The 57,671-nt window shown below is 57.5% G+C and carries 49 protein-coding genes, 1 tRNA gene and 1 pseudogene (1 of these 51 only partly in view); 27 read left to right on the forward strand and 24 right to left on the reverse strand.

Annotation, left to right across the window (positions count from 1 at the left end):
* The first annotated feature begins 14 nt into the window (after window positions 1–14).
* Window positions 15–1,304 carry an NADH-quinone oxidoreductase subunit NuoF gene (gene nuoF, locus PKC29_04215; GenBank protein ID HML94619.1) on the forward strand — a complete coding sequence of 430 codons (1,290 nt, stop codon included), beginning with the start codon at window positions 15–17 and terminating at the stop codon, window positions 1,302–1,304.
* A 131-nt stretch (window positions 1,305–1,435) separates the two neighbouring features.
* Here the strand turns inward: nuoF and tatA are convergent, their stop codons facing one another.
* On the reverse strand, window positions 1,436–1,678 hold the full coding sequence (tatA, locus tag PKC29_04220) for a twin-arginine translocase TatA/TatE family subunit (GenBank protein HML94620.1): 243 nt from the start codon (window positions 1,676–1,678) through the stop codon (window positions 1,436–1,438).
* 524 nt (window positions 1,679–2,202) lie between these two features.
* On the opposite strand from tatA, the gene PKC29_04225 reads away from it, so the two are divergent.
* Window positions 2,203–2,697, forward strand: a complete 495-nt coding sequence (locus PKC29_04225; protein ID HML94621.1) for an MgtC/SapB family protein — start codon at window positions 2,203–2,205, stop codon at window positions 2,695–2,697.
* Window positions 2,698–2,811: 114 nt separating this feature from the next.
* Window positions 2,812–2,976: a DUF1328 domain-containing protein gene (locus PKC29_04230; GenBank protein ID HML94622.1), complete on the forward strand. Its 165-nt coding sequence runs from the start codon at window positions 2,812–2,814 to the stop codon at window positions 2,974–2,976.
* 19 nt (window positions 2,977–2,995) lie between these two features.
* Here the strand turns inward: PKC29_04230 and PKC29_04235 are convergent, their stop codons facing one another.
* The 4 genes from PKC29_04235 to PKC29_04250 all read right to left on the reverse strand — a co-directional run bounded on the left by PKC29_04235 (window position 2,996) and on the right by PKC29_04250 (window position 7,509).
* Entirely contained in the window at window positions 2,996–4,318 is a 1,323-nt protein-coding gene (locus tag PKC29_04235) for an NAD(P)/FAD-dependent oxidoreductase (protein ID HML94623.1), read from the reverse strand.
* 79 nt (window positions 4,319–4,397) lie between these two features.
* Window positions 4,398–6,428 (reverse strand): cation:proton antiporter, encoded by a 2,031-nt coding sequence (locus PKC29_04240; protein HML94624.1) that lies wholly within the window; start codon window positions 6,426–6,428, stop codon window positions 4,398–4,400.
* 269 nt (window positions 6,429–6,697) lie between these two features.
* On the reverse strand, window positions 6,698–6,985 hold the full coding sequence (locus tag PKC29_04245; GenBank protein HML94625.1) for a hypothetical protein: 288 nt from the start codon (window positions 6,983–6,985) through the stop codon (window positions 6,698–6,700).
* A 62-nt stretch (window positions 6,986–7,047) separates the two neighbouring features.
* A complete protein-coding gene (locus PKC29_04250; protein HML94626.1) occupies window positions 7,048–7,509 on the reverse strand; it encodes a CBS domain-containing protein in 462 nt (153 codons plus the stop codon).
* A gap of 285 nt (window positions 7,510–7,794) precedes the next feature.
* Between PKC29_04250 and PKC29_04255 the strand changes: the two genes are divergently transcribed.
* The 3 genes from PKC29_04255 (at window position 7,795) to PKC29_04265 (ending at window position 9,599) form a co-directional block, all read left to right on the forward strand.
* Window positions 7,795–8,640 carry a sulfurtransferase gene (locus tag PKC29_04255; GenBank protein ID HML94627.1) on the forward strand — a complete coding sequence of 282 codons (846 nt, stop codon included), beginning with the start codon at window positions 7,795–7,797 and terminating at the stop codon, window positions 8,638–8,640.
* A gap of 76 nt (window positions 8,641–8,716) precedes the next feature.
* Window positions 8,717–9,142: a SufE family protein gene (locus tag PKC29_04260; protein HML94628.1), complete on the forward strand. Its 426-nt coding sequence runs from the start codon at window positions 8,717–8,719 to the stop codon at window positions 9,140–9,142.
* A 49-nt stretch (window positions 9,143–9,191) separates the two neighbouring features.
* A complete protein-coding gene (locus PKC29_04265) occupies window positions 9,192–9,599 on the forward strand; it encodes an iron-sulfur cluster assembly scaffold protein (protein ID HML94629.1) in 408 nt (135 codons plus the stop codon).
* A gap of 38 nt (window positions 9,600–9,637) precedes the next feature.
* Here PKC29_04265 and PKC29_04270 read toward each other — a convergent pair whose 3' ends face one another.
* Window positions 9,638–10,108, reverse strand: a complete 471-nt coding sequence (locus PKC29_04270; GenBank protein ID HML94630.1) for a cyclic nucleotide-binding domain-containing protein — start codon at window positions 10,106–10,108, stop codon at window positions 9,638–9,640.
* Window positions 10,109–10,297: 189 nt separating this feature from the next.
* Here PKC29_04270 and PKC29_04275 point away from each other — a divergent pair, with 189 nt between their 5' ends.
* The 4 genes from PKC29_04275 to PKC29_04290 all read left to right on the forward strand — a co-directional run bounded on the left by PKC29_04275 (window position 10,298) and on the right by PKC29_04290 (window position 13,721).
* Window positions 10,298–10,630, forward strand: coding sequence for a DUF2007 domain-containing protein (locus PKC29_04275; protein ID HML94631.1), 333 nt, complete (start codon window positions 10,298–10,300; stop codon window positions 10,628–10,630).
* Window positions 10,631–10,892: 262 nt separating this feature from the next.
* A complete protein-coding gene (locus tag PKC29_04280) occupies window positions 10,893–12,026 on the forward strand; it encodes a Re/Si-specific NAD(P)(+) transhydrogenase subunit alpha (protein HML94632.1) in 1,134 nt (377 codons plus the stop codon).
* A gap of 19 nt (window positions 12,027–12,045) precedes the next feature.
* On the forward strand, window positions 12,046–12,345 hold the full coding sequence (locus PKC29_04285) for an NAD(P) transhydrogenase subunit alpha (GenBank protein HML94633.1): 300 nt from the start codon (window positions 12,046–12,048) through the stop codon (window positions 12,343–12,345).
* Entirely contained in the window at window positions 12,342–13,721 is a 1,380-nt protein-coding gene (locus PKC29_04290) for an NAD(P)(+) transhydrogenase (Re/Si-specific) subunit beta (GenBank protein ID HML94634.1), read from the forward strand. The genes PKC29_04285 and PKC29_04290 overlap by 4 nt, the downstream gene beginning before the upstream one ends.
* A gap of 278 nt (window positions 13,722–13,999) precedes the next feature.
* On the opposite strand, the gene PKC29_04295 is transcribed toward PKC29_04290, so the two are convergent.
* The 4 genes from PKC29_04295 to PKC29_04310 form a co-directional block, all read right to left on the reverse strand.
* Window positions 14,000–14,515 carry an efflux RND transporter permease subunit gene (locus PKC29_04295; GenBank protein HML94635.1) on the reverse strand — a complete coding sequence of 172 codons (516 nt, stop codon included), beginning with the start codon at window positions 14,513–14,515 and terminating at the stop codon, window positions 14,000–14,002.
* Complete coding sequence (locus PKC29_04300) at window positions 14,476–15,228, reverse strand: efflux RND transporter permease subunit (protein ID HML94636.1); 753 nt, start codon at window positions 15,226–15,228, stop codon at window positions 14,476–14,478. Before PKC29_04300 ends, PKC29_04295 begins: the two co-directional genes overlap by 40 nt.
* 23 nt (window positions 15,229–15,251) lie before the next feature.
* Window positions 15,252–16,205, reverse strand: a complete 954-nt coding sequence (locus PKC29_04305; protein ID HML94637.1) for an amidohydrolase family protein — start codon at window positions 16,203–16,205, stop codon at window positions 15,252–15,254.
* A gap of 125 nt (window positions 16,206–16,330) precedes the next feature.
* Entirely contained in the window at window positions 16,331–16,906 is a 576-nt protein-coding gene (locus tag PKC29_04310; GenBank protein HML94638.1) for a hypothetical protein, read from the reverse strand.
* Between the two features lie 800 nt (window positions 16,907–17,706).
* Between PKC29_04310 and PKC29_04315 the strand changes: the two genes are divergently transcribed.
* Window positions 17,707–21,951, forward strand: coding sequence for an isocitrate lyase/phosphoenolpyruvate mutase family protein (locus tag PKC29_04315; protein HML94639.1), 4,245 nt, complete (start codon window positions 17,707–17,709; stop codon window positions 21,949–21,951).
* 285 nt (window positions 21,952–22,236) lie between these two features.
* Here PKC29_04315 and PKC29_04320 read toward each other — a convergent pair whose 3' ends face one another.
* From PKC29_04320 to PKC29_04350, 7 genes and pseudogenes are all read right to left on the reverse strand, one after another.
* Complete coding sequence (locus PKC29_04320) at window positions 22,237–23,148, reverse strand: rhodanese-related sulfurtransferase (GenBank protein HML94640.1); 912 nt, start codon at window positions 23,146–23,148, stop codon at window positions 22,237–22,239.
* A gap of 304 nt (window positions 23,149–23,452) precedes the next feature.
* Window positions 23,453–25,846, reverse strand: a pseudogene (locus tag PKC29_04325) (phosphoketolase family protein).
* 220 nt (window positions 25,847–26,066) lie between these two features.
* Window positions 26,067–28,748, reverse strand: a complete 2,682-nt coding sequence (locus PKC29_04330; protein HML94641.1) for a glucosidase — start codon at window positions 28,746–28,748, stop codon at window positions 26,067–26,069.
* A gap of 383 nt (window positions 28,749–29,131) precedes the next feature.
* A complete protein-coding gene (locus tag PKC29_04335; GenBank protein HML94642.1) occupies window positions 29,132–29,389 on the reverse strand; it encodes a DUF2934 domain-containing protein in 258 nt (85 codons plus the stop codon).
* Between the two features lie 217 nt (window positions 29,390–29,606).
* Window positions 29,607–31,514 (reverse strand): hypothetical protein, encoded by a 1,908-nt coding sequence (locus PKC29_04340; GenBank protein HML94643.1) that lies wholly within the window; start codon window positions 31,512–31,514, stop codon window positions 29,607–29,609.
* Between the two features lie 252 nt (window positions 31,515–31,766).
* Window positions 31,767–33,017, reverse strand: coding sequence for an HmuY family protein (locus PKC29_04345; protein ID HML94644.1), 1,251 nt, complete (start codon window positions 33,015–33,017; stop codon window positions 31,767–31,769).
* Window positions 33,018–33,028: 11 nt separating this feature from the next.
* Entirely contained in the window at window positions 33,029–35,122 is a 2,094-nt protein-coding gene (locus tag PKC29_04350; GenBank protein HML94645.1) for a TonB-dependent receptor, read from the reverse strand.
* Between the two features lie 1,202 nt (window positions 35,123–36,324).
* On the opposite strand from PKC29_04350, the gene PKC29_04355 reads away from it, so the two are divergent.
* The 5 genes from PKC29_04355 to PKC29_04375 all read left to right on the forward strand — a co-directional run bounded on the left by PKC29_04355 (window position 36,325) and on the right by PKC29_04375 (window position 42,245).
* Window positions 36,325–37,524 carry a selenium-binding protein SBP56-related protein gene (locus PKC29_04355; GenBank protein HML94646.1) on the forward strand — a complete coding sequence of 400 codons (1,200 nt, stop codon included), beginning with the start codon at window positions 36,325–36,327 and terminating at the stop codon, window positions 37,522–37,524.
* 30 nt (window positions 37,525–37,554) lie between these two features.
* Entirely contained in the window at window positions 37,555–38,109 is a 555-nt protein-coding gene (locus PKC29_04360) for an OsmC family protein (GenBank protein ID HML94647.1), read from the forward strand.
* 113 nt (window positions 38,110–38,222) lie between these two features.
* Entirely contained in the window at window positions 38,223–38,915 is a 693-nt protein-coding gene (locus PKC29_04365) for an SCO family protein (GenBank protein ID HML94648.1), read from the forward strand.
* 347 nt (window positions 38,916–39,262) lie between these two features.
* Window positions 39,263–40,822, forward strand: a complete 1,560-nt coding sequence (locus PKC29_04370) for a hypothetical protein (GenBank protein ID HML94649.1) — start codon at window positions 39,263–39,265, stop codon at window positions 40,820–40,822.
* Between the two features lie 298 nt (window positions 40,823–41,120).
* Window positions 41,121–42,245, forward strand: a complete 1,125-nt coding sequence (locus PKC29_04375) for an SGNH/GDSL hydrolase family protein (protein ID HML94650.1) — start codon at window positions 41,121–41,123, stop codon at window positions 42,243–42,245.
* A 21-nt stretch (window positions 42,246–42,266) separates the two neighbouring features.
* Here the strand turns inward: PKC29_04375 and PKC29_04380 are convergent, their stop codons facing one another.
* Together PKC29_04380 and PKC29_04385 are read right to left on the reverse strand one after the other, a co-directional pair.
* Window positions 42,267–42,836, reverse strand: a complete 570-nt coding sequence (locus PKC29_04380; protein ID HML94651.1) for a plastocyanin/azurin family copper-binding protein — start codon at window positions 42,834–42,836, stop codon at window positions 42,267–42,269.
* Window positions 42,837–42,847: 11 nt separating this feature from the next.
* Window positions 42,848–43,273: a hypothetical protein gene (locus PKC29_04385; GenBank protein HML94652.1), complete on the reverse strand. Its 426-nt coding sequence runs from the start codon at window positions 43,271–43,273 to the stop codon at window positions 42,848–42,850.
* A gap of 190 nt (window positions 43,274–43,463) precedes the next feature.
* Here PKC29_04385 and PKC29_04390 point away from each other — a divergent pair, with 190 nt between their 5' ends.
* From PKC29_04390 to bioB, 4 genes are all read left to right on the forward strand, one after another.
* The gene (locus tag PKC29_04390; protein ID HML94653.1) at window positions 43,464–44,135 is read left to right on the forward strand and encodes an RNA polymerase sigma factor; all 672 of its coding nucleotides are present in this window, start codon (window positions 43,464–43,466) and stop codon (window positions 44,133–44,135) included.
* A gap of 370 nt (window positions 44,136–44,505) precedes the next feature.
* Window positions 44,506–44,579 (forward strand) — tRNA-Arg (locus PKC29_04395).
* Between the two features lie 152 nt (window positions 44,580–44,731).
* The gene (locus tag PKC29_04400) at window positions 44,732–45,412 is read left to right on the forward strand and encodes a hypothetical protein (protein ID HML94654.1); all 681 of its coding nucleotides are present in this window, start codon (window positions 44,732–44,734) and stop codon (window positions 45,410–45,412) included.
* A 138-nt stretch (window positions 45,413–45,550) separates the two neighbouring features.
* Entirely contained in the window at window positions 45,551–46,540 is a 990-nt protein-coding gene (gene bioB, locus PKC29_04405) for a biotin synthase BioB (GenBank protein ID HML94655.1), read from the forward strand.
* A gap of 58 nt (window positions 46,541–46,598) precedes the next feature.
* On the opposite strand, the gene PKC29_04410 is transcribed toward bioB, so the two are convergent.
* The 5 genes from PKC29_04410 to PKC29_04430 form a co-directional block, all read right to left on the reverse strand.
* Window positions 46,599–47,048, reverse strand: a complete 450-nt coding sequence (locus PKC29_04410; GenBank protein HML94656.1) for a pyridoxamine 5'-phosphate oxidase family protein — start codon at window positions 47,046–47,048, stop codon at window positions 46,599–46,601.
* 86 nt (window positions 47,049–47,134) lie between these two features.
* Entirely contained in the window at window positions 47,135–47,410 is a 276-nt protein-coding gene (locus PKC29_04415) for a 4Fe-4S binding protein (protein ID HML94657.1), read from the reverse strand.
* 200 nt (window positions 47,411–47,610) lie between these two features.
* Entirely contained in the window at window positions 47,611–48,324 is a 714-nt protein-coding gene (locus tag PKC29_04420) for a Crp/Fnr family transcriptional regulator (protein HML94658.1), read from the reverse strand.
* The gene (locus PKC29_04425; GenBank protein HML94659.1) at window positions 48,293–49,411 is read right to left on the reverse strand and encodes a TIGR04053 family radical SAM/SPASM domain-containing protein; all 1,119 of its coding nucleotides are present in this window, start codon (window positions 49,409–49,411) and stop codon (window positions 48,293–48,295) included. The genes PKC29_04420 and PKC29_04425 overlap by 32 nt, the downstream gene beginning before the upstream one ends.
* 85 nt (window positions 49,412–49,496) lie before the next feature.
* A complete protein-coding gene (locus tag PKC29_04430; GenBank protein HML94660.1) occupies window positions 49,497–50,645 on the reverse strand; it encodes a TIGR04053 family radical SAM/SPASM domain-containing protein in 1,149 nt (382 codons plus the stop codon).
* 304 nt (window positions 50,646–50,949) lie between these two features.
* On the opposite strand from PKC29_04430, the gene hemG reads away from it, so the two are divergent.
* From hemG to PKC29_04465, 7 genes are all read left to right on the forward strand, one after another.
* Window positions 50,950–52,425, forward strand: coding sequence for a protoporphyrinogen oxidase (hemG, locus tag PKC29_04435; GenBank protein ID HML94661.1), 1,476 nt, complete (start codon window positions 50,950–50,952; stop codon window positions 52,423–52,425).
* On the forward strand, window positions 52,400–52,618 hold the full coding sequence (locus tag PKC29_04440; GenBank protein HML94662.1) for a hypothetical protein: 219 nt from the start codon (window positions 52,400–52,402) through the stop codon (window positions 52,616–52,618). Before hemG ends, PKC29_04440 begins: the two co-directional genes overlap by 26 nt.
* Window positions 52,619–52,691: 73 nt before the next feature.
* A complete protein-coding gene (locus PKC29_04445) occupies window positions 52,692–52,901 on the forward strand; it encodes a hypothetical protein (GenBank protein HML94663.1) in 210 nt (69 codons plus the stop codon).
* Window positions 52,902–52,972: 71 nt separating this feature from the next.
* Entirely contained in the window at window positions 52,973–55,516 is a 2,544-nt protein-coding gene (gene mgtA, locus PKC29_04450) for a magnesium-translocating P-type ATPase (protein HML94664.1), read from the forward strand.
* An 82-nt stretch (window positions 55,517–55,598) separates the two neighbouring features.
* Entirely contained in the window at window positions 55,599–56,462 is an 864-nt protein-coding gene (locus PKC29_04455) for a sodium:proton antiporter (GenBank protein ID HML94665.1), read from the forward strand.
* Window positions 56,463–56,552: 90 nt separating this feature from the next.
* Window positions 56,553–57,476, forward strand: a complete 924-nt coding sequence (locus PKC29_04460) for an NAD(P)-dependent oxidoreductase (GenBank protein HML94666.1) — start codon at window positions 56,553–56,555, stop codon at window positions 57,474–57,476.
* Between the two features lie 92 nt (window positions 57,477–57,568).
* Window positions 57,569–57,671: the start of a hypothetical protein gene (locus PKC29_04465; GenBank protein HML94667.1), read on the forward strand. Its footprint extends 122 nt past the window's final position; the window shows 103 of its 225 coding nt (coding positions 1–103); the start codon lies at window positions 57,569–57,571; its stop codon lies beyond the right edge, outside the window.

Here is a 57,671-nt window from a genome sequence, read left to right on the forward strand (position 1 = left end):
GAGGTAACAAGCAAATGCCGGAATTGAGAATTATCCGCACATACGCCGATAATCCGGGGCATCCCGACATCGATACGTATCTTTCGGAAGGCGGCTACTCCGCCCTTCCCAAGGCGCTCAAGATGACCCCCGACGAGATAATCGAGGAGGTCAAGAAGTCGGGCCTTAGAGGCAGGGGCGGCGCGGGCTTTCCGACAGGCATAAAGTGGGGATTCATCCAGCGCGATTCCAAAAAGCCGATATATCTCTGCTGTAACGCCGACGAGAGCGAGCCCGGGAGCTTTAAGGACAGGGAGATAATGGAGCAGAGCCCCCACCAGCTCATAGAGGGCATCGCGATCGCCTGCTACGCGATCAACTCGCACAAATCCTACATATACATACGCGGCGAAATGCCCTACGGGGCCAAGGTCCTCAATAACGCTATAAAAGAGGCGTACGAGAAGGGCTTTTTAGGTAAGAACATCCTCGGCTCGGGTTTCGAGCTCGACGTGGTCGTTTTCAGGGGCGCAGGCGCGTATATCTGCGGCGAGGAAACGGGGCTTCTCGAATCCATCGAGGGCAAAAACGGCGAGCCCCGCCCGAAGCCGCCGTTCCCGGCGCAGGTCGGGCTCTTCGGATGCCCGACTATTATCAACAACGTCGAGACCCTCGCGTTCGTGCCTCACATCCTGAACCGCGGCGCGGGCTGGTTCGCCGCCATAGGCACCCCCAAGAACGCGGGCACGAAGATATTCGGGCTCTGCGGCAAGATCAACAAGCCGGGGCTCTACGAGCTTCCGCTCGGCATACCGCTCCGCCAGCTAATCGACGAGTACGGCGGCGGGGTTCCCGGCGGAAGAAAAGTAAAGGCCATATCCCCGGGCGGCTCCTCGGCGGGGATACTCTCGGCCGAAGAGCTCGACATCACGATGGACTTCGATTCTCTCGCGGCCGCCGGCTCTATGCTCGGGACGGCCGGCGTCACGGTCATGGACGACGAGACGTGCATGGTCAGGGTCGCCCAGAACCTCGCCCATTTCTACAGGGACGAGTCCTGCGGTCAGTGCGTTCAATGCAGGGAAGGGACATGGTGGCTCGAAAAGATGCTGACGACCATCGAAGAGGGCAGGGGCAGGATGGAATACATAGACACGCTCCTCGACGCCTGCTCACAGATGAGGGGCACTACGATATGCGCCCTCGCCGACGGCTGCGCGATGCCGGTCGAATCCATTGTCAGGAAGTTCCGCCGCGAGTTCGAGGATCACATAAGGCTCGGCAGGTGCCCCTTCGGACACAAACACATGGGCGACTGGGCGTAGAAGGACGCCGTCCCAAACCACGATAACCGCATTTTAACGAATAAGACGTCACAGTGACGCAGCTCCGCCGGTTCTTTCGGCTGTAAATCTGTATTCCAAGGGGGTTTTACCGGCTGGGTCGAAAGGGAAGATTACTGCTGTGCGCTCTTTTTGCTTTCCGAAGAAGACGGCGGGGTTTCAAGACCGTTGTCGTGCAGCTTCCTCGCGTCGTCCTTCGAAGGAGTGACGTCGATTTCGTCGTCTTTCATGGACTTCCTGAACCCCTTGATCCCCTTTCCAAGCGAGGAGCCCAAGTCTCCCAGCCTGCTTGGCCCAAATATGAGAAGGAGTATGCCGAGTATTATTAAAAGCTCAGTAACGCCGAATTGGCCCATCGTTCTATTACCTCTAGGTATAAGGTACAGATATTCTATCCCGAAGTCAACAAAAAGACTCTCCCCGGCCCGTTCCGCGCCCGGCATCCGTGAAGGCGCTTATACACTGCAAAGCCGGGTGTCTAACCCCCATTTCTCACCAAATATTTCTTGACACCCATGACGCTACCAAACATACTCATTTTTACGGGGGGGTTGATATGGCGGAAGAAAAAGAAGGCGGGCGAAAGCGCCGCACATCCGGCAGACGGGCGGGGACCCTCGCGAACGGCAGCGTCAAGAACGGACGGGGTGCCGGGAAGCCGGCTCCGAAGCCGCATGCGAAAGGCAAAGCCGTCTCACGTGCGAATAAAAGACGGCCGCCGTCCGGGGTAATCGATGCGGTGAAAGGCGTTGTGCGCGAAAGACCGGTGCTCTCCGTCATTGCCGCGTTCGCTGCCGGAATCCTTATCGGCTTCAGTCCCGGCCGCAGGTAACGGGGCCGATTTCCGGGTTGCGGGCCGTGCGGCATCAAGGGGGATATCATGGAGCTTACAGGTATTTTCGAGTACGACCCGGTGGAAGTCAAAGTCCTGGTCCATGTTGTGGTGGCCATGCTCTTGGGCGCGCTCGTAGGGCTCGATCGCGAGTTCGAGGGCAAGCCGGCGGGGCTGAGGACCAACATGCTGGTGGCGGGATCGGCTGCGCTCCTGGTATGGTGCGGGCGCATGGTCGTGCCGTGGTATGGTCTCGGCGAGATGGCGCTCGGGTCCGACCCTCTCCGTATAATCGGCGCGATAATAACAGGCGTCAGCTTCCTCGGCGCGGGCACGATAATAAGAGGCGGCGGGTCCGAAAAGGTCCACGGCCTCACGACCGCCGCGACGCTTCTCTTCGTGGCTTCCGTCGGCATATGCGTCGCTCTTTCGAAGATAGTGATAGCGATAGGCGTCACGGTGCTCGCACTTCTTACCCTCCGGGGTGTAGGGCATGCCGAGGACTTGATCCGCACCATCCGGACGGGCCGCAAAACCCACTGAAATCATTGCCGATTTTGCTATTTTTCCACGGCGATAAATTTCCATCGCAACCGGTTTTCACTTGTGCTAGATTTAGGGAAGCTTTTCAGAAACCCGGATCACGGGGAGTGCATCATGCTTGGATGGGCCGTTACGTTTCTCGTTATTGCAATAGTTGCGGGGATACTCGGATTCGGCGGGATAGCCGGAACTGCGGCGGGGATAGCGAAGATACTGTTTTTCGTCTTCCTGATTATCTTTATAGCCTCCCTGGTACTGGGCAGACGTCCTCCCGCGTGACGCGTGCGTCGCACCCGCGTCACCTCCCGGGACTATCATCGCTCCTCTCCACGAGCGCCTGCGGCGTATCGCCGGTTATAAGCCGAACCCCTCTCTTCCTCGTGAAGTAGTTCCACGCCCACTGGAAGAGGACGAGGACCTTGTTGTCGAATTCTATGAGGTAGCTTATGTGAACGAACGCCCATATGAGCCACGCCGGAAAGCCCGAGATCTTGAGCTTTCCGATGTCGGCCACGGCGGAGTTCCGCCCTATGACCGCGAGGTTCCCCTTGTCGAAATATCTGAAGTCCTTCGTCTCCTTGCCGGCCAGCCTGTCGGCTATGAGCCCCGCGACGTAGCTTCCCTCCTGCATCGCCACCGGTGCCACGCCGGGCAGAGGCGCTCCTCCCTGGTGTGAAAAATTCGCGAGGTCCCCTATGACGAATATATCGGGACGGCCCGGTATGCCGAGGTCGGGGGCCACGATAACCCTGCCCCCGCCGTCGAGCTCGGCCCCGGCCCTCTCTTCGAGCACCTTGCCCAGGAAGGATGCCTTCACCCCCGCCGTCCAGAGGATAGTCCTCGACTGTATCGTCTCGGGAACGCCGTTTCTGAGAATGTAGACCCTGCTCCCGTCTATCTTCGTGACGAGAGTATTCAGCCTTATCGTCACGCCGAGGCTCCTCAGCGATTCCTCCGCCTTTTTCGACAGCTCTTCGGGATAAGCCGGAAGGACGTGATCTTTCCCCTCGACGAGCACAATGCACGTCTGCCGGGTGTCTATATTCCTGAAATCGTTCTTGAGCGTAGTCCGCGCGAGCTCTCCTATGGTGCCCGCGAGCTCCACCCCGGTCGGCCCGGCGCCCACGATGAGGAACGTCATCCACTCGCGCTGGATGTTGGGGTTGGGCTCCCTCTCGGCGGCCTCGAACGAAAGGAGTATCTTGCGCCTCATTTCGAGCGCGTCCTCGACGGTCTTGAGCCCGGGGGCGTCCTTCTCCCATTCGTCGTGCCCGAAGTAATGGTGGTTAGAGCCGGTGGCCACTATAAGCGTGTCGTACGTCAGCCTCCCGTCCTTGAGGACGACTGTCTTCTCGTCCGGCAGTATGTCCGTAACCTCGGCCTGATAGACGTAAGTGTTCTTGTATCTGTTCAGGACCATCCTTAGGGGCGAGGCTATCTCCCCGGGCGAGAGCCACCCTGCGGCGACCTGGTAGAGGAGCGGCTGAAAAAGGTGGAAGTTTCTCTTGTCGACCAGGGTGACCCTTACCCCCAGCTTCGAAAGCCTCTTTGCGGCGTAGAGGCCGCCGAAACCCCCGCCGAGTACGACGACGTGATGATTTTTCTTCGTTCCGGAATCCATGGCAGCCTCCTCGTCGGATAATTTCGTTCCCCTTCCTCGCTCCGGCCTGTCGTGCCTTTCCTGTATAGATGGACCGGGCTCAGTAACCGATAAAATAATTCACACCGTGCTGCTCGGGATAAAGCACTATGAACCCCGTGTCTGAAACGAGCCTCGACAGCGTAGCCGGCACCCTGTCGAGATATTTCTCGTATGATATCGTTCCTTCTCTCGCGCTTATGATCACCAGTAGATCGTCGGCCTCCGATTTCTTCAAAACGCTGAGGAATCCCCTCCAGTAATTTTCCGACGTATACTTCGCCTCTATATCCGGCTTCGACTCCTTCACGGCGGCCTCGAGCCTCTTCATGCATTCTTCGGAGCCCATGAATTCCACTCCGGCCCCGAGCTGCTTCGAAAGTGTCTTTACTACCCTTATCCATCTGTAATACCCGATTTCGTGCTGCGCGTTACGCGGCACTATCACCCTTATGCGCTTCACGGTGTTAAGGGGATGCACGATGTTCGTAACGAGCAGCATCTGCTCCGTCTCTTTGAGCACGTTGTCGAGAACCGAGCCGAATATCTTGTCCCTCGCCGAGAGCCTCGCGTTCCAGCCTATTATGATTTCGGTGATGACGTTTTCCTTGACCGCCCGGAGGATTCCGTTAGCGACGTTGAGGTCTACCCTTGTTACGACCCTGACGTCCGTGTTCGTGGCGGCTGCGTGCTCGACGGCTTTTTCGAGCATCTTGTGGCTCATAAGCACGTTTTCCTTGCTCTCGTGGTCGTCCCTTATAACCTCCAGAGCATATATAGGCTGGTTAGAGCCCGGGGTTTTTATAAGGACGGCCAGGTCTATGAGCCGCTCTATGGTGTCGGGGTTCGATATCGGTACGAGTATCTTCTCAGGCGTCTCGGAAAGGTCCGGCCTCTTCTCGCTTTCGGATATGGCGAGCTCCCGGCCGGCCTTCTCCGTCGCGAAGGAGCTTACGAGACATGTTACGAGTATCATCAGAACCGTGCCGTTGAGCACGTTCTCGTCGAGGATCTCCAGGTTATATCCGACCAGCACGATGGCCAGTGTCGCCGCCGCCCTGGAATTACTGAGCCCGAATATGATGCCCCTTTCCGCCGGTATGTACCCGAAGATTTTCTGTGTCACCCATGCTGCAGCCCATTTGCTCGTCAGGGCCAGGATTATCATCGTTACGGCGACGATGACCGCCTCGAGGCCGTTGAAGATGCCCCTCAAATCCACGAGCATGCCTACCCCTATGAGAAAAACCGGTATGAAGATGGAATTCCCGACGAACTCCGTCCTGTTCATGAGGGGAGATGTATGGGGTATAAGGCTGTTCAGCGCGAGCCCTGCAAGGAACGCGCCGACAATCTCGCCGATGCCCGCGACCTCCGCCAGGAAAGCCCCTGCGAAGGCCATGCCGATCACGAATATGTACTGCGATATGCCGTCGTTTATGTTCTTGAAAAACCACCTGGCGATCTTGGGGAAGCCCCAGAGTACTATAAAGATAAAAACCGCCATCGAAATCCCGAGCCGTATCCAGAACCCTGTGTTTATCTCGCCGACGGCGGAGCCCGCTATCACGGCGAGGACGATGAGGGCCGCCGTGTCGGCGATTATGGTCCCTCCCACGGTTACGTTGACAGCCCTGTTTTTCGACACCCCGAGCCTGTTCACTATCGGATAGGTAATAAGGGTATGGGATGCGAACATGCTCGCGAGCAGTATCGAGTTCGGCAGCGGGAAGCGGAGGAGATAATAGCCCGCCATCGTGCCGAGTATCATCGGGGTCATGAAAGTAATCGCACCGAAAATAACGCTCTTGTTCCGGTTCTTCTTGAAATCCCCCATGTCCACTTCGAGACCCGCGAGAAACATTATGTAAAGGAGTCCGACGGTGCCGAACAGGACTATGCTGCTGTCGCGGAGGAGGACGTTGAAACCGTTGGGGCCGAGTATGACCCCGGCGACTATGAATCCTATCAGCCCAGGGATCCTCATCCTGTTCAGGATGAGCGGGGAAAACAGGATTATGAATAGCATTATGGAGAAAACGATCACCGGGTCGGTGATCGGCAGCGACAGCTTATCACCTAGGCCGTGCATGAGGCCTCCCGGGCGCCCTGAGTGTGCGTCGAGCTGTTATGGACGGGCATCGTGAAATTCTCTCTGCTGTAAGCCGGATTGCGCAATCTGCAACTGCTCCGAAATGGAGCAAAATAGAATTCTATCATGAAATTCCGGGAAACATTATAAGCTTTGAATGAAGGTTGTGGGTGTAATAAACGCCGGTTGCTTGTCTCCGGGGTGTGGAGGTGTCGGTAAAAGCCGCTCCTCCACCCACGCCCCGGCGCGAGGCGCATCCGTACGGACGGCTAAAAGGTTACCGCCGCGAGGACGAAGCTCAGAACGACCATAAAGGCGACAATACACAGCATGACGACCGGGGTCTTCGGGTTATAGCCCCTGTGGGCGTTCGGAACGCTCGATTGAGAAAAACTCTCCCTTCTCTCCATCAGGCCCTTTTTCTCCTGGGGATGCGCTTTCGGCGCATGGGTTTCGGCGGCCTTTTGCCCGGCTTCCACACGCTCTTCGGCTTCTACGCGCTCCTCTACTTCCTCTGCAGCTTCTCTTTCAGCTTCCGGTTCTTTCTCTGTAGTCATTATAACTTTTCCTTTCCGCCTCAAACCGGCGGCTGTTCTGATTTCTGTACGAAAAACGCCCTTTACCGCGAAACAGCGTTTATGTGAGGTCCGAAGGCGTATTCCTGCGCGAGCTTGAGCTGATACTTGAGCTCACCTGTAAGTATCCTTTGCAGGTCGCTCCACGCAAGCATTCCGTGATAATCGCCGTCGGCGTCGAGAATGAAAAGGTGCGATATGCCGTTCGAATTCATGAGGTCGAGGCATTCGTAAAACGACGTTTCGAGCGTTACCGTCCTGAGCTCTACGCTCATGATGTCGGCCACCTTCACTTCGGACGGCCTTCTGCCGAGGGCCACGATCTTCGTGGAAAAATCCGAATGCCCGACGACGCCGACCATCTTGCCTTCTTTCATAACGCCGGTGGTCCTGACCTTGAAATTCCTCAGCTTGAGGGCGGCTACGTCGGCGGTATCTTCGGCATCCACGAAATAAATCCTGTTCCTGACGCCGATGAGGTCTTTAACCTTGAGATCTTCAAGCATGGATGCTTACCCCCCTGATTATCCATTTAAGCCGTAAAGCCTCTAACCCACCTGTATACCATTCTAGCATAAAATCAAATATCAAAGAACCCCCTATTTTCGCCGCGCCCGAAAGAATATCGATAACCCCGTCGGCAAGCAAATAAAGGGGGCCGGGCGGCCCGGCGCCCCCTCTTACTTGAATTAAGCAAACCGTACCAATACAATAACTACATTCAGTATAAATAAACTGCAGGATATTCATTATTAACAAATCCTATATCCCACACAACAGGAGGATTTAGCATGGCGGAATATGTACATCCGGAGGCATTGGTCAGCACCGAATGGGTGGCGGATCATCAGAAAGACCCGTCGGTTCGCATCGTCGAATCCGACGAAGACGTGCTCCTTTACGATACCGGCCACATCGAAGGCGCCGTAAAGATAGACTGGCAGGCGGACCTTCAGGACCAGATCGTAAGGGATTATATAGACAAGGAGAGGTTCGAGGAGCTCCTTTCCGACAACGGTATCGCGAACGACACCACGGTTGTCTTCTACGGAGACAAGAACAACTGGTGGGCGTGCTACGCGTTCTGGGTATTCAAGCTGTTCGGCCACGAGAAGTGCGTCATCATGAACGGCGGCAGGCAGAAATGGGTCGAAGAGGGGAGGGCCCTCACGAAAGAAGTGCCTTCCTATCCGAAGACGTCGTACAAATCCCCCGGCGTCGACGAGTCCATACGCGCGTTCAGGCAGGACGTCATAAAGCACCTCGAAGGGAAGAACCCTCTCATAGACGTCCGCTCCCCGAAGGAGTTTACGGGCGAGCTACTTCACATGGAGGCATATCCCCAGGAGGGCGCGCTCAGGGGCGGTCACATCCCCGGGGCCGAGAACGTTCCCTGGGCTACCGCCGCGAGGGAAGACGGCACCTTCAAATCGGCCGACGAGCTTCGCGCGATATACGTCGAAGACAAAGGTCTTAAAGAAGGGGACGATGTAATTGCGTACTGCAGGATCGGCGAGCGCTCGTCTCACACGTGGTTCGTTCTTACCTACCTTCTCGGGTTCGACAAGGTCAGGAACTACGACGGCTCCTGGACCGAGTGGGGCAACCTCGTCAGGGCGCCGATCGAGAAGCCCTAGGCTTGATTCTTATAACCGGCGTCCGCCCACAGCGCTCAGGGGGGAGCTGTGAGGGCGGTCCGGTAAAGTGGAGATCATGAGCAGACTACAAGACATTATAGAGCTTTTCAGCGAGGCGGATTACCAGGCGACCCTCGCCATGCTGCTGGATTATTCCGAGAACCTGCCTCCCCTTCCCGGGGAGTTCCAGGATGCGAGGGACGCGGGCTTCAACAGGGTCACCGAATGCGAAACCCCGGTTTTCGTTTTCGTGGACGTAAAGAACGGGAACGTGGAGATTCATGCGGACGTGGCCCGCGAATCACCGACGGTGAGAGGGTTCGTATCCCTTCTCGTTGATGCTTTCAACGGCGCTCCGGCAAGGGACGTGATAGAGGCGCCCGATACCCTTATACACATGCTCAAGCTCGACAGCAAGCTCGGCACACGGCGCATGTACGGCCTCAGCGCTGTTTACAACCGCATAAAAAACGAAGTAAGAAAGGCGAACGGAGAGGCGTAGCTTCATTCGCCGGCCCTCCGGGGCCGGACGTGAGCGATAAGGAAACAGCATGACTCACGAAAAGGTGATGGAGCTCATCCTCGACCACTGCAACCATCCCCGGAACTACGGGGAGATCGAAGACGCTCCCATAGTTTGCAGCGGCGGTAACAACGGCTGCGGCGACCTTATCTCGGTTTACCTCGACGCCGGGCCCGACGGCGCTGTAAGGCGCATAAGTTTTACAGGCGAGGGATGCATGGTAAGCCGAGCCGGCGCTTCCATAGCCCTCGAAATGGCCGAGCGGATGACGGTCCCCGAGATAGAAGCGATGCCCGCCGGGCTTCTGGAAGAAGCGCTCGGCAAAAGGCTCACGCTGACGCGGCACGGCTGCGTTCATCTCGGGTTCAACACCCTGAAAGCCGCTGTCGAGATCTGGCGGCGGAGGCTCCTCGAACAAGCCGCCCGGCCGGAGTGATCCGGGGTAGGGGCGAAAAACCGCCCGCCGGTCTTATCTCACTGCTTGGGTTTTACGACATACATGTTGGGGTTCTGAAGGCGCACGGCCTGGAGCCTCTGCTGTATGATGTAGGCGAAGCGCTTCAGGAGCTCGTAGCCGAGGTCGTGGTCCTCGTCGCACTTCGTGCGTATGAAGTTGCCGTCCAGAATGACCGCCTTCGTCGGCGCTACGACCTTGGCGTCGAAATGGCACAGGTACGGCGGGAAGAGCCACGCCCACCCGAGCACGTCGCCCTCGCCTATCATCTGTATGGTTATCGGGTCCCTGTCCGGGGCGAGCCGCGTTTCGAGGGCGACGATACCTTCCTGTATTATGTAGAGCTTCTCGGATTTGTCGCCTTCGTGTAAAATGAACTCCCCTTCCTTGAATTCGGCGTTGTAGGCCTTGTTGACTATCATGTCGAGGTACCTCTTTTCGAGCCCTTTAAAGCAGTAGTGCTCTCCCAGTACCGATTCCAGTGTCTGCATGTGATTTTTCTCCCGGTTTACTCCGATAATTATATCATTATATCGGGGCCGGCGTACAGGTGTCGTGTTATCTCCGCGGGCCCGGCGCAGGTGTTTCCGGGGCGTCCGGACGCCGCTCGAATATAAATTTTCACGCCCCGTTTTTCCCGTGTATATACCCCGGCCCTTTCCGCGTGTTATTATTGAAACATGAAGAAGCTCTATACCCCGGGCGACGAATCCGAGCTCGTATTCTTAAAGAGCGTGTTCGAGGCCGAGGGTATCCCGTTCGTCGTCCTTAACGATCACTTCGGCTCACTCTACTCGGGCATCTACGTCGGCCGCTTCAACGCCAAAACCATAATGGTCCCCGACGACGTCTTCGAAGACGCCCGCGAGCTCATCCTTAGCGTAAGGGAGGACGCCGCGTTCGAGGACGAGCCCCGGGGCGGCGGACATGAAGACGGGACGGGAATTCTGGATGCCGCCCTCCGGGCGCTCGCCCGCTTGTTCGGCGGCCAAAAAAACAAAGACGAAAGCTGAATCCCCGTGAACCGGCGCTCCAGGCGGCCAGGCCGCGCGGAATTTAATTATTTAGGTGTCCTAAACTTGACTGATCGAAAATTATTACTAGAATCATAAGCACTCGCGGCTAAAGAGGTAGTTTCGCAGTCCCGGAACGGTGGATTCCTGCACCGCGGCCTCCGGGAGTAATTGGCCTTTCCCGCCGCGCGCCGGCGCGGTTGACGGTCACGGAAAGGTTTGTTAAAATCAAAAACTCGATTTTTTTCAGGTGGTGATAATAGTGCTCGTTGGAATCATAAAAGAAACCCTGGAAGGAGAGCGGAGGATAGCGGCCGTACCCGAAACCATTTCCAAAATGGTCAAGTCCGGTATGGAAGTACTCGTGGAGACGGGCGCCGGGAACGAATCCTTTATAAGCGACGCCGACTTCGAGGTTGCAGGAGCGAAGATCGCCCCCGACGCGGCTTCGGTTCTCTCCCAATCTGATCTCATCCTCAAGGTCAACAAGCCGACGGTCGAAGAGGTAAATAACATTAAGGAAGGGGCGGTTCTTATTTCCTTCCTTCAGCCGTTCTCGAGCCCTGAAGTAATAAAGGCCCTGGCGGCGCGCAAGGTCGCCGCCCTCTCGATGGAGATGGTGCCGAGGATAACCCGCGCCCAGAGAATAGACGCCCTTTCCACCATGAGCACGGTCGCCGGCTACAAAGTGGTTCTGCTCGCCGCCTCCGCGTGCGGCAGGTTCATGCCCATGCTGGCTACGGCCGCCGGGACGATACCGCCCGCGAAAGCCATGATCATAGGCGTCGGCGTCGCGGGGCTCCAGGCCATAGCCACGATCAAGCGCCTCGGCGCGGTGGTCACGGCGTTCGACGTCCGCCCCGCCGCGGGCGAGCAGGCAAAGAGCCTCGGGGCCGAGTTCGTTTCGCTCGAAGTCCCGCACGACCAGGCCGAGGACACGGGCGGTTATGCCAGGGAGATGTCCGCAGATTTCTACAAAAAAGAGCAGGATATATTGAGGAATCATATCAAGGACGCCGACGTCGTCATAACGACGGCCCTCATCCCGGGCAAGCGCGCCCCCCTCCTCATAACCGAGGAAATGGTAAAGGAGATGAAGCCCGGCTCGGTCATCGTCGACATGGCCGTCGAGCAGGGAGGCAACTGCGAGCTGTCCGAGGCCGGCAAGGACGTTTTAAGGCACGGCGTCGCCATAATCGGGCAGGTCAACATACCGAGCACCATGCCCGTGCACGCGAGCCTCCTCTACGCGCGGAACCTCCTCGCATTCGTCAATCTCGTTTCACCCGATGGAAAATCGATGAACATAGACCTCTCCGACGATGTAATAATCGGATCGCTCATAACGCATAACGGAGAGATAGTGCATCCGGCTATAAAAGATGCAGTGAAATAAACAAAGGAGATGAAGTGATATGCAAGGAGACCTTTTAGTCGCAGGGCTTTACATATTTATACTCGCTGCATTTCTCGGGTTTCAGGTTATATCCCGAGTTCCCCCGCTTCTCCACACCCCTTTGATGTCCGCGACGAACGCCATATCGGCGATCATCGTCGTAGCCGCGATACTCATCACCGGGGCCGACTACGGCCCTGTCGTGACGGTCCTCGGAACCATAGCCGTCGCCTGCGCGATGTGTAACGTCGTGGGCGGGTTCCTGATAACGGAGCGCATGCTCAAAATGTTCAAAAAGGGAGACGAGGATAAAAGATGACGAGCCTATTCACCAACGTAATTTATCTGATATCAGCTGTCCTTTTTATCCTCGGACTGAAAGGGCTTAACTCTCCCGAGACGGCCCGTAAAGGTCAGAGGTACGCGGCGCTCGGTATGGCGATGGCCATAATCGGCACCCTCGTTCAGCAGAACGTCGTAAGCTACGAGTGGATAATAGTCGGTATGATAATCGGCTCCCTGGTCGGTATAGCGATAGCCGCCTGGACGCCGATGACCAAGATGCCCGAGCGAACCGCGCTGTCGCACGCGTTCGGCGCTCTGGCGGCCGCCCTCGTCGGTATCGCCGAGTACTATCACGGCCACGACCTCAACACGGTCAGGATGACGGCCATAGGCTCCGAAGTCATGCTCGGAAGCCTCACGTTCACCGGCAGTATGATGGCCTTCGGCAAGCTCCAGGGCATACTCCCCGGCGCCCCGTGGACGTATAAAGGCCAGAACATCTTCAACGTATCGCTCCTTCTGGTCATACTTCTCATCGTTATAACCCTTATATTCTATCCGTCGGCGAGCTTCCTCTTTTATATCGGCCTGATACTCGCGCTCACTTTCGGCGTCATGCTCATCCTGCCGATCGGCGCGGCCGACATGCCGACGGTCATATCTATTCTGAACTCTTACGCCGGTATCTCGGCGGCGCTCCTCGGATTCGCCCTCGACAACAAGATCCTCATAATAGCGGGCGCTATAGACGGCGCCTCGGGCTTCATTCTTTCGATCATAATGTGCAGGGCGATGAACAGGTCGTTCACGAACGTCCTCTTCGGGGCCTTCGGCAAGGTCGAGGAATCGGGCGCCGCCGCCGAGGAAGAGGGGGCGAAGTCCCAGACCGTCCGGTCGCTTACCCCCGAAGAAGCCGCCAAGGAGTTCAACGGGGTTAAAAGCGTGATAGTCGTCCCCGGCTACGGCATGGCGGCCGCCCAGGCCCAGCACAGCGTAAGGGAGCTGGCCGAGATTCTAAGGTCGCGCGGGACTACCGTAAGATACGCTATACACCCCGTCGCGGGCAGGATGCCGGGCCACATGAACGTCCTCCTTGCCGAGGCCAACGTCCCCTACGACGTCATGCTCGACATGGACGATATCAACCCCGACTTCCCCGAGGCCGACATAGCCCTCGTGATCGGCGCTAACGACGTCACGAACCCGGCCGCGAGGCACGATAAGGCGAGCCCGATCTACGGCATGCCGATACTCGACGTCGACAAGGCGAAAAAGGTCTTCGTGATAAAACGAAGCATGAACCCCGGGTTCGCCGGCATCGAAAACGAGCTCTACTTCAACGAAAACACCTACATGGTTTTTGGGGATGCCAAGACTGTCGTAAGCAATATAGTCAAGGGGCTCGGCTAAAGCCGCACCTCCTTAAAAGTGACACCGACCGGCGGGCGGTCCCACACGGGGCTGTCCGCCTTTTTTTTGCCCGACAGCCTTCGAATTTGCCGCCGCGGCGCCGGCTCGTCCGTCCTGATTTATTTCTTCATTTCAACTTTACTTTCAAAAACGCACTATAATTATGCGCATGGGAAGGACGGACGTCAGGGGCGGGGTGTCCTGGGAGAGGAGCGGCGGCTACGTCGTCTGCTCCTGCGGCGTGGTTTGCGTGAGGCCGGGGTGGTTCGAAAGGGCGGTTAATTCCTTCTACGGCAGGAAGCACGTCTGCTGCATATGCTCCGGGGAAACCTCCCCGTGTATAAACTGCAGGAAGATGCGGAAAAGGGAGCAGGACAGCGATAATTGCGCGGTCGGCACAAGGGCTTCGCTGACGGTTCGCTAATTACGGCCTGCCGGTCGTTCCCCCACTTTATTATCCCGAGATCGAGCACGAATACGGCGTAGAAGACGGGCACGAGCACGAGCTCTATGACCGTCGCAAGGGCAAGCCCGCCGATCTGTGCGTAACAGAGCGGCTGCCAAAGGGGGCCTCCGTCTATCGCGAGCGGGAAGAGGGCGAGTATCGTCGCCCCTACGGTTATGAGCACGGGTCTCAGCCTCTCTATACCGGCGTCGAGCAGCGACTCTACCAACGGTTCCCCTTCCTCGTGCTTCACCTCTATAAAATCGAACAGGACAATTACGCGGCTTACTATCACACCCGCGAGTCTCGCTATACCGAGGCAGGCCATGAAGCCGAAGACCTCTCCCATGACCAGGGGCGCAACGAGCGAGCCGACCACGCTGTAAGGCACGGCGGCGCCAGGACGAGGAAGGGCTTGACGGCGCTCCCGAACTGCAGCACGAGCGCGAGGAATATGGCGGTTATTGAGATGAGCAGAACCATTGATAGGTTACGGAAGCCCTGCCGCTGTTTGGCTTTTTCCCCGGCCCGCACGATACCGTAGCCGGGCGGAAGAGATTCGATGAATGCGCTTATTTCCTTATCGGTTTTATTCAAGATCGTTGACGGAAGCTCACCGGGAGCCTGGAACGCAATTAGGGAAATCGTCCTGAAATGGTTCAGTCTCCTGACTCTGGGTGTCTCGAGTCCGTGTGTTACGCTCGACAGTTCGAGGAGGGGCACCTTTGCGTAGTTCGTAGAGCCGTAAACGTAGAGACTGTTCAAATCGGGAAGCTGCGCCCTCTCGCCGATCTGGAGCCCGGCCACTACAGGGATGCTCTCGTCCCCTTCGATATACGTCGTAAGCTCGGCCCGGCTCAGGCCCGCGGCGGCCGACGTCGCCACGTCCTTGTTCGTAATGCCGGACGGATTAGCACGATCCGGGTCCACCTCCAGCCTCACCCGGAAGCTGTCCTCGGACCAGTCGTTTCTTACATAAGCGGTCTCGGGAACCTTCCTGAGTTTTTCCTGTAACTCCCCGGCCCTCTCTTTCCGCTCTGTTGCGCTCGCGCCGGATCGTATGGTGGCCCTGATACCGGCGCCGCCTACAGGCGCAGCAGCCGTTCGGCATTCCCATGACAGACCTTCGCACGTACCTCCTCGCTTATCGGCGCGGACTCGATGAAATCCGAGGCGATCTGCGGGTCCTCATAGGGATAGTCGACCGAGAACATCACGCTGTCTTCGCCCAAGGCTCGAACAGCCTCGACGAGCGGTCCCGCGTCGCAGACGCCCGAGGTGGTGATGGCGATGTTACGCTTGATGATCGTCGACGGCAAAGCGTCCGGCGCGAGCTTCTCACCAAGGTCGAACGCCCTCCTGCTGTCGAAGCGCCAGAGAAGGAAGGGCAGGGTCTCGCCCATGTGGCCGAGAATGACCCTGAGCTTGGGAAAACGCGTGAATGTTCCTCCGAAGACGAGTCGCAACGCATGGGCTGCGGTCTCCGCGGTCCATGCCCAGGTCGGGCCGTCCAGCTCGGGACGATGGGCAAACATTGCCGGATGGTCTGCCATACTCCCGGGATGCAAATAGACCGGGACATCCAATTCCTGCACGCGCTCCCAGAAGGGGATGTACTGGTCTTCATCGAGATAGTGCCCATTGGTCTGGCCGTTGATGAGCGCACCTTTGAAGCCGAGATCCTTGACCGAGCGCTCAAGCTCCGCGGCGGCTGCCGCGGCGTCTTGCATCGCGAGATGAGCGAAGCCGGCGTACCGATCCGGACGTCTCTGCACCTCACGCGCCAGGAAGTCATTGGCGTTGCGCGCGAGCCGGACCGCCGTCCCTGCGTCGGGTTCGCCCTGTACACCGGGCGTGGTGACCGAGAGAACCATCACGTCTACAGCCGCCTTGTCCATCGCCTCGAGCCGCAGCTCGTCGAAATCGGCGAGGCGACGTTCGACATCGGCAAAGAGCAAGTCACTCTGCGTCGGTCTTGCGACGTATTTCTTGGCAAGCTCGGGCGTCGTAAAATGCTCTTCAAGCGCAATCTTGCGCATGGTTGCCTATCTCCCTGGCGGCTTTCGCTGTATGCTCCGCTCTTAAGCCGTAGCAGCGCGCTCCTCGCTGGTGATGGAGCGTGGCCGCGCGGTGCGGCGGCGCAATAATTCCATGGCGGCGAGGATTACGGCGTGGAGCTCGGGCAGGAGTTTACCGGCGACTTCTCGATCTTCAGCTCCTTCATCATGAATTCGCCGTTGTTCTTCGCGTCGCTTAGCAGGGCTCCCGACCAATAGCCAGTCTTGCACGTCGCCGTGTCGCAATTGCCGCCGGCGGTCTGCCATTCGCCCGTGCGCACCACGTCACAGACGCAAATCGCTTTCTTGGGATTGGCCGGATCGACGGTGCAGATCTTGTTGAGGCATTGCGCCCAGGGCGTGCCGCTCTCGCACTTCATTGCCTTCATGCCTTGCTCGAACTGCGTTAGCATGAACTGGGAATACACGGTGCGAACGCCGTCGGCGTTGGAGCTTGGTTTGACTGTGTCGCACTCGACGGTGGCGAGGTTCGGACCCTCCTGCACGTCGCAGACGCAGATTGCGGCCTTCGGGTTGCCCGGCTGCGGGATGCAGGGCGCCGACGTGCAGAGCGCGAATTGCTGGTTGCAAAGATAATTCTTCGCCGCCGCCGGCTGCGCGCCGCCGAAAGCGGCGACCATGACGGCAGCCGCGAGCCCGACCCACGACATCACTAATCTCATGAAAGCCCCCTGCGCGATACATCTTCTTGTTTTCCGTCGTATCACCGGTCGTTTCTCTATTGTGCCCGCCCGCGAGCTAAATCGCGAGCTAAATATAGGCTTGGAAATGACGAGTGTCAAGCGATTGGCGATCCTCAGGTCCGACCATTCGGAACCCATGTTTAACTCGGAGTATTTACGGCTTATGGCTTAAGCTCGCGGGAGACTCTGTCGCGGTGGTCGATCCTGCGAATTGACCCTCCCTTCCTGTATGCCCCGCACGCGGCCGTCCGCCCCTTTTAAAGAATCCTGAAAGGATGGCGAAGGTCAGAATCAATAACAGGGGCTTGCAGACCGTGGTCAGGCGGCCGCGCGAGACTGTTGATATAAGTTTGTACGGTCTCAACTAATCCTCCTTTAAAAAACCCGGTAATAAATATGATGCCCGGATTCTGCAAAGCTGAATCCGGTAAAGGGTTCTTTTATATAAATGAGAGTATAAAATTAAATATCGGCGTGTATGTCAATGCACGGCGGGTCGGGATTTATATTAAGGCATTATTAACAGCGGCTTAAAAACAGGTACAATAGTAAAATAAGGGTCTGGGAAGCGCATGCGCATTGCAAAGGGGTTTCATTGTGCAGTGCACAATAAACTGGTACTATCGTCTAATCAGCAAAGTTTCCGTATTTATAAAATATCTAATAAATACGGCCTAGTTCCCTTGTTTTAGTTGATTTGTGAGGTTCTTGTATTATAATGGTTTCCTCTTTTCAGATATTGCAAAGCAAAAAAACGCCAACTCAAGGAGAAGGAGAGTATGAGTACCGTTCATAATATTACCAAACAGCCTTACAGGAATACCCCGGGTCCGAGGGGGCTCCAGGTGAGAGATAATCTGGAGATAGAATACGCGGACGTCTATACCCCGGAAGTGCTCGAAGCCTTAAAAGCCCTTTCCGTTTTCAACAAAGACCAGAAGCTCCTTATGGAAAAGAGGTATTCCAGAAGGGCCCAGAGATTCCGCAACAGGGAGCGCATCCGCTTCCTCAACCCCAACGACTTCATTCCCCGCACAAATATTAAGGTACAGGACGCCAGAGACGGCAAGTTCGTAGGCTCGGACATCCCACACGATCTCCAGAGACAGTGGATACAGGGAACCGGCCCCGCGGCGAGGCCCAACTCCAGCGTGGACAAGAGCATCCGTAACGTGGCTTACGCTCTTCTCTCCGGAGCGGACGGCTGGATGTTCGACGGCGAGGACGCCCTCGGACAGGTGGGCACCATGTCCCTCGACAATCAGAGGAACCTCAAGCTGGCAATCAGAAAAGACCCGATTTTCATGAATACGGCCGAGCAGGTCTCGCGCGAAATGAACGAATGGGCCAAGGGCTTCTTCGGGCGCGAGATAATCACCGACTGGAGAAAGCAGCTCGACTTCACGACCAAGATCTTCCGCGCACGCGGGCTTCACCTCGACGACAGGCACGTAAGGGACGAGAACGGCGTTGCCCTTTCGGCCTCGATAGTCGACACGGTCCTCTACGTAGTAAACAACTACCAGGAGCTCCAGGCCGCGGGCTCTTCCATAGTCCTCTACCTGCCGAAGATACAGACGGCCGAAGAGGCGGCTTTCTGGAACGAGCTCCTTACGGCCCTCGAAGACCATCTCGGCATCCCCGTGGGCTCCATAAAGGTCTACGTCCTGGTCGAGCAGATCGAGGCCACCTTCCAGCTCATGGAAATCCGCGCCGCTCTCGGCAGGCACTTCGTCGGCTACAACACCGGCAGGTGGGATTACATCAACAGCGTGTCCGACGCAATGGCGTGGGACCAGTCTTTCATCAACCCCAACATCGAATCCATAACAATGACTTACGGCTACATGCGGAACTACGAAGACCGCGTCAGAAGGGCGGTAAACACCCCGGGCGTAAACGGGAACTATGCCCTCTGGCAGGGCGGCATGGAGCCGAACATCCCCGTCGGGTCCGACAAGGGCGTCAAGGACGGGATGGAAAAGGCGGTAGCCGGAGCGAAAAGGGAACAGAAAGCGGGGGCCAGCGGAAAGTGGGTCGCCCACTGGAAGATGGTCCACATAGTAAGGCCGGTCTGGGAAGAGGCCGGCGAGGAAAACCAGGCGGGGAGGAAATTCCCGCCGCTCACCTATACCGACGAGGACGCGGACGGGCTTACGCTTTTAGAGCCCGCGCCGAGGACAATAAGAGGCGCGAGGAACCTGATAAGCGTAGCCCTTCAGTACGGTAACGCGTTCGGCCAGGGGTTCCAGGCCGCGGCGTTAAAGCCGGCGGACTTCTTCGAGAACGACGACATCCTCTATCTCATGGAAGACGCCGCCACGGGAGAAATCAGGCTCAGCATCCTCTGGGAGTGGGTCGATAAGGGGGCCGAGCTCACCGAAGACGACAAGGAAACGGGGGCCAAGTCCGGCGACACGTTCACGAGGGAGCTCTTCGAGCGCCTCCTCGCCGAGGAATACTCCAAGCTCTTAAAGGCGAAGGACAAGGACGTTTACGACTACTCCAAGCCGACGACGCTCCCGATTGCGAGGGAAATCGTCGAAGCCTACGTCCTCGACAACGTAAAGACCCCGTGGTACATCGACCTTCTCAACATCAACCTCAACAACCACGACCTTCCGACCGCGAAGCTCAGGATAAAACAGTACAAGGACGCATTCAAAAAAGACGGCACGAGGATAACTGAAAACCTCGACTTCCCGTCCGATACCAGGAACGACAACTTCCTCGAAGACGAGCTCGACTCGTTCGAAAGGGAAGTCCAGGAAACCAAGGAGTGGTTCGCCTCCCCGAGGTTCAAGGGAATAAGGCGGCTCTACTCGGCCCGCCAGGTCGTCCAGCAGAGGGGTACGCTCGAGCAGGACTACACCGTGGCCAGGGTATACTCCGAGCAATTCTACAACAGGCTCCGCGAGCTTTTCGCCAAGGGCGAGCAGATAACGACCTTCGGCCCCTATTCGCCGGGCCAGATAGTGACGATGAAACGCATCGGCATCGAGGGCATATATCTCGGCGGCTGGGCGACCTCCGCGAAGGGGTCTACCGACGAGGATCCGGGTCCCGACCTTGCCAGCTATCCGCTGAGCCAGGTGCCCGACGAGGCCGCCGGTCTCGTGCGCGCCCTCCTTACGGCCGACAAGAACCAGACGTTCCTCCGCTCAAGGATGTCCGAAAAAGAGCGTAAGTCCACCCCCAAGGTCGACTACAGGCCGTTCATCATCGCCGACGCCGACACGGGCCACGGCGGCGACGCCCACGTGCGTAACCTCATAAAGAGGTTCGTCGAGGCCGGCGTCACGGGTTACCACATCGAAGACCAGAAGCCCGGGACGAAGAAGTGCGGACACCAGGGCGGCAAGGTGCTGGTTCCGGTAGACGAGCAGATAAAAAGGCTCGTCGCCGCGAGGTTCCAGCTCGACATCATGAAAGTGCCGGGAATCATAGTCGCGAGGACGGACGCCGAGGCGGCGAACCTTCTCGACGGCAGGGGCGACGAGCGCGACCATCCGTTCATACTCGGCGTCACCAACACCTCTATCCCGGGATACAAGATCTGCTATCTCGCAATTCTGAAGAGATTCTTCGACAAGGGAATTACTGACGTAAACGGCTTTATGCTCTACCAGATATCGGACGACGAATACGAAGAGGCTTACCAGTGGTTCGACAAGGTCGGGCTCACGCCGATAATCGACAAGAGCATCCAGGCCTTAAAAGAAGGGAAAGAAAGAAGCATCACGAAGCCGCTCGACAACGCCGCAACGAAGTTCGTCGAGACATGGGAGGTCGAGGCCGGCCTCATGACCTACGCCCAGGCCGTCGCCGAGCAGATGGAGTTCGCGATAGAAGAGGGCAGGACGCTCGACATGACGATCGAAGAGTGGTTCGATTTCGCGAAGCACTCCTCCTACCAGCACGCCAGGGAGCGCGCAAAGCTCATGGGCATCGACGCCTTGTGGGACTGCGAGCTTTCGAGGACGCCCGAGGGCTACTACCAGGTAAAGGGAGGCATCGAGTACGCGATAGCCAAGTCGCTGGCGGTCGCACCCTACGCCGACCTCATCTGGATGGAGACGAAAACGGCCAACTACGAAGAGGCCAGGGAATTCGCGGAGGCAATACACGACGAATATCCGGACAAGATGCTGGCCTACAACCTCTCCCCGTCGTTCAACTGGGATACGACAGGAATGACGGAAGACCAGATGAGGGAGTTCCCGAAGGAAATCGGAAAGCTCGGCTTCGTCTTCGACTTCATCACCTATGGCGGACACCAGATAGACGGTCTCGCGGCCGAAGAGTTCGCTACGGCCCTGAAGCAGGACGGCATGCTGGCGCTCGCGAGGCTCCAGAGGAAGCTCCGGCTCATCGACTCCCCGTACAGGACCCCGCAGACACTCGTCGGCGGCCCGAGGCTCGACGGCGCGCTCGCCGCATCGTCCGGCCGTACGGCTACGACGGTCGCCATGGGCAAGGGCTCTACCCAGGTGCAGCACCTGGTCGAGACGGAAGTCCCGCCGAGAATCCTCGAAGACTGGCTCGAGCTCTGGTCCGAGCATTACGGCATACCGGGCAAGCTTACTGTAAAACTGAGGCCGCACACCGCGGGCTCCGAGCTCCTCGAGCTTTCGGTCCTCGACGACATGAAGAACAAGCTCGCGAACGTCATATTCTCGTCGATTCACGACCGCTGGGGCAACAACTTCATCTCCGTCCGCGATCAGAACACGTTCGACGACAAGCTTCGCCAGAAGAGGCTCATGGCCCTCATCCATCTGTTCCTCATTCACAGGTACAAGGGAGGAACGGTACACTACGTCAGCCCGACAGACGATAACCAGAAACAGGCCCAGGGCATGAAGGCCCTCGGTATCTACGACGAGGTAAACACCGAAGTCGGCCACATCATCGTCGCCCGCGTCAACACCGACCGTGTAAAAGAGCTTATAAGCTCCGACCTCACAGAGCTCAAGAACTTCATAGCCAAGAGGTCCGCCAAGGGGCGTGGAAAAAAGAAGTAAGATAGTTTAAGATAAGATAAAAGCCGGCGGGGGCGCGCGAAAGCGCGTCCCCCTCGGATTACCGAAACCGCAGTCCCCCAGATCAACGGGCAGGAGGTAATACGACATGGAGCTTCTCCCGCCTTTCCTCTACGCAATAATATTCATAACGTTCGTCGTGCTCATAATCCTCCACTCACGAAACGTCGAATAATTCCGTCCAATCCAGTATGTTATGTGTTGTAAATAAGAACCGGTCTTACTCGGGTCCTGTTAGCTGTATGCCGCAGTGAAGGGTAAGGCGTGTCAGGCGCCTCTCGATCTCCGTCCCTGTCTCTCTCGCGACTTCTTCAAAAGGCTGTTTTCGTACTCTTCGAGACATTCGTCGGAGCAGGTGCCCCGAAAGGCCTCGCTGCAGCCCTCGCACAGTATGACGAGCTCGTCGCAGGGGATGTTGGCGCAGTTCTGGTAACGGTCGGACGCCCCGCCGCACCTGACGCACGTGGCTATGCAGTCCCCCCCGGTCTCCACGTCCGATATGAGCCTCTGGTCGAAGACGAAGCACTTCCCCTCCCAAACGGTGTCCGGGTGCTTCTGGCAGAAGTTTATTATGCCGTCCTTCAACTGGTAAACGTCCGTAAAGCCCCTTGAAACCATGTACGCCGTCGCCTTCTCGCACCTTATCCCGCCCGTGCAGTATGTGACTATCGTCCTGTCCTTCCGGTCCTCGAATTCCTCTATGGCTTCCGGGAATTCGCGGAACGAATCTATGTCCAGCGTAACGGCGTTTTTGAACTTCCCGACGTCCGATTCGTACTTGTTCCGCGTGTCCACGATAATGAAGTCCCTCCCGCTCGAATACATATCCAGGAGCCCTTCGGGGGATATGTATTTGCCGGTTTTCGACATGTCGAGCTCACGCTCCATGCGGATTATCTCCTTCTTCTTCCTGACGATGAGCTTCCTGAAGGGGTGGAACGAGGAAAGCTCCTCCTTGAATGTGACGTCCTCGAACCCGGGTATAGAATTTAAATGGCGCTTGTAAGACTCGATGTTGTCCTTCGGGCCCGAGAGGGAGCCGTTTATGCCTTCTTTTGCGACGAGAATCTTCCCCAATAGCCCCTCACCGCCGCAAAATTCCCTTTCGGCCGCCACGAAGGCTTCGGGATCTTCGATGTTCGCGAACTTGTAGAACAGTATTACGTGTACGTTTTCCATTGTATTTAAGGTCTTAGGAGCTGCCCCGCCATTAAATCATAACTGTTTAACAGGGCTAAAATTATAAGTGATTGTAAGGACTTTTCAACTTCTGCGGAATTTTCAGTCCTTAAAAAGAGAGAGAGGGAACACTTAATGCTCGGGAAAGTGTTCCCTCTCTTCTTAAAGGAGGATGGAGGATGAATTTAAGTGCGTTACTTAATCTTAGTAATTAATATAAAGTATCCCGCTTAAAATGTCAAGTGCTATTTTCACGCGTGACCCGGAACAATGCAAACCGCCTCGCTCCCTGGGCCGGGCAGGCCTAATACCTGGGGTCGGACGTCCAGACCCAGTCCCTTACCTCGGGCATGTCCTCGCCGTGGGCGCGCACGTACTGCGAGTGCTCTTCGAGCTTCCTCTTGAAGTACTCGATCAGGTCGCCGGACTCGGACTGGAGCCTCCCGGCCCTGTGAAGGGCCTCTATCGCCAGATGGTAGCGGCTCATGCCGTTGCATACGACCATGTCGAACGGGGTCGTCGTCGTGCCCTCCTCGACGTAGCCGCGCACGTGAAAGCGCTCGGCGTTTGGCCTCTTGTAGGCGAGGACGTGAATTACGCGCGGATACCCGTGAAAGGCGAACACGACCGGCGCGGTGTCGGTGAACAGCTCGCGGAAGGTCTCCTCGTCGAATCCGTGCGGATGGTGCGAATGGTGGTGGAGCGTCATCAGGTCGGTTACGTTCACTACCCTCACCTTAAGCGCGGGCAGGTGCTTCCGGAGGAGCCACGCCGCAGCCACGGTTTCGAGCGTCGGCACGTCCCCCGCGCATCCGAGGACGACGTCGGGGTCCTTCCCGCCGTCGTTGGACGCCCACTCCCACACGGACGCCCCCCTCCTGCAGTGCTCGACGGCGGTCTCCATGTCCATCCACTGAAGTGCAGGCTGCTTGCCGGCGACGATGACGTTTATGTATCCCTTACTCTTAAGACAGTGGTCCGCCATCGAAATCAGCGAGTTGGCGTCCGGCGGTAGGTATATCCTCACGACAGCCCCCTTCTTCGTCATGACGGAATCTATGAATCCGGGGCCCTGGTGGCTGTAACCGTTGTGGTCCTGCCTCCACGCGTGCGAGGTGAGGAGGTAATTCAGCGACGCCACAGGCGCCCTCCACGGGAGCTCCGCCGACATCTTTAGCCACTTCGCGTGCTGGTTCATCATCGAATCCACAATCGTGGCGAACGCCTCGTAACACGGGAATATGCCGTGCCGGCCGGTTAGCAGGTATCCTTCGAGCCACCCCTGGCACATGTGCTCGCTCAGGACTTCTAAAACCCTGCCGTCGGGCGCGATGTGGTCGTCCGTTTCGATGATTCTCTCTACAGAGCACCTGTTCGTCACCTCGAACACCGCGTCCAGCCTGTTAGAGCTGGTCTCGTCCGGGCAGAAAAGGCGGAAATTGCCCTCTTCTGCGTTGTTCCTGAATATATCGCGGAGAAATTTCCCCAGCTCGCGCGTGGCCTCGGCCTTCTCCGTGCCGGGCTCTCTCACGACGACGGCGTAATCCCCCAAGTCGGGCATTATGAGCGGCTTTAAAAGCTTGCCGCCGTTCGCGTAGGGGCTCGCCCCCATGCGCTTGTTGCCGTAAGGCGCGAGCTCGGCAAGCTCCGGTATAAACCGTCCGTCCTCGTCGAAAAGCTCCTCCGGCCTGTAGCTCCTCATCCATTCTTCGAGAATCCTGAGGTGCTCCTTGTTTTCCTTGACCTTCGCCACGGGCACCTGGTGCGATCTGAATGTCCCCTCTACCTGTTTCCCGTCTACCACCTTCGGCCCGGTCCAGCCCTTCGGGGTGCGGAGGATTATCATCGGCCAGTCGTGCCGCCTGCTGAACCCCCTCATGCGGGCGTCCATCTGTATCTTCCTTATATCCAGGTACGAACGGTTGAGCGCGTTGGCAAAGGCCCTGTGCACCTTGAGCGGGTCGTCACCCGCGACGAACCTGACGGCGTACCCGAGCCCCGAGAAGAGCGCCTTGAGCTCCTTGTCCGTCGAGCGGCCCAGCACCGTAGGCCCCGCTATCTTGTAACAGTTAAGGTGAAGTATCGGGAGCACAGCCCCGTCGCGCACCGGGTTTATGAACTTGTTCGACTGCCAGCTCGCCGCGAGCGCCCCCGTCTCGGCCTCGCCGTCTCCAACTACGCAAACCGCCAGGAGCTCGGGGTTGTCCATCACGGCGCCGTTTGCGTGGGCGAGCGAATAGCCGAGCTCCCCCCCCTCGTTTATCGAGCCCGGCGTCTGAGGCCCGCAGTGGCTCGGGAGCCCCCCGGGCCACGAGAATTTCTTAAATAGCGTGAGCATCCCGGCTTCGTCCCGTGTAATCTCGGGGTATACCTCCGAAAGCGTGCCTTCCAGGTATGTGTTAGCGAAGAGTGCCGGGCCTCCATGCCCGGGGCCGGTGACGAAGATCACGTCGCAGTCCCTGTATCTTATCATCCTGTTAAGATGCACGTAGATGAGATTCAGCCCCGGCACGGTGCCGAAATGCCCGAGCAGTCTCGGCTTTATGTGGTCGGGCTTGAGAGGCTCCCTCAAGAGCGGGTTATCCTGAAGGTATATCTGGCCTACAGAGAGATAATTGGCCGCGCGCCAGTATTTGTCGATGAGCTCTATCTGCTTCTTGGACAGTTTTTCCATATGAACGTTCGCCTTTTTGTCGGGATTCCTCCCTGCTTCTACTTACAAGATTATCGCATCATACCGGGACGGCAAAGCCCTATTTAAAATGTCCGGGCGGCATATGGTGGTCTATAGAAAATGCCTGGAATATCGGCCGGTGGCGGCTTGGGCGGAAGCCCACCGGCGTAAACGTGAACGCTCCCGGGCGGGGGCTGAGCCCGGCGCCCGCCCGGCCGGAAAACCGGAACGGCCGCCCTTTCTTCTAGACTTCGTCTATCGAGCCGTATTCACTCGACTGTAGTATGAGCTTGGCGACGAGCCCTGTCCACCCCGTCTGATGACTCGCCCCTATGCCCGCACCGTCGTCACCGTTGAAGTATTCGTAGAAGAGGAGATAATCCCTCCACGCCGGGTCATTCCGGAATTTTTCGGCGCCGCCGAAAACGGCCCTCCCGCCGTCACTCTCCTTCTTGAATATGCGTATCAGCCTGTGCGCTATCTCGTTCGATACCTCCCAGAGATTCATATGCTTCCCGGAGCCCGTCGGGCACTCGACCTTGAAATCGTCACCTAGATAATAATGGAATTTCTGAAGCGCTTCTATAAGGAGAAAGTTCACGGGAAACCACACCGGTCCGCGCCAGTTCGAGTTCCCTCCGAAAAGTCCGCTCGAAGATTCGGCCGGCTCGTACCTGACGCAGTACTCCTCGCCGTTGGTCTTGAAGTAGTAGGGATTTTCGAGATGATATTTCGAAAGCGCCCTTATGCCGTAGGGGCTGAAGAACTCGCTCTCGTCCAGCATCTTCTCGAGAATCTGCTTCAGCTTCTCCTTATCCACGATGGACAGTATCCTTCTCTCGCCGACGCCTTTTTCTATCATGGATGCGACGTTTTTCGCGAGGTCCGGCCTGTTTTCGATAAACCAGGTCATCCTTCTATGGAATCCTTCGAGCTGCTCCAACGTCTCCGGCTCTATAGTCTCTATCGCGTACAGCGGTATCAGCCCTACCATCGACCTCAGCTTCATCGGTACGTGAGAGCCGTTCGGGAGATGGAGGACGTCGTAATAGAATTTATCGTTCGGGTCCCATAGCCCGTCGTGCCCCATGTCGGGGAGGTTTATGGCGCGCGCTATGTACAGGAAGTGCTCGTAGAACTTGCTCGCGATGTCCTCGTAACTGGGATCGACCTTGGCGAGCTCGATGGCTATCGCCAGCATGTTCAGGCTGTACATGCCCATCCAGCTCGTGCCGTCCGCCTGCTCGAGCACGACGCCGGAAGGAAGCTGGGCGTTCCTGTCGAATACGCCTATATTGTCGAGACCGAGAAAGCCGCCCTCGAAGACGTTCTTTCCCCCGGCGTCTTTCCTGTTCACCCACCAGGTGAAATTAAGCAGAAGCTTCTGGAAGACGCGTTCGAGGAAGAGAAGATCGCGCCGCCCGTACATCTTGTACTCGATGTTGTACACCCTCCACGCGGCCCACGCGTGAACGGGAGGGTTCACGTCGCCGAAGGCCCACTCGTATGCGGGTATCTGGCCGTTGGGGTGCATGTACCATTCCCTCGTAAGGAGCACCAGCTGCCGCTTGGCGAACTCGGGGTCTATCATGGCGAAATTCACCGTGTGGAACGCGAGGTCCCACGCCGCGAACCACGGATACTCCCACGTGTCCGGCATCGACAGCACGTCGTCGTTGTAAAGGTGTATCCACTTGTGATTGCGGCCGGTCCTTCTCGACTCCGGCGGGGGAGGGTAGGCGGGGTCGCCCTTCAGCCAGTCGTTTATCACATAGTAGTAGAACTGCTTCGTCCACAGCATCCCGGCGAATGCCTGGCGCTGCACGTTCCTGAGATCGTCGGGCATGGGGTCGGGCGATATCCTCCGGTAAAACTCGTCGGCTTCGGCCATGCGCCTCTGAAAGATATCCTCGAACCCGGCTCCGAACGGGTCTTTCATGCCGGGCTCGTCCGTGAGCCTGAGCCTCACGGTAATGGACTTCCCCGGGGGCACGGCGAGTACGTAATGCGCCGCCATCTTCGTCCCGACGTTTCCGGGGTTGACGGCCGCCTCGTTGCCGGAAACCACGTAATCGTTGATCCCGTCCTTCACGTACGGCGAGGGGTTCGGGATGCCGAAAAGCCTCTCGAAGTTTGTTTCGTTCTCGGTGAAGAGGAGCTTTCCCGGCGCGTCGCAGTAGAGCCATCTCTTTTCCAGCGTAGGGTGGTCCGCCTCGACGACCTTCACGCCGCCCGCGCCGCTCGCCTCTCTCAATATCGGCTTCTTGTCGTCCCCTTTCCAGCTCCACGTGTTCCTGAACCATAGCGTAGGCAGGAGGTGGAGACCGGCCTCTTCCGGCGCGTGGTTCACTACCGTGAGCTTCACCAATACATCCTCGGGCGTACCCTTCGCATACTCTACGAATATGTCGAAGTACCTGTCGTCGTCGAATATCCCGGTGTCTATGAGCTCGTACTCCGATTCCGTGCGGGATCTTCTCCGGTTCGTCTCGACGAGGTCGCTGTAGGGATAGGCCGCCTGGGGATATTTATACAGGCATTTCATGTACGCGTGCGACGGCGTGTTGTCGAGAAAATAATAGTATTCCTTTACGTCCTCTCCGTGGTTGCCCTCGTTCCCCGTAAGGCCGAAGAGCCTTTCCTTGAGTATGGGGTCCTTCCCGTTCCAGAGGGCGATTGCGAAACATAACCTCTCGTGATTGTCCGTTATCCCGGCTATCCCGTCCTCGCCCCACCTGTATGCGCGCGAGCGCGCGTGGTCGTGGGGCAGATATTCCCAGGCGGTGCCGTCCGGGCTGTAGTCCTCCCTGACGGTGCCCCATTGCCTCTCGCTCAGGTAAGGGCCCCAGCGCTCCCAGTACGCTTTTTTGTCTCTGTTCTCTTCGAGTCTCTTTTCTTCCGCTGTCTGTTTAGGGGGTGTAGTCATCGGGGTAGGGAGCTCCGGCGGACGTTCGAATGCGTCCTGTATCGGCGAGCCCCGTTAATCCTCCTTGGTATTTCCGGGCCACGTGTCCGGGACTTTCCGCAACCTGATCGGCCGGGACACGGATGAATACAATTTTACTTCACCCTGCGTGTTTTGAAAAATAAGCGGGAAATTTTCGAGCTGCGTCTTTCACCGGGAAAACAGGGAGGGAGCGCACGACGGACACGCCACACGTTACGTGAGCGCACGGGGCACAGCGCTGCCAAGGTTTGGCCGGGAAACGAGAACCAGGAATGAGGGCGAAATCTTCCCGGGGTTCCCGGGATTCACTCGACCTACATCTGCCTTCAGGCAGCCTGACGCACGGTGCGAAGAACCCTCGTCTAAGCCTTCTTCTTGCCCTTTACGATCTTTTCGGCTTCCAGCCAGTGCTCGATATCTCTCCCCGTTTCCCTGCCCCTCGATTCGAATATCTCGTAGGCCTTTTTGGCGATCCTCTCGTAGAGCGATTCCTGGGTTTCGGGGGCCGGCGCCGGCTTGACCGCGGTCTTCCTTACCACTGTCTTCTTCTCCGCGGGCTTTTTCGCCGCCGTCTTTTTCGGAGCAGCTTTCTTGGGGGTGGATTCTTTTTTAGTCGCCATATGCGATCTCCTTGCAGGCACGATAAAATAAGGACTTGCCTATTATTTTACAAGAATATATCAACTGTTGGCGGCTGTCATCCGCCGCGAAAAAATAATGGATGGAATGCGCTTCCGGTTCGTGCGAAGGGAATTCCGCCCCCCCTTTTTGTCGAGGAGGGCGGAACGGTCTTACAGTGGATTTCTCCCGGCCGATCGCTGGCGCGGAGAATCGGTCTTATTGGTTGCCGAGGCCCGCTTTGGCCTGCTCGTTTCTTTCTTCTATATCCCGCCTCAGTTCCGCTACGCCTTCCTGTATCTTCTCTTCCACCCACTTCACGTAATTAGGATGAGGCGCGAATCCCGAGCCGAGCTTGTACTCGAGCCCTTCGAGATACTTTCTCTCGTGCCCTTCGCCGGTGGTCCTGACGGGGATGACGATTGCGGTGCCGCCGTCGGCATTAGCCTCTTCCACCATTCCGCGTATAACCTCCACGGATTTTTCGCGCTTGTCCGGCCAGTCCTCTCTCCACGTGTAGTACTTGACGTCCCTGTACTTAACCGGGCTGCCGGACTGTATGTGCTCTGCGATCGTCTTGAGGTTATTCATCCAGTAGTCGTTTGCCTGGTCGCTCTCCGTGCCGTGGCTTAGCAGTATAACGGTCTCCTTCGACGGGTCCGTGCTGAGCTCCTTCGCCCTGTCGGCCATAGCCTCGGCGAGTAACGGGTGCGCCTCTATTCCGCCGAGCGTCACGAATACGGCGTCGCTCGCTATCCTCGACGAGCCTCCGTGTCCATGCCCGTGGCCATGTCCGTGTCCGCCGCCGTGCCCTCCGTGACCGCTGTCGGCGGCCTGGCCGCTTCCGTGGCTCGCGCTTCCATGAGCGTCGCCGTGCGCGTCACCATGGCCGGCCGAAGCGTGCTGCGCATATCTCGACTCCTTCTCTTCCGTGAGCCCGAGCATCTGCTCCGTGCCCTTCTTGAAGCTCGATTCGAGGGAGAAAACCCTCAAGACGACTATGCCTTTCGCGCCCCTTTCCTCGAGCCTTCTGACGGCCGGCTCGACTACGTCTATCTCGCTCATGCTGAACGCATCCTCGAACATGTATTTGTCCCTGAGCTCGTCGATTGCCGTGCTCATGGCGTGATTCCAGTTATAGTCCGACCCGTGCGGCATGTATACGACGCCGATTTCGTCGTCCTCCAGCGGGAGCCTTTCATTCGCCTCTTTCCTGAACCAGAGCGTAACGTATTCGTGCGGCGTAACGTCCTTCCCGTCATAGACCGCGCCCGGATACTTGGCCAGGCTGCCCTTGAGCATGTTCCACTCGCTCATCATGCCGGTGAGCTTCATGGCTAGGTTGAAGGGAACCACCACCGCGCGTCCGCCGTTTTTCGTGCTCTCGGCTATCGTCTTGTGGAGGTCGGCCATCCCCGCGCCGTGAAGCTCGTCGTCTGCCTCCCAGCTATACAGCACGACGACGGCGGTGTTCTTGAACCCGAGGCCCGTGTTCGCCCCTGCGACGATCCTTTCGAGGTCCGCCTTTATCGCCTGCGCGCTGTCGGTGTCCATCGCACCGGAGCCCACGACTACCAGCGTTTCTCCCGAGGGGTTTACGCTCAGCGCCGACGCCCTGTCGATGAGTATCTCTTCGGCGAGGTAGCTCTGTCCGAAGTTCTCCGCTATTGCTATAGACGCATTCCCCTTATAGGTCTTTAGCGCCTCGACGCCGTTTTTATACTTCGAGTCGGAGCTCGAAAGAAAGAACGGAACCACCCATATCGTATTCACGTTCCTGGCCTCCAGGTTCGCGAGCGCCTCGCGTACGTTCTTCTCGAAATCCTCTCCCGTTACGAAAGCGAGCTCGGCTGTGTAGTCCTTGCCGAAGTCTTCGAAGGCGGCCCTCGTCTCTTCGTTCCCCGAAAATCCCCTGTCCGGCACGAGAGCGAGAAACCCTATGCCGGCCTCGGCCGCATCGGCCTCGGGGGAAGCGGTGGGTGAAGCCGTCGGGGCCTCGCCCGCCGCCTGCGTCGCGGCCGCCGGCGCATTGCCGCCCGATTCGGGCTCCGTCTCCCCGCTGCAGGCGTAGACGCAGAAGGCTGCCGCAATCGCGGTGAATAACGTTAACATGTATTTTGCATTCATTTGATTTACACCCTCACAATTGTTTTATCTGTATTATAGCTTTTGCTGTTCTGTATATGCACTCTCCGGGAAATAGCGCCGGGCCAGTTTGTCCGTGGCCGCGGCATCCCTCCGGCGCTGAGTACCTTGATTTACTCCCCATCCCGCTGTTGTCTGATACGTGCAAGAAAAGACTGCCCCGGAATACCATGCGCCGGTTAAAAATGCGGGGCCCGGCAGCGGGGCCCCGCACCGTCATTTACGAATTATCGTTTACGGGAATACCTTTTCGAATATTACCGTATACCATCCGCTCTGAGTCGTCTGCGGGTGATAGTAGCTCTGTATCTGGAGCTTGTATATCTCGCCCTCGGACTGAATCAGGTAGACCCTGTAGTTCGGCCAGATCTGGTGGTCGTTTCCGGTAAGGTTGTAGGCATACCAGATCGAGTCGATGAATATGCCGCCGGCCGAATCCGTGAAGTAGAACGGGATCTGGCTCGGATCCGCCCCGTTGGTAAAGGCATCCGGCTCGTTTCCTATGGGGAACGCACCGCCCGCCCCCGGTCCGCTGAGGCCGCCGTTCGTATACATGCTGAAGAGCCTCGTCGCCGGGTCGTACCCTACGCGAAGGTCCCAGCCCGCGCTCGAGGTTACAGGAGCGAGCGTTTCGTAATCGAAATAAACCGAACCGCCGCCTTCGGGTATCTCGAACGTACCCGTGTGCGGAGTCGTAAAGCTCGTTTCCCCCGCATTCTGAATGACGGATTCGACGGTTATGTAGAATATCTGCTCCGTGGCTCCGTATGTAATATCGGTCACATGGAATTTAATGTAAGCCTCGCCGGTGTCGCTCTTTACTATCCACCAGTTGTCCGGATTGGCCGATACGGTGTGAGTCGTGAAGTCGTAGAGCCACCACCCTTCGGCTGTACCGTCGCCCACTATGACCAGGGACGGGACGTCCGACGTGAATACCGAGGCGTCCGGGTTGCCTTCTCCGTCCAGCGGTACGTCGCTCGAAGTAATGATTTCGAAGTCCTCTAGCTCCGAGTCGGCCGTGGCCGAGGCGAACCAGTCGAATATGGCGTCGCCGTTAGCGTCGTAGGCTTCCGAGTTGTTGCCCGTAAAGAATCCGCTGACGCTGCCCGGTCCGGATACGCCGCCGTTGAGGATTACCGTCGATCTCTTAAACCCTATGTCCCAGTTAGTCGAATCCTGCGCCTGTGCGTCCGTAAGGTCCACGACCTCTCCCGCGGAAAGATCGAGATAGGTGTACTTGTTTGCGGGGTCCTCGGGGCCTGCGCTTACTCCTCCCGCTGTGGCGTCGATGAGAAGAGAGATGGTTTCATTGCTGCCTCCTCCTCCGTCTCCGCCGTCCCCGCCATCGCCGCCGCCGTTGCCACCACCGCCACCGCCGTTACTGCCTCCTCCGCCCCCTCCGCCCCCTCCGCAGCCTCCCATGAGACCGAAGGACAGGACCACTACCAAAATCAATGGAAAGATAGTTTTAAATACCTTCATTCCTAGCCTCCTTAATGTTGTGTTTTTGAAATTTGGAAAGTCGATCTTATACCCAGATATATATAACGCCCTACCGAAGGCCTGAGGTCGTTCACGTCGTTCGGGTTTCTGTGAACGTCGAAAATATTGTCGACACCCAGGAACACCGTGCAGCATTCCCACACGTCCTGGTTGACCTTCCCGTCGAATTCGGCCCACCCGGGCGAGGTTATGGTGTTGTCCTCGTCGACGTATTCGCTCGATTGATAAACGGCCCTCAGGTTGATCATGTTCCCGGGCAGGACGTTTACTATATCGACGCCTGCCTTCACCTGGTGCTTCGGGCGTCCCGTGAGCCATTTGTCTATGCCCGTATCCTTCGCCCATAGATACGTGTACCCGCCGTTTATGATGAAATAGCGGAGAAGGTTGTATGTCGCGGCGAGCTCGGCCCCCATGGTCGTTGCCTTTCTGACGTTTATGTACTGAAATACCTGGAGCCCCATTTCGTCGCTGAGCTCCTCGTCGAGCCTTACGTCTATGAGGTCTCGTATGCGGTTATAGAACAGGTTCACGTCCCACCTGAGGTCCCTCCACCAGCCTTCGGCGCCGACCTGGAAGCCGTCGGACTTTTCGGGGACGAGGTCGGGGTTGCCGAGGATTATGTAGCCGAGCGCGCTGTGGTCGAAGAAGTAGTAACGCTCTTTTAAATTCGGCACGCGGTATCCTCTTCCGTATCCGAGCCTGATTCTCAGATTCTCTAGAGGGGATATCATGACGTTTATTTTCGGCGAAACGTTCGAGCCGAAGTCGGTGTCGTACTGGTATCTGACCCCGGGCAGCAGCTCTAGCCATGGGGTTACGAAGTAGTCGTCCTGCGCGTAGGCCTCGAACGAATTCATGTCCGCCCCCGGCGCTATCTCCTCTATTATCTCGACGCCGTTCACGGTCTCCTTTATCTGGTCCTGCTCCAGCGTCTGCCGCCCCATGATGCCGCCTATGGTCGCCAGGTGCTTTTCGCCTATCGGCCTGTCGTACTGCGTTTCCGCCGAATAATAAAGGAAAGTGGCGTCCCTTTTCTGCTCCAGCTGCGGGCTCGAAGGTATGTCGAGAATGCTTATGTCGTGAAAGCGTTCGTAGTTAAGAGCGCCCTGAAGCCGGGAGCCGTCCTTGAACGGCACGGTCGTCCCTAGTACGAGGTTTATGGTGTCGGCGTTCTCCCGCCTCTCCCAGATCACGTCGCCCAGCCCCGGCGTGAAGGTCGTGTAGGTTATCGTTTTGTCTTCCTTGTAGTATCTCGGGTAGAAATAAAACTCCATTCCGCCCTGCGTCGTATACGAAAATTGCCCACTGGCGTTCCACCTGTACCCCTCGTCGCCGTTCGTGTTCGGATCGGACTTGTCGAGGTCGTATCCCTCGAAGAAACGCACGTCCGAAAAGAGCGCTACCGACCACGGGCCGCGGTTGGCGGTGAGGTTGGCCATCAGGTGCTCGGTGGCGATGTGCTTGTCGTCCACGTTCTTGTCGCCGAAAGTTCCTATGTCCGCGAGAATAGTGGCGGCATAGTCTTCCGGGGGTTTGCTCGTGATGACGTTTATCACGCCGGCCATGGAATCACTGCCGTAGAGCGCCGAGACCGGGCCCTTTACTATTTCGATTCTTTCTATGTCGGCAGCGCTTATCTGCGTAAGGTCCACCGTCGAGCCGGTGCTGGCGGTGATCCTTCGTCCGTTAAGGAGTATCAGCACGCGGTCCGCGTCGAACCCCTGCATCCAGACGCTGTAACCGTTCTTCTCGGTTTCCTTGAGCAGGAGTCCGGGAACGTATTCGAGCGCTTCTTTAAGATCGCGCGCGTGGGTTCTTCTGATCTCTTCCTTTGTAACCACCTGCGTCCTCACAGGAGTATCGAGAAGCTTTTTCTCTGTTCTCGTACCCGTAACGACTACCTCTTCAAGCCTCTGATAATTCTCGTCCGGCCGACCGGTTTCCTCTGCCTCGGTCGGATCGTGCACCGGATCGTCCTCGTCGTCCGGCTCGTAGACCTCGGGCACCGTTCCGTCTATGTAATCTTCCGCCTCGGACGGAGCTTCCTCCGCCTCCGGAGGGTCGTATACAGGCTCATCCACAGCCCGGGCCGATTGATACACCCCGCATAAAACAATCAGGACAAAGATCGACAATATCTTTAAACAAGTCATTCTCACGAGCGAATAATCCCTTCTGTAATGTGTTCCGTGCGGACGGGGCTCCGACGCTAATGATGAGATTGATGATGAAATTCGTTCTCATAATAACAGATTACCCACCCATGTCAAGATTTTCAAACCGAATGGTAAAATGAGCTCAGGTTAATTATTTACAATAAAACCGGGGAGAAGCCATTACTATGAAATTGATATGCATTTTCGTTAAATATAATACCCGGGTATTTAGACATATGTGTAAACATCGTTGAGCGAGGTAGTTTCAAGTGCAACACGTGCCGAATGTTTTTAGATCCATGAAAATCGGAGGCTTAAAACGTGTAAATGCCCATTTTGTATGCATGCTTTGATCGTTGCATATGCATTGTTTTGCGCCGCTCAAATCATGGAATTTCTCGGGATATCGAGCTGTAAATTTTTTGTGCAGAAACCCGGAAATCCGGATCGGCGTAGATTGGCGGGACATGAATTTTAAAATCGAAAGAACGGTGCTGCGCCTGTGTCGTCCATCCGGGCGCCGCAGACGTGCGATTCCTTTTAAAGAATTGTTGGCCGCTTTTACGTTCTCGACGCCTCCTCTGAAAACCGGTCAGAACAGTTTACTCCGGTAGTCCGGGTCCGCTTCGGCATAAGGTCCCGTATGCCATGCTTGCTCCGTCACATTCACGGCGCCCTTCCGGCGCAGATTCCCCGATCCGGGCCCTTTGTGTCTGATACCCGCCTGTCCGCCTTTTGCCCTCATCCGGTCTTCGTCGTTCTCTTTATCCGGGCTGTAGTGCAAGCGGGGGACTGTCGGTGAGTGAGCGCTCACTTATTCGAGGCGATTACATCTTAATCAGTTTTCGGTTACATCGTGCTCACTTTGTCGGGGCCGTATTTCGGGCTGGGAATATAAGCATCGGTCAATACATTGTATTTCGATATGGGCACGGAAATTGCAAAGGCCTCCCGGAATAGACGGCCCGCGCTCCGGGACGGCTCGCCCGTGAGACCGATCCCCGGGCTCTCGCCTCCAGAGCGGCCGCCTAAAAAATATTTTGCCTCAGGGCCGAAGGAGATTGAGAGAAATGAAGAGTTTTCGGTATACCGGTTCACCTCGCAGCGCCGGGGGATTACTGGCGTGCATGATTTTAATTCTGGCAGCGTCTTTTACAGCGCCCGGCCCGGCACGGGCCGAGGTCTGCCATTCGCCGTTCATAAATTACCTGACGACGCCCGAGAAATATCTCTACGTCATGGCGCTCGACGCCGACGGGAAGGATAACGACTTTCTCGCCGTCATAGACGTCGACATAACGTCGCCCGACTACGGAACGATAATAAACAGGCTCGACCTCGGCTCGAAAGGGAACGAGACCCACCACATGGGCTTCACCGACGACAGGACTCACATCTGGGCGGGAGGCCTTGCATCGAGCCGCATATGGATTATCGACGTCGCGTCCGACCCGGCCAATCCCAAAATCGTGAAGACCATAGAAAACACCGGAGAGCTCACCGGTCTTGCCGGCCCTCACACGTTCTACGCCATACCCGGAAGGATGCTCCTCACGTTTACCTCTAACGCCGACGGCGGCGCGCCCGGAGGGCTGGCCGAATTCACCAACGAGGGTAAATTCGTGAGAACGCTTCCCCTTCCCGAAGACGCGCCATACCTTTACGACGTCGCCGTCAAGCCCGAGATAAACAGGATGATGACGTCGAGCTGGACGTCGCTTAACAACTATTCGAAGCCGTTTGCCGAAAACGATCCCGAGCAGTTCGGCAATACGCTCGTCGTATGGGACTTCAAGGAAAGAAAGCCGCTCGAGGTCTTCAGAATAGACCAGAAGCTCCCGCTCGAAGTCAGGTGGGCGAGAAAAGCCGGCTCCAATTACGGCTACACGAACTCCATAGTCGGCGACAGTCTCTGGATGTGGACCGAGAAGAACGGCTCCTTCGAATTCAAGAAGGCGATAGACCTCGGGAAGGGATGTCTGCCTGCGGACCTTAGGCAATCACCCGACGACAAGTACCTCTACGCCAGCTGCTTCGGGACGAGCGAGCTCCAGGCGATAGACGTAAGCGACCCGGAAAATCCGAAGCTCCACGATACGGCGCATCCCGGCCTTCATCCGAACATGATGCACGTCACCTACGACGGCAAGCGCATGTACGTCACGAACTCGCTCCTTAGCACGTACGACTTCGGCGCCGACGACTATTGGGTGCGTCTCATCAGGGTAGGGCCGGACGGCAGGCTCAAGACGGATCCGTTTTTTAACGTCGACTTTACGAAATTCGCAACCGGCCCGGCAAAGCCGCACGACATGCTTTTGTATTGAATCAAACCATAACCAGGAGGACACACACACATGAGTACGCAAATAGAGAAGAACGTGGAAGTGGTTTCAGACGACCAGTCGCTGGCCGAGAAGTTAAACGGCGTAGTCAGCTCGCTCAAGGCGAGAGGCGACAGGCCGGTGCTGGCGGAGTTCCAGGCGGCGACCGAGCTCGTCGACGGGTTTCAGACGAAGGCCAGCATCAGGCAGTTCACGGTAAACGTCGACGAGCCGCCGAATCTCTTCGGAACGGACACGGGCCCTAATCCCGTCGAGCTCGTTCTCGGGGCGCTCGGCACGTGCCAGGAAATAGTTTACGCGGCCTATGCCGCGGTTCTCGGCATACCGATAGATTCTCTCAGGATTAACGTCAAGGGGCGTCTCGACCTGAGGGGGTTCCTCAACGTCGCAGAGGTCCCGGCGGGTTTTGCCGATGTCGATTACGAGGTCGATATAAAGAGCACGGCGTCGAACGAGCAAATTAAACAGCTTGCCGAGCTCGTGAACGCCCACTGCCCCGTCCTCGATACGATACAGAGGCCGGTGCCGGTGAGCTTTTCCATAGTTCATAACGACACGAAGTTATAGCACCCGGGGCCGGACGCTCCCATTACCAGACAGCAGCTCGATAGAGAGGAATCTCGAGAAGGGCAGGGAGGTCCGGCCGACAGAATCGATAAAATCATTGAAAGGAAGAAACGGTGAAACGCGTAACACTATTTATATTTGCACTTGCCATGACGGCGTCCCTCCCCGCCTTTTCGGCCGGGGACCGGCACGTCGGCCACCACGAGGGCGCGGCTCACGGGGAGGCGGCGTCCGCCCCGCCGCCTGAAACGCTTGTCCCAGAATCCGGCGAGGGGAAGTATACTCTGCCGGTCATAGGACCCGCCGCCGGTTTCAGGCTTACGGACCTCGGCGGAAACGAGGTCACGCTCGAGGACCTGGGCGGGAAGATAAAGATAGTTACATTTATATACACGTCCTGTCCGGACACGTGCCTTCTCGCAACAGGCGTCTTGTCCCGGCTCCAGGGGATACTCCGGGACGAGGGGCTTCTCGGCAGCAAGGTGAAGCTTGCCTCGATAACGTTCGACCCGGAGCGCGATACGCCCGGGCGGCTCGGTGAATACGCCGAGGGGTTCGGGGCCGAGAGCGGGAACTGGCTCTTCTTACGGGGAACGCCCGCCGAGACGAAAGCCGTGCTGTCCGGTTACGACGTCTGGACGAAAAACCTCCCCGACGGAAGAATAGACCACGTAATGAGGGTGTATCTCATCGACGGCGCAGGCAATATAAGGGAGGTATACAATCTCGCCTATCTCCATCCGGAGCTCGTCGTAAATGACATAAACGCTATACTCCGCGAAAAGGTCTCACACGCGGGATACTGAAGCCCGGGCCCCTTTCCGTATTTCGTTTCTTGTTACTAAAATAATCCTTTCCGTATGGCGGCCGAACCTTCGGGCCGGCTGCCTTCCCGCATCCAGCCATCTCCAATAACCGCATATTACTAATATTTTCCGGATAGATAAGCGGACGCCGGATTCTCGTACTGTTTTCTGACACACGACGCATGCCGATTTACAAAAAACAATAATCGCGGGCATGGTCAACTGGCACATTACTTTCAACAATAAGAGACGGCCCGAAGGACAATTGCAAGATGCAGGCATCTTCGGAGCCTGCACGAGCGGAATGTCGAAAATGTGAAAATCAAATAAATCCATGGAGGGAAGAGATGAATAAAGCCAAATGGCTTTTTATGTTTTTATTGGCTCTGACTATGGCCGCGCCTACGTTCGCCGTTGAACTCACACTGGGCGGCTTTCCGAGCTATATGCGTACCAGGGCTCGTTATATAGGAAACGCCACGTTTATATCGGCGTTGAGCAACAGTAACGCACAGGCGCTCGGATTTACTAACAACAAAGACGAGATATTCTTCGTAGACACGAGTCTGCGTTTAACTCCTCAGTTGGTGCTCAGCGATGCGGTAACGATCCGGGCACAGTTTAACGTCTTTGACAACAACATCTGGGGCGGTGCAACTTCGGAGCTGCTCGGTGGGCAGAACACCGTGGTTAACTCGAACATATCGTTTAGCGACAGGTTCCGCGGGGCGATACTGACGGGGCCTCGTGCGATAGACGATCCGGGGTTTTTCAACGTGAGGATGCTTCATGCGGATATAGTTCTTCCTCATAACCTCGGTTTCGTAAGGGTCGGACGCCAGCCGTTCGACTGGGGCCTCGGTATGTATCTTAACGGCGGCTGGGATCCTTATTCGGACCTCGGCACCCTGTTCGACAGGTTCCTCTATCTAAAATCCTTCTCGGCCGGGTCTTCGTCTATTACTCTCGTCCTTCTCTCGGACATACTCACCCAGGGGAACAGCGTCGTCACCGGTCAGGGTAACGGCTACGACATAATAGCCGGCGCACTTATCTTCAACAATCCGAACATCGTCGGTGGCAACCTGACGATAGGCGGATTTATATTCCCGTACATTCATCAGAATAACATCAACTCGGTGCCGCTCAGTGGGACGGACCCGGGCGTTCCGCCGAATGCCGGGGCGGCCGTCAGCGGCCTCGACCTCGACCACATGGTTCTTTACTCCGGACTCATCGATTACAAGACGGACCTTTTCAGGATCGTCGGCGAGCTCGACGGAGTCTGGGGAAAACTCCACGCCGATGGAGTGGGCGATATCGACATAGACGCCTCCAACATCGTTTTCGCCGCGCGTGCCGAGGTCTACCCGGGCTGGCCGCTGAAGATAGTCGCGGCCGAGTTCGGCTGGGCCAAGGGCGACGACCTGTCGAGCGGCAGCGTCGAGGGAGGACTCGTCTATTTCAACCCCGCTTACAACCTCGACAACCTCCTCTTCAAGCACATGATACCGAACATCTACCAGGTAGAGAGCAGCGTCTACAACGCCTACTATGCGCGCGCCTGGGGTACGGTCAAGCTTATAGACGAGCTTTCCTTCACACCGCAGGTTCTCGTGGCGTTTAACGAAGAGACCAGCAACCCGTATCCGGGCGTAAGCAGCCTCGATACCTACATGGCGACGGAAGTCGAGGGCACGCTTACGTGGCACGTCCATCCGGGCGTCAGCTTCGACGTAATCGGCGGCATAGTCTTTGCGGGAAGCAGCCTGGAAACGCTCCTCGAAGCCCAGGCCATGAATACGCTCGTGGCTAACGACGTTACGCCCGACAGGGTGAATTACAACGATACGCCCTGGACGGTTCAGGGCAGGCTGATGATCTTCATCGACCAGTTCTTTAAATAGGAACCCCCCTCGCCGCCGCGTGGAGCCGGCTCTGCCGTCTCCATGCGGCGGCACAAATAATCCCTTCCCTTATCTCCTTTGTCAGGTTTTAAAGTTCTGAGCCTTGCCTGAATAGGGGGAGGGATTATTTTCCCGCCCGCTCCGGGGTATTGAATTGTCTTTTCGATTAGGTTATAAGAATGCTGATCTTCGGGGCTGCCTGAAGCTTCGAGCCGATGGCTTTCAGGCGAAAGATGCACCGAATAGCAAAGCGCTTGGGACTATACCCGCGTAATCCTGACTGGAAGGAAAACATCCCATGAAGCTCAAGAAAGCCGCCCTTATCGCAATGGCCGTCATATTTACTATTGCGGCGGCGGAGCTCCTGCTCCAGGTTCTTACGCCGGACATTATATATTCCCCGCTTTCGAACCAGACCTACGACGCAAGGCTCGGGACGAAGATGAATCCCGCGCTTCCCGATATAGACGGCAGGGGGTTCAGGAACCCCGAGCCGCTTGGGCACCCGGACATCGTAACCCTGGGCGATTCGCACACGTACGGGGTTAACGTGAGCTCGGCGATGTCCTGGCCGCAGCAGCTTGCGGGCATGGACGACGTCACGGTCTACAACCTCGGCGTCGGGAGTTACGGCACACTTCAGTACAGCTATCTTGTTGACCAGGCGATAAAAATGAGGCCGAAGCACATCGTCCTCGCACTCTACGTCACGAACGACCTCGACGACGTATGCAAGCTCGTAAACAAGACGAATTACTGGGACGACTGGATGAGTGCGCACGGGTACGACCCGTCGGTCTGCCGCGAAAAATCGGGTATATGGAGGACGGTCAAGCACTATCTCACAAAATCGAACCTCTACTGGATGATCGCCTCGGCCGTGAAGAGGGTGTACGAGGCAAACGACTTCGGTGATTCGCTCGTCGTCGGGGAAGAGGCGAATCACACGATAATCAAGAACAAATCCATACTCAACCACAAGCGAAAAATGGACATGAGCCGCGAGAGAATAGCGCTCGGGTTCGATGTAACGAAAGATGTAATCGCGGATATAGAAAAGAAATGCGGCGATGCCGGTATAGATTTCAGCATCGTTTTCATCCCGTCCAAGTCGAGGGCTTTTTTCGGGTATCTTACCTCGCATGGATACAAGCTCTCGAACGATTATTATCAGCTCGTCGAGAACGAGAATAACCTCGTCGCGAAGTTCTCCGAGTTCTTCGACGAGCTCGGCATAGAGCACGTCGACGCCGGCCCGTACGTCCTCGAAGAGCTCAACACGTCGAGTAACGTCTACTCGCCCACCGACGACGGGCATCCGATGGAAAGCGGCTACAAGGCATACGCCCGCGCGGCGCACGACGGCGTCAGGATGGAAAACGAGCCTCCGTCCAAAGAGAGCGGTGACAATTCCATTCAGTAAAACGGAATCACCGCTGCCGTTTCATTCCGTAGAGCCGATCCTTACTATCTTTTCCTTCATTATACGCTCCACGGAAGGGAACGTTGTCCGCGCGGCCGGCGGCACGGGCAGCCAGTCCGCAGATGCGGGATTCCCTTTGTAATAATCGAAGGGCAAAGTTCCCGACCCGAGCGGTTTACCGACTACTATACGGCCGACCATTCCGGCCCCCTCGTGGGGGAGGCAGAAATAGTCGTAAACCCCTTCCTCCGTAAAGGTGTGTTCGAACCTGTCACCGGGCTGCAAGAAGCCCGAGTCCCACGGCGCGGCTTTCTCCGGTATGCGGAGGGAGTGATTCCCGTTCGAGGGATGATAGGCCGTGACGGTGTGAACGTTTTCTATACAGACCCATCTCACGGTCTGCCCGGGTTCGATCAGTATGCCCACGGGGTCGAACCATACATGTGAGCCCATGATGTCACTCTCCATGTGGATTTCGACGATGGAATCGCCGCCGGATTGTATGGCCGGCGAAGCCGAAGCCCTGTTTGTAATGAACAGGCCGGCGGCCAGTATGCCGCCGGCCCTCAGGAATTCCCGCCTTGATGGCATTAGTCCCGCTCCTATTTAAGCGCCGCCGCCTTTTCGGGCGATACGTGCCAGAGGATTACGTGGTAATGAGGGACTGGTACGCCCGGATGTCCGGCGTTGAAATGCACGTCCACGTGATCTACGTCCTCGTCCTTCGCGGCCGCCAGGTTGTTAAAGGCCTTGTGCTCGTCGATGTCCGACAGGGGGATCATGTAGATCGTGCTCACGAGGCTGCCCGCCTTGTCGTAAGCGAGAAACGGCCCCGCGGGCAGGGTAGCAGGATCGACGTAGAGAACACCGAGCCCGGGGATAAAATCCGGAAGCTCGACGAGAGAGCTCACTTTCTGATATTTGCCTCCCGGAGGGGCTGTTTCCTGGGCGTAGGCGTCGCCCGAGCCGATACAGAGAGCCGTGAAGCCGAGAACCAGTGTAAAAAAACCCGCCTTTAAAAACTTCATAACACAACTACCTCCTTTGAATGGATTGTTCTTCGTGAGCTTGACAGTTGCATGTAAAACTGTCGTATGCATGATAGAGCTTTTAAGAGGGGGGAGGTTACATTTCACGTGAAAGATAAAATTCCTGTAACCTTTTCCGCTTGCGGAACTCTATAAATTGTGTGGACAACACCCCGAAAGGGCAGCTTGCATGATAGACGCCGGGTTTAAGATAGAAACGCTTACGGATGAAGACGTCGTGCGCCGCGTGCTCACCGGCGAGCGCGAGATGTTCGAAATCCTCATGCGCCGCTACAACCGAAGGATATACCGTGCGGCGCGTGCAATAGTGAGGGACGACGGTGAGGCCGAGGACGTCATGCAGTGTGCCTACGTAAGCGCCTATGCGAACCTCGGGCAGTTCGACGGGCTGGCGAAATTCTCCACATGGCTCACCAGAATAGCCGTGAACGAGGCGCTCGCGAGAGTGCGCATGAGAAAGAGGCTCGTACACGTCCAGCCCGGCGAGGATACCTGTGGAATCGGTATGAATATATACACTTCCAAAATGCCTGACCCGGAGCAGAATGCGCTCACGAAAGAGCTCGCCTCGATGCTCGAAGAGGCCGTCGATTCGCTGCCCGAGGCGTACCGGTCCGTCTTCATGCTGAGGCAGATAGAGGACATGAGCACGGCGGAGACGGCGGAGTGCCTCAACATAAGCGAAGATGCCGTGAAAGTGCGGCTTTTCAGGGCGAAGGCCCTTCTTCGCGACGAGCTCTGCTCCCGTATCGGAAGCGCCGCGCCCGACGCTTTTACCTTCGCGGGCCGGAGATGCGACCGCATCGTCGCCACGGTCCTGGACAGGATACGGCGCATGTGAAGGTCTCTGGTCAATACCCGCACGCCTCGTCCCCCCCATTGTGCCGGAAGCGGAAACTCAATGCGTATAAACCTCGTATTGCAGCGGAAACGGACTCCGGCATTCGTAGCGTCTGAAATGGTGCCGGGTGTTGGGTGTGACTATCGAGGGGAGCGGATGGGGAGACATGCGAGCCGCGCACGACGCCCTGAAAATAGGCCTGAACGCCGGTCAGACGCCCAAGAATACAGACGGTGACATGATCCGCTAGAAAGATACGCTTTCGCCGAGCGCAGCCGGCAGCTATACTTACCTCCGGATTTCGGCCTCTCTATTGATGTAGGGAATAAAGTCTGTTATAGATATTATTATTCCAAACCGGAATCAACCCGTCCCCGTAGCTCAGTAGGATAGAGCGTAGGATTCCTAATCCTAAGGCCAGAGGTTCGAATCCTCTCGGGGACGCACATACCATTTCTGTCTCGAAAACCTACCGCCGGAGTACCGTCTCCATCAATTTCGTTGGAATCCGATTAGTCAGGTATTCTTCGGGTAATAAGAAATTTAATTTCAAACGGCAGGGACGGTTGTATAATAATTCTATAATGACTCCGGCCATGAATATAAAGAGAACCACCCTCGGAAGAAGACAAAATCCTGCCGCAATCTTCGTTGCAATTCTTCTCGGTTTATTCGTTATAATAGGCTGTGATTCTAGTAACCATGGTTCCGACGCCGAAAACTTTTGTTATCTTGAGTCTTCGCCCGACCCCTGCTTCGATCCGAACGCGGATGGAAGCACGGTAATAGTAACGGACCTGACGGTGGAAGAAGTGATCACGGAGCAGGAGGGCCTGGAGGGCTTTGAAGAACAACTTCCTGTCACGAATATTTTAGAGCAGATCGGGTTTCCCGCCGTCCCTCCGCCCGTTTGCCCATCCGAGCAGAACGAGCCGGTTGTTGAAACAAGCTCCGAGCAAAACGAGCTGGTCATTAAAACGAACGAGGACTGGAACAGGTTCAGGGATAGCTGTTTCTTCTCTTTCTTCGAGCTTCCGGACGTCGATTTCTCAAGCAGTATGGTGCTCGTTTCCACCCAGGATTTTGCGCAGCTAGGGGCGAGCGTGGAGGCAGTGCTGGTATTCGAAGATCATCTCACGGCTGTGATAGAGGATGATATATCCACTGTTCCTGTCCCTGGACCGGGTTACCCCTTCAACATCGTCTCCATTCCCCGGAGCGATCTGCCCGTGGATTTCATAAGGGTGGAAAACTACGTCTCACCGTTTGTTCCGTAGTCCCGATTTTAAATGGGTTGCATCCTTACCGCAATCTGGCATAAATATATAGTCCTTTAACTTACTCCCCAACACGAAAACCGTATAAGACTTACGGCAGTGCATGACGTTCCATAGAACTGGCCGGAGGATGCAACCATGAATGCAAATATTATCGAAAGTGTTAGGGATAAGGTTATCGGGAGAGGTGATGAGGTGACCTTCGACGACGCCGTCGAGCTCGCCGATACGGATTTTAGCAGCCTCCCCGCTCTGATGTCCCTCTCCAACGCAGTCACGTCCATGTACCACGAAAAGGGCGTCTATCTCTGCAGCATAACGAGCGGGAGGACCGGGGCGTGCCCCGAGGACTGCAGGTTCTGCGCTCAGTCGATTTACAGCGACGACCCCGTTCAGCCTCGTACGGTAATCGCTCCCCGCGAGATACTGGAATCCGCGAAAAGGGCAGAAGCCGGAGGGGCTTCTGAATTCTGCATCGTGATAAGCGGCAGGGGCCCCAACGAGCACGTATTCGACAGGGTGCTGGAATCCGTCCGTCTCATCAGGACACACACCGACATGAGCATAGGCTGCTCGCTCGGCATATTGACCGAAGAGCAGGCCGGGCGGCTTTCCGCCGCCGGAGTGAGGCGATACAACCACAACCTCGAAACCTCGCGGAGCTTCTTCCCGCGGATATGCACCACCCACGCATACGAAGACCGCCTGGGCACAGCACGGCTCGTAAAAAAGAGCGGTATAGGGCTCTGCTGCGGCGGCATAATCGGCCTCGGAGAAACTGCCGTAGACAGGATCGGCCTGGCCTACGAGCTCAAGGGGCTCGATCCCGAGGTCGTTCCGCTCAATTTCCTTAACCCGAGGCCGGGCACCGGGCTCGGGGAAATGAAAACGCTCCATCCCTTCGAAGCCTTAAAAGTTATTTCTATTTTCAGGATAATACTTCCGAAAAGCATACTCCTGTGTGCGGGCGGCAGAGAGGCCGTGCTCGGGGAGTACCAGCCCTGGGCCCTTTTTGCGGGGGCCAATGCGCTCATCGGCGGCGACTATCTCACGACGAAGGGAGACCCGATGGAAAAGGATACCGGGATGATACGCGGCCTCGGGCTTCCGGTGCTGAGATACAGCTGAGATCACGCCGAAGGGCAAGGCCCCGGAACCATCGCATTATAAAGAGAGAGGGCATTGCCTATATGTGTATTTCTGCCCTGTACCCGAAATGCACGCTGTTATCGATGAGCCTTATGGTTTCGGGGACGATTTTAAAGAAGGCGTAGTCCGCGAATTCCCGGTGCAGCATCCCGCTCTTTAAAAGCCCGGCCAGGAAGGGATACTTGCTCTCGAAAATATCTCTTGCATGCTTCGACTCTTCTTCGCCTGTCGCAAAGGCTTTTCCCATTATCCTGAGCCCCCGTACTGTTTTCCAGTCGAAATGCTCGGTGTTTATAGTGACGGCGACCCTGGGGTTAAAGAGTATATTGAGCGAATGCTCGGAGCCGGGGTTCGAAAGGAAATACAAGATAAGCCCGTCACTCGCGTAAAACAGGGCCGCCGCATAAGGATGGTTGTTCCTCGAAGTCGCGAGGCTCATGGTATTGTGACTGCGGAGGAATTCTGCGATCGCGTCTTTTATTTTCAAGATGCTTTTTTCTCAAAAGGATCCGGGCCCGTCCCCGGAGAGTAGCGAGGCGGGTCATATCGAGGACTGACGGCCCGGATTTCCGATTACTGCTCCATGAATGTCATCCAGTCGCCCGTGGAGTGCTCGCCCCTCATCTCTATCCATTCCATGTTGAGTGCGTCCTCTGGGCATGATTCGACACAGTGTCCGCCGCTGCTGCACGTGTCGGCCCGCATAAGAAGCGCAAAGTCGTCGTTCACTATAACGAGCGACTTCGGCCCGCACGCCTTGACGCATTTCCCGCAGCCGTTACACCTGTCGAGGTCTACGTCGGGAAGTAATTTGTAGCTGATTTTCCTGCCGCCTTCATATATTCCCATTCTTTCCTCCGTACGTCGTTATTTGTTCCCTTTCATTCCATCGCGGTAACTTTCCGCATTCCGGTTGCCCTTCTTTAAATTATCGTTTCCCGGCGGCTCTCGCGTCAAGGACGGATGTCGCACCGAGACTGTGACAAATGTCTCATTGGGCCCGTCGCTACTCGGGGCGATTCGGACATGCGGGGCGTGAGAGGAGGTTCTCAGTAAACGAGTTTTTGAAGCGCGGACCTGTTCTTTATGATTGTAGTGCGGCGTCCGCAGTCGACGAGCTTCATCTTTCTTAACGACCGGAGCGCGCGGCTCAGCGTCCTTCTCGACATGCCGGCCATGTCCGCCATCTCCTCCTGGCTGAGGCCGGGCTTTATGATTATCCCTTCAGGGGAAGGCTCGCCGAACTCGTCGCAAAGCCGGAGGAGGAGCGAGGCGAGGCGCTCCTCCGACGTCGCAAGGGCCGCGTTCCCGAAGCCCTCGTAGGCCTTCGAGAGCTCTTCGCCGAGGGTTTCGGCCAGCCTGAAGCAGACGCCGCCGTTTCTTTTCAGGAGATTCAGGAAATCGTCTTTATCCATGAAGCTCAGCCGGGATTCCTCGTCCGTCTTCGCGGTGAAGTCGTGGGGCTTTCCCGAGAGGATCGCCCTCACACCTATAACATCGCCGGGTGATGCGTAACCCAGCACGGCGATCCTGCCGTCCGGCGAATGGAGGTAGAGCTTGACCCGCCCCCCGCAGACGCAATAAACGCCGCGCGGGTTCTCCCCCTTCATGAATAGCACGAAGCCCTCCGGATAGACGACTCTCCGGAGCAGGCCTTCGAGCTCGACGGCGCCCTCGTCGTCGAGACCCGAGAAAATCGTGCCCGCTCTCAGGCTGCACGTCCGGCAGGAGTTAAATTTCTGGCGAACCGTCTTTCCCCTCATCGGACCCTGCCGGAACGTATTTCCCCGGGATGTAAATGCAGTAGGGCTCGGACTCCATGTAGTCGCCGGTCAGGGCGTAGGACCGCGCCCGCGAGCCCCCGCAGATATTCTTGAACTCGCACGCGCCGCATTTCCCCTTGAGCATGCCGTAGTCCCTTATGCCCGTGAACAGCGGCGAAGTTCTGTAGATGGAAACGATGCTCTCGTTCTTTACGTTTCCTCCGGACAGCGGCAGAAAACCGCTCGGATAGACCTCGCCCCTGTGCGATATGAAAACGAAGCCCTTGCCGTCGTTTAAGCCGCGCGGCGCCCTGCCAATCATGTCACGCCCGGTTTGCGGGATGGATTCCATGCGGCCCGCGCCGCTCCTCTTTTCACGTACCCTCGCCTGCGCTACGTATCTCCTGTAGTGAGGCGCTTCCGTGGATTTTATGTCGTAGGGCATTGTCTTCGAGAGCTCGTACATTTTCTCGAATACCGATTCATACTCCTCCGGGCTTATCGTGTCCTTGACCTTCCCCCGCCCCGTCGGCACGAGGAAGAAGACGCTCCAGAGAACGGGGTCGAACCCGCTTATGAGATTCGCGATGTTCTCGAAATCGCCGATGTTGTACCTGGTTACGGTCGTGTTTACCTGGATCGGTATGCCGTCCCTCCCGCACTCGGACAGCACCTCGAGCGTCCTCGAATAGCTCCCCCTGACCCCCCTGAACGAATCGTGGATTTCGCCGGTCGAGCCGTCGAGGCTCACCGCTATTCTCGATATGCCCGCTTCCTTAAGCTTCCGTATGGACTCGTTCGTGAGAAGGGGCGTTACGCTCGGGGACACCGTCGTCCGGAGCCCCTTGGCGACGCTATAGGTGATGAGGTCGTAAATATCTTCTCTCTTGAGGGGGTCTCCGCCCGTGAGGACGAGGAGCGGCGATCCGAAAGACGCTATGTCGTCTATGAGGCCGTATCCCTGAAGCGTAGTGAGCTCCAGCGGGTCCCTGCACGTTCTCGCGTTCGCACGGCAGTGAAGGCACGCGAGATCGCAGGACTGCGTGACTTCCCATATGACTATGAACGGGGAGACGTCGAAGTTCATGGACGGTCTTCCGGTGACGGGGCCGCTTTCCCTCCGGAAACCGGCAGGCCCGGCGGCGTTTCCGGGCCTGCTCCTTGGGCCGGTTTCATGCATCGGCAAGGCTGGCGCACGCTCCTTTTCGAGATCTCCTCCCGTAGCTCTCGGGGACGAACGCGCAGCCGGGCTCGGACTCCATGTAGTCCCCCGTCAAGGCGTAGGCCCTCGCCCTCGAGCCGCCGCAGATGTACTTCCATTTGCACGCGCCGCATTTGCCCTTGAGTTTGCCGTAGTCCCTGATCCCCACGAAAAGCGGGGACTTCCTGTATATATCGACTATGCTTTCATTCCTCACGTTCCCTGCGGAAATAGGCAGGAACCCGCTCGGAAAAACCTCGCCGGTATGCGAGATGAATACGAAGCCGTTTCCCGAGTTGACGCCCTTGGGGGCGAGACCGATGCTTCCTCCCGGCCCGAAATCGCGCGTGAGGCGCTCGGGCAGGTTTACCGCCGCACCGGGCGTCCCGGCCCTTGTTTCCCGCTCCATTACGTAGCGTCTGTAGTGCTGGGCCTCGGTTATCTTCACTATGAAATCGACTTCTTTCGAAAACCTGTAGAGCTTATCGAAAAGCCTCTCGTACTGGTACGCCTTCATCTGCCTGAGCATCTGCCCCCGGCCCATGGGCACGAGGAAGAAGACCTCCCAGAAAACGACCCCGAGGTCCTTTACGAGACAGGCGGTTTCCTCGAAGCGGTCGATGTTGTGCACTCCGAACGTCGTGTTGATCTGGAGCGGGAGCTCGGCCATCCGCGCGTACCATGCGCCCTTTATCGTCAGGTCGAAAGCGCCGGGCGTGCCCCTGAACGTGTCGTGCGTTTCCCTGTCCGGCCCGTCCAGGCTCAATGCCATCTGCGAGAGGCCAGCCTCCTTTAGTCTCATTACGAGCCCGGGCGTCAGGGAGGGCGTGGCTGCGGGGATGGTAGCCATGCGAAGGCCGTTCACCGCCCCGTATCTTATAAGGTCGAATATGTCCTCTCTCTTTACGGGGTCGCCGCCGCTCAGGACCAGGAGGTGGGTGCCCATGGAGCGTATCTTGTCGATAAGGTCGTAGCCCTCCTCCGTCGAAAGCTCGCCGGGGCTCCGCTGCTTGATCGCTTCGGCCCTGCAGTGACGGCACGCCAGATCGCACGCCCGCGTGACTTCCCAAATGGCGACGAACGGCGTCCGGGAAAAATCCAGGTCCCTCAAGTTTCTCATGGACTGAACCTCCTCGACGAATGGATTTCGGTGCAAATCCCATGCCATAAAGACGGCCCGCCGGAGCTCCGGGCGATTATACATATATTTATAGGTGTATGTGCGGTCGGGGACGTGCGGCGTGAGTTTTTGCCTCTCCACGACCGGGCACCGGAAGGCCGGGGACATCTTGTGAATGCGTAAGACTTTCTGACACCTTGCACACTTTCCCGGATGGCTCCCTGCGAAATAAATGACAATAACATGGCATCTTTATTGCACATCTACACCGGATGTATATCGCTTAGAGACGCGTGCTTATTCGATGAATAACGAACCTCTTCGTTACGGAAGGGCTTTACCGAAGATTATAGTGATAGGGGCGGGAATAACCGGACTCAGTGCGGCTCACAGGCTCGCCGAGCTCGGGGCAGAGCACGGCTTTCCGCTGGAAGTAACCGTCCTCGAAGGAAGGGACAGGCCGGGTGGCGTCATATCGACCAGGGAATCCGGCGGCTTTACTGTGGAGGAAGGCCCCGACTCGTTCCTTAAGAGTAAGCCCGAGGCCACGGGGCTTTCGTCGCGCGTCGGCCTCGGCCCTTTTCTTATAGGGACGAACAAGGAGGCCGAAGGAGCATTCGTTCTCAGGAACGGAAGGCTCGTCCCGATGCCGGCCGGGCTCTTCCCGGGGCCGGCGCGTGTGACGGCGCTTCTAGGCTCGCCGCTTCTTTCCGTCAGGGGGAAGCTCCGAATGCTTCTCGAAGCCTTCATCCCCGGAAACGCTTCGGAGGGGGACGAGAGCGTGGCTTCGTTCATGAGGCGCAGGTTCGGCAGGGAAGCCTACGAGTACCTGGTGGAGCCGCTGCTGTCGGGCATATACGCCGGGGACCCCGAGACCCTGAGCGTCCGTACAGCCCTGCCCGTCCTTGCGAAAATGGAGGAGGAATACGGGAGCGTAACACGCGGAATGAAAAGGAACGGGGCTTCCCCCGGAGCGCCTAAAGGCGGCAGGGAAGGCGGCGGCAGGTTCGCCGCTTTCGACAGGGGAATGGGGACCCTCGTGAATGCGCTCAACTCGCGGCTGCCCGACGGGACCGTGAAGCTCCGGAGCAGGGTGAAAAGGATCGACGCCCTGGGCGGAGGGTTCAGGGTTCATACGAGCGGGGCCGCGCCGATTGACTGCGACGCCGTCATCGTGGCGCTCCCCGCGCCGGAGGCGGCGCTCGTTGCGCAAGGCCTCGACATGGAGCTGTCGCTCGGCCTCTCGCGTATAAAATACGTCTCGAACGTAGTGATAAACCTCGCGTACAGGAAGAGCGAGGTGCCGCATCTCCCGGGCGGCTCGGGTTTTCTGGTCCCCTCCCCGGAGCGGCTGCCCGTGCTCGCCTGTACGTTCAGCAGCGTGAAATTCAGCGGCCGGAGCCCGGACGATACCGTCCTCTTCCGCATCGTCGCGGGAGGCGCCCGGAACCCGGGCATCTGCGGCGAGGAGGATGGCCGCCTCATCGACATCGCGCACGGAACGCTCTCGCCGATCCTGGGTATAAAATCGGCCCCGGTGTTCGGGATGGTCAGCCGGAACCCGGAATCGACGCCTCACTATGCCGTCGGCCACGGCGAGCTGGTCGCACGGATAATCGAAAGGGCCGGGAGATTCCCTTCGCTGAGGCTCGCCGGGAATGCGTATGGCGGAGCCGGCATACCGGACTGCATACGCTCGGGGGAGAAGGCGGCCCTGGAAATATTCCGGTACGTATCGGAAAGGGGGGCGAAATATGAAGATCGAAAGTCCTGCGGGTGAGCTCGAAGTTCATATCACCGGCGTTTCGGTCGAAGGCGAGAGCATAGTGCTCGACGCGGACCTCGGGGTGTGGGATATAAGGGTGTTCGTCGGCCCGCGCGATTTCCGGCTCTTCTTTTCCGTGCTGTTTCGCAGGGACGTCATCCTGTTACTTTTGAAACGTATAGTCCCGTTTCGTATGCGTGCGAAGTGACTCCAAAGACAAAGCCCCATAGCGGCTGCCTTTTCCCCGGTCTCTGATATATAATTCTCACGGAAGCCGGAAGATGCTCTATGGGCTTGAGCTCGAGCTCTGGGAAGACATGGGAAGCGGGGTAAGGCTGGTCGAGAGGTTTTACTGCTCCCATAATCTTAAGTTCGCGATAGAAAACGCCGAGAGTGAGAGGGTGAGGCTTTCGGGTATTCGCGGAAAGAAGTATGTAATACGTGTCCGGGATATTTACATGAACGAGGTTCTGTACGAGACTAGAACCTGAGCTTCGCCCCGTGGCTGAAGAACGGGGAGAATGCGCCGTTTTTCGCGGGGCAGGCGTGGGTGAAGGCCGGGATGAAAGCTGATTCAATCGGCGAGGGCGGCGTCCTCGAGGACTTCTGGGCTACAGGTGAGAAGGAGCTGGTCTCCAGGCTCGGTACGTCGGCCGAGGGGCTGTCGTCCGGCGATGCCGAGCGGCGTTTGAAAGGCGCCGAAGCAGACGGCCGCAAGGCCCCGGGAATGCCGTCCTGGATTCCGCTTCTCCTGTCGCAGTTCAATAATCCCATAATAATCATTCTGCTCGCCGCAGCCGTGCTGTCCGCCTTTTTAAGCGGCGTTACGGACGCGCTGATAATACTCGTGATAGTGCTCCTGAGCGGGGTGCTCGGCTTCTGGCAGGAGCACGGGGCGGCGGGTGCGGTCGAAAAGCTTCTCTCGATGGTGAGGGTGAACGTTCGGGTGCTGAGGGACGGCGAGGCCGCGAACGTGCCCATCGCCGGTATTGTTCCCGGGGACGTCGTATTGCTCTCTGCAGGTGACATGGTCCCGGGGGACTGCCGCATACTCGAATCGAGGGACCTTTTCGTAAGCGAGGCGGCGCTTACGGGGGAGAATTACCCGGCCGAAAAATCGGTATGCACTCTCCCGCCCGGCACCCCGCTTTCGGGAAGGGTGAACTGTCTCTTTATGGGAAGCTCCGTCGTGAGCGGCACCGCCCGCGCGGTGGTCGTGCTCACGGGGAGAGGGACGGTCTTCGGCAAGATATCCGAGAGGCTCAAGCTGGGCCCGCCCGAAACCGAGTTTCAGCACGGGATCAGGAAGTTCGGCTACCTGCTCATGGAGACGACGCTGCTCCTGGTCCTCGCCGTATTCGCCGTCAACGTCTATTTCGACCGGCCGGTTCTGGAGTCGTTCCTGTTCTCGATGGCCATAGCGGTCGGCCTTACCCCCCAGCTCCTTCACGCCGTGATAAGCGTTAACCTCGCGCGCGGGGCGAGGCGCATGGCCGAGAGCAGCGTCATCGTAAAGAAGCTGAGCGCGATAGAGAGCTTCGGGAGCATGAACGTCCTTTGCTCCGATAAAACGGGAACGTTGACCAAGGGGGTTATCGAGATCCATTCCGCCGTGAACGTGCTCGGCGAAAAGAGCGGTAAGGTGCTGCTCTACGCCTACCTCAACGCCTGCTTCGAGACCGGGTTTACGAATCCTCTCGACGACGCAATAAGGGGATGCGCCGGGATAGATGCGTCGCCTTATAAGAAGCTCGACGAGGTGCCGTACGATTTCAGTCGTCGTATGCTGAGCGTGCTGGTCTCGGGCGAAGAGGGCCGCATCATGATAACCAAGGGCGCTCTCGCCAGCGTGCTGTCGGCTTGCTCGAAGGCGGAGCTGCCTTCGGGCGGCACGGCGGACATCGAGGACCTTAGAAGTGCCATAGAGGAGCGTTCCAGGGACCTCTCGTCTCAAGGGTTCCGCACTATCGGGATAGCTTGCAAGGCCGGGATCGGGGGCGATCGGATCGACAAGTCCGAGGAAAGCGGAATGACGTTTCTCGGATTCATCGCGCTCTACGACCCCCCGAAGGAGGGCGTGGAGGCGACCATAGCCGAGCTCGGACGCCTCGGCATATCGCTCAAGGTCGTAACGGGGGACAACCGCGACGTCGCACGTTTCATGGGCACGGAGGTCGGGATGAGGGAGCCGGAGGTCGTGACTGGCGGCGAGCTCGCAGGGCTAAGCAGCGAATCCATTCTGGCCGTGGCGGCCCGGTGCGATATATTCGCCGAGATAGAGCCCGGTCAGAAGGAGCGCATAGTTCTCGCCCTCAAGAAGGCGGGAAACGTCGTCGGCTACATCGGCGACGGTATAAACGACACCCCCGCGCTCCACGCGGCTGACGTCGGCATATCGGTCGACAGCGCGGCAGACGTCGCGAGGCAGGCCGCCGACATCGTGCTTTTAAAGAAGGACCTCGGTGTTCTCGTCAGCGGGGTGAGGGAGGGCAGGGTGACGTTCGCCAACACGCTGAAATACGTGTTCATGGCCACGAGCGCTAATTTCGGCAACATGTTCAGCGTGGCGGGGGCTTCGTTCTTCCTCACGTTCCTTCCGCTCCTCCCGAAGCAGATTCTACTCACGAACCTCATGGCCGACATACCCGAAATGACGATAGCCGGCGACAGCGTGGACGACGAAATGGTGATGAAACCGAGAAAGTGGGACATAAAGTTCATAAGGAATTTCATGGCGGTATTCGGCGTCATAAGCTCGGTCTTCGATTACCTTACGTTCGGTATCCTGCTGTTCATGTTCAATGCTCCCATGGAGGAGTTCAGGACGGGCTGGTTCGTCGAGAGCGTCGTATCGGCGGCGCTCGTTATCCTAGTCATAAGGACGCGGAGGCCGTTCCTGAAAAGCAAGCCCGGTAAATATCTGGCCGCCTCGATACTGCTCATAGCGTGCGCAGCCGTGCTCTTGCCGTACTCGCCGCTCGCGGGCCTCTTCGGATTCAGGCCGCTCCCCTGGACGCTCCTCGCGGCCATAGGGGGCATAGTCGCGGTTTACGTAGTCACGGCGGAGGCGGCCAAGAGGTTTTTTTACGGAAGGGTCGCCAGGTGAATCAAACCCCGATAATAACCTGACCGTTGCCCTCGCGGCGTCCCGGGACTAAAATGACTCAAGGCCGTCGGGCCGGGGGATCATGGATAGAGAATTACAGGTTTTACTTCTGAAAGCCGGTACTTTGGCCGCTGTTTTTGGCCTCATGTTCTCCTCGGGGCTCAACATGGCGCCGGGGCATCTCATGTTCTTCAGGGGACGGTTTCCGCTCCTCCTGAAATCTCTCGCCGTCGTCCTCGTCCTCGTGCCCCTGGCCGCGCTGGCCGTGGCGTACCTGGTCCGGCCCGTGTACCCCGCCGCCGTCGGCCTTGCGATAATGGCGTCTTCACCGGCCGCGCCGCTCATGCTGACGAGGGCGTCGCGGGCCGCGGGCAGGCTCGATTACACAGGCAGCCTCCATCTCATACTCGCCGTGCTGTCCATAGCTTCCACCCCGGTTACGCTCGCCGTAATGTCGTCGTCGATAGGGTTCGAGGCGACAATCGATCCGCTGGAAATCGCGAGGCTCGCATTCACGATGATACTCCTTCCCGTGGGGCTCGGGCTTTTCGTCCGGAAGAAATACCCCGGCGTCGCCGAAAGAATCTCGCGCCCGCTGACGAGGGTATTCGGCGCACTCTTGATAATCGTCTCGGCGGTGCTTTTCGCGATGACGTACAGGTTCATCTTCGACCTCGACCTTCGTTCCTACGCCGCCGTGGCGCTCTTCATCGTGCTCGCATTGGCGGCCGGGCATTTCTCGGCCCCCGACGTGTTCGAGGAGCGGACCGCGCTCGCACTCGAAGCCGCCGGGCGGAACCCGGGATTCGCGCTCGTCATCGCGCAGGTCAACTTCCCGCACGCAAAGCCGGTGGCCTTCCTCATACCTTACATCCTCGTCTTCATAGTTCTGAGCGCCCTGTACGTTTCGTGGCACAAAAGAAGGAAGACCAGGGCCCGGCGCTGAAAAATGCAGCCTGCCCGGCCCGGAACGGAGCTCACTCACTTTACACACGGCCGCCGTAGTTATATTATGAGTTGCCGAGGAGGCGTTTACATGAAAGCCGTAAAACCGGGCGAAGACGGAACGAGGATCGGATGGATAGGGACGGGGGTCATGGGCTCGTCTATGTGCATGCATCTCTTAAAGAACGGCTACAGGACTTCCGTCTACAACAGGACGAAGAAGAAGGCATCTCATCTCCTGAAAGAAGGGGCTGAGTGGCTCCCGTCTCCGCGAGAGGTCGCCGAGCGGTCGGACGTCGTATTCACGATCGTCGGGTTCCCAGCGGACGTGAGGCAGGTCTATTTCGGACCGGACGGCGTGCTCGCCGGTCTTAAGAAAGGCGGCGCAGCGGTGGACATGACGACGACTGAGCCTTCGCTCGAGATCGAGATATACGACGCGGCCCGGAAGCTCGGAATAAAAACGGTGGATGCCCCTGTCTCGGGCGGGGACACGGGCGCGAGGAACGCCGCGCTGTCCATAATGGCCGGGGGGGACAGGGCCGCCGTGAATGCGCTCATGCCGCTATTCAGGCTCATGGGGAAGAACATCGTCTATCACGGGAAGGCGGGCTCCGGCCAGCACGCGAAGATGTGTAACCAGATCATGGTTTCGGGGCTGATGATAGGCATGTGCGAGACGCTGCTCTACGCGTACAAGTCCGGGCTCGACCCGGCCAGGATGCTGGAGTCCGTCGGTCGCGGCGCGGCGGCGTCGTGGATGCTGGATAACCTCGCGCCGAGGATACTGAAGGGGGATTTCGACCCCGGGTTTTACGTCGAGCATTTCATAAAGGACATGGGCATCGCGCTCGCCGAGGCCGAGAGGATGGACCTCGTTCTTCCGGGGCTCGCGCTCGTCCGCGAGCTTTACGTCGCCGCCAAGGCGCAGGGGCACGGGAGGAAGGGGACGCAGGCGCTCATACTGGCCCTGGAAGCCGTGTCGGGCATAAAGCGGAAGGGGCCCAAAAAATAACCCGTGCGCCGGGCCGGAATGGTGTTATATTTCCACTTGCGGCGGGTGTCGCCCGGACCGCCCGACAATAACGTTTTGAGGATGAAACCGAAATGAGAAATATCCTGATTGCGCTTCTTTTTCTTATGATGCCGCTCGGCTATTCGTGCGCCACGATAGACGCACCCGCGGAGCCGGCCGGCACCGATACCCTCG

The sequence above is a fragment of the Thermodesulfobacteriota bacterium genome (genome assembly GCA_035325995.1).
GTDB lineage: Bacteria > Desulfobacterota_D > UBA1144 > Nemesobacterales > UBA2774 > JADLGH01.

Coding starts and splice junctions, on each gene's coding strand:
- PKC29_04425 (HML94659.1), bottom strand. CDS start 49,411: ATGAACTTCGACGTCTCCCCGTTCATAGTCATATGGGAAGTCACGCAG.
- PKC29_04335 (HML94642.1), bottom strand. CDS start 29,389: ATGGCGACTAAAAAAGAATCCACCCCCAAGAAAGCTGCTCCGAAAAAG.
- PKC29_04375 (HML94650.1), top strand. CDS start 41,121: ATGAAGCTCAAGAAAGCCGCCCTTATCGCAATGGCCGTCATATTTACT.
- PKC29_04275 (HML94631.1), top strand. CDS start 10,298: ATGAAGAAGCTCTATACCCCGGGCGACGAATCCGAGCTCGTATTCTTA.
- PKC29_04420 (HML94658.1), bottom strand. CDS start 48,324: ATGAGGGGAAAGACGGTTCGCCAGAAATTTAACTCCTGCCGGACGTGC.
- nuoF (HML94619.1), top strand. CDS start 15: ATGCCGGAATTGAGAATTATCCGCACATACGCCGATAATCCGGGGCAT.
- PKC29_04225 (HML94621.1), top strand. CDS start 2,203: ATGGAGCTTACAGGTATTTTCGAGTACGACCCGGTGGAAGTCAAAGTC.
- bioB (HML94655.1), top strand. CDS start 45,551: ATGAATGCAAATATTATCGAAAGTGTTAGGGATAAGGTTATCGGGAGA.
- PKC29_04430 (HML94660.1), bottom strand. CDS start 50,645: ATGAGAAACTTGAGGGACCTGGATTTTTCCCGGACGCCGTTCGTCGCC.
- PKC29_04390 (HML94653.1), top strand. CDS start 43,464: ATGATAGACGCCGGGTTTAAGATAGAAACGCTTACGGATGAAGACGTC.
- PKC29_04295 (HML94635.1), bottom strand. CDS start 14,515: ATGGGAGAGGTCTTCGGCTTCATGGCCTGCCTCGGTATAGCGAGACTC.
- PKC29_04245 (HML94625.1), bottom strand. CDS start 6,985: ATGACTACAGAGAAAGAACCGGAAGCTGAAAGAGAAGCTGCAGAGGAA.
- PKC29_04370 (HML94649.1), top strand. CDS start 39,263: ATGAATAAAGCCAAATGGCTTTTTATGTTTTTATTGGCTCTGACTATG.
- PKC29_04355 (HML94646.1), top strand. CDS start 36,325: ATGATTTTAATTCTGGCAGCGTCTTTTACAGCGCCCGGCCCGGCACGG.
- PKC29_04385 (HML94652.1), bottom strand. CDS start 43,273: ATGAAGTTTTTAAAGGCGGGTTTTTTTACACTGGTTCTCGGCTTCACG.
- mgtA (HML94664.1), top strand. CDS start 52,973: ATGAAAGCTGATTCAATCGGCGAGGGCGGCGTCCTCGAGGACTTCTGG.
- PKC29_04400 (HML94654.1), top strand. CDS start 44,732: ATGAATATAAAGAGAACCACCCTCGGAAGAAGACAAAATCCTGCCGCA.
- PKC29_04315 (HML94639.1), top strand. CDS start 17,707: ATGAGTACCGTTCATAATATTACCAAACAGCCTTACAGGAATACCCCG.
- tatA (HML94620.1), bottom strand. CDS start 1,678: ATGGGCCAATTCGGCGTTACTGAGCTTTTAATAATACTCGGCATACTC.
- PKC29_04240 (HML94624.1), bottom strand. CDS start 6,428: ATGCACGGCCTAGGTGATAAGCTGTCGCTGCCGATCACCGACCCGGTG.
- PKC29_04460 (HML94666.1), top strand. CDS start 56,553: ATGAAAGCCGTAAAACCGGGCGAAGACGGAACGAGGATCGGATGGATA.
- PKC29_04290 (HML94634.1), top strand. CDS start 12,342: ATGACGAGCCTATTCACCAACGTAATTTATCTGATATCAGCTGTCCTT.
- PKC29_04305 (HML94637.1), bottom strand. CDS start 16,205: ATGCGCAAGATTGCGCTTGAAGAGCATTTTACGACGCCCGAGCTTGCC.
- hemG (HML94661.1), top strand. CDS start 50,950: ATGAATAACGAACCTCTTCGTTACGGAAGGGCTTTACCGAAGATTATA.
- PKC29_04255 (HML94627.1), top strand. CDS start 7,795: ATGGCGGAATATGTACATCCGGAGGCATTGGTCAGCACCGAATGGGTG.
- PKC29_04250 (HML94626.1), bottom strand. CDS start 7,509: ATGCTTGAAGATCTCAAGGTTAAAGACCTCATCGGCGTCAGGAACAGG.
- PKC29_04235 (HML94623.1), bottom strand. CDS start 4,318: ATGGATTCCGGAACGAAGAAAAATCATCACGTCGTCGTACTCGGCGGG.
- PKC29_04345 (HML94644.1), bottom strand. CDS start 33,017: ATGAAGGTATTTAAAACTATCTTTCCATTGATTTTGGTAGTGGTCCTG.
- PKC29_04445 (HML94663.1), top strand. CDS start 52,692: ATGCTCTATGGGCTTGAGCTCGAGCTCTGGGAAGACATGGGAAGCGGG.
- PKC29_04440 (HML94662.1), top strand. CDS start 52,400: ATGAAGATCGAAAGTCCTGCGGGTGAGCTCGAAGTTCATATCACCGGC.
- PKC29_04330 (HML94641.1), bottom strand. CDS start 28,748: ATGACTACACCCCCTAAACAGACAGCGGAAGAAAAGAGACTCGAAGAG.
- PKC29_04285 (HML94633.1), top strand. CDS start 12,046: ATGCAAGGAGACCTTTTAGTCGCAGGGCTTTACATATTTATACTCGCT.
- PKC29_04260 (HML94628.1), top strand. CDS start 8,717: ATGAGCAGACTACAAGACATTATAGAGCTTTTCAGCGAGGCGGATTAC.
- PKC29_04230 (HML94622.1), top strand. CDS start 2,812: ATGCTTGGATGGGCCGTTACGTTTCTCGTTATTGCAATAGTTGCGGGG.
- PKC29_04455 (HML94665.1), top strand. CDS start 55,599: ATGGATAGAGAATTACAGGTTTTACTTCTGAAAGCCGGTACTTTGGCC.
- PKC29_04270 (HML94630.1), bottom strand. CDS start 10,108: ATGCAGACACTGGAATCGGTACTGGGAGAGCACTACTGCTTTAAAGGG.
- PKC29_04310 (HML94638.1), bottom strand. CDS start 16,906: ATGAGATTAGTGATGTCGTGGGTCGGGCTCGCGGCTGCCGTCATGGTC.
- PKC29_04380 (HML94651.1), bottom strand. CDS start 42,836: ATGCCATCAAGGCGGGAATTCCTGAGGGCCGGCGGCATACTGGCCGCC.
- PKC29_04360 (HML94647.1), top strand. CDS start 37,555: ATGAGTACGCAAATAGAGAAGAACGTGGAAGTGGTTTCAGACGACCAG.
- PKC29_04320 (HML94640.1), bottom strand. CDS start 23,148: ATGGAAAACGTACACGTAATACTGTTCTACAAGTTCGCGAACATCGAA.
- PKC29_04415 (HML94657.1), bottom strand. CDS start 47,410: ATGGGAATATATGAAGGCGGCAGGAAAATCAGCTACAAATTACTTCCC.
- PKC29_04265 (HML94629.1), top strand. CDS start 9,192: ATGACTCACGAAAAGGTGATGGAGCTCATCCTCGACCACTGCAACCAT.
- PKC29_04340 (HML94643.1), bottom strand. CDS start 31,514: ATGAATGCAAAATACATGTTAACGTTATTCACCGCGATTGCGGCAGCC.